The sequence below is a fragment of the Synechococcus sp. 1G10 genome, assembly GCF_002252625.1.
Lineage (GTDB): Bacteria > Cyanobacteriota > Cyanobacteriia > PCC-6307 > Cyanobiaceae > Regnicoccus_A.
Genome location: NZ_NQKW01000006.1, coordinates 1 through 52,988 on the forward strand (window position 1 = coordinate 1; position 52,988 = coordinate 52,988).

The following is a 52,988-nucleotide window of genomic DNA, read 5'->3' on the forward strand; positions in this document are numbered from 1 at the left end:
CTTTTCGGCGATATCGAGCCGAATTGCGCACATTCTACCTTCTAAAACTGCTCAGATCCATTGCGTTGCAGCCGCTCTGCCCTTTTTCAGGAAGCCCTACTTACGGACGGTTTCAGGCGAGCAGCCCAGTTCTTTGGCGATCCGCCGGCGACCCCAGCCAGCCGCGGTGAGGCCAAGGATCGCCTGGACATCCTCTGGAGTTTCCAACGCCGCATCCCGGGAGCTCTGCTCCTGAGGTGACAGCACCGCGCTCATGGCGTTGGCCCTGGTCAGTGGGTCGCAGAGGGGGGCCAGATTTCGTGTCGCATCTGGGCCAGTTTTCTCTGTCGCCTGACACCTGCCTGTTCGGACTGCTCACCGCACCGCAGCAACGGGCCCTGTTCCGGCTTGTGCTGCACAACCGCAGCGACTTGATGGCGCAGATGCCGATGCGGATCTGCCATCCCCCATGGAGGCCGCTGAGTGGATGACCAAGACCGGCTCCGATCCCAAGAACTGGCCGTGGAGGCACCACAACGGAGGCCAGGCTCGAAGAGTGCTGCTGGTCGCAGCTGAACCAGTTGCCGCGTCAGCAGTGGGCCGAATAGTTCGATAGTCCCACCGGCACCTGGGTCGGGCAGCAATCGCGCACCTACCAGACCTGGACCATCGTGGGCTTCCTGCTGCTCCACCGCCTGCTGCGGGTCAATCCAGCCGACGTGTCGTTGCTCTCGATTGACGGTCCGCCATAAAAAAGCCGCCGTGGAAAACGGCGGCTGAACAATCGGATCAGTAGAAGCTGATCAGATTGGCTTCTGAAAGACGGATGGAATCAGAACAGACCCAGGGTGAGCGACTTATCGATGGGAAGAGCTGCCCCGATGCCCAGATAGATGGTGAACACCGTGCCAAACAGGAAAGCAGCCATGGCCACGGGTCTGCGGAAGGGGTTCTGGAATTTGTTGAAGCTCTCGATGAAGGGGATGAGCATCAAACCCAGGGGAACCATCGTCTGCAGGGCGATGCCCAGCAGTTTATTGGGGACAACCCGCAGAATCTGGAAGACAGGGTAGAGATACCATTCAGGCAGGATTTCCAGAGGGGTAGCGAAGGGATCGGCCTTGTCGCCGAGCATGGCTGGATCCAAGACGGCCAGGCCCACCACCAGAGCAATGGTGCCAAGGATCACCACAGGGAAGATGTAGAGGAGATCGTTGGGCCATGCAGGCTCTCCGTAATAGTTGTGGCCCATACCCTTGGCGAGCTTGGCGCGCAGGCTGGGGTCGCTGAGATCAGGCTTCTTGAGGATGTGCATGGCAAGCACCAGGGTTTGTGGAGGGGAGAAGAGAGGAAGCTGAGTAAATTAATCGCGGCTGAAACTCAGATCACAAAGGACCAGAGATGCCTTGCTTACGGATCATCAGGAAGTGCATGAGCATGAACACGGCCAACAGCCAAGGCATCACGAAGGTGTGCAGGCTGTAGAAGCGGGTAAGCGTGGCCTGACCGACGCTCTCACCACCGCGCAGAAGCTCGACCATAAAATTGCCAACCACCGGAACGGCTGCGGGAACACCAGAGACAATCTTCACGGCCCAGTAACCAACCTGATCCCAAGGGAGGGAGTAGCCAGTGACACCGAAGGAAACGGTGATGACGGCCATCACGACGCCGGTTACCCAGGTCAGTTCGCGGGGACGCTTGAAGCCACCGGTGAGATACACGCGGAAGACATGCAGAATCAGCATCAGCACCATCATGCTGGCGCTCCAGCGATGCACCGAGCGGATCAGCCAGCCAAAGCTGACGTCGGTCATCAGGTACTGAACCGAGGAATAAGCCTCAGCCACGGTGGGCTTATAATAAAAAGTCATTGCAAATCCAGTGGCGAACTGGATCAGGAAGCACACCAACGTGATGCCGCCGAGGCAATAAAAAATATTGACATGGGGCGGCACGTACTTTGAAGAGATGTCGTCCGCAATCGCCTGGAGTTCCAGGCGCTCCTCGAACCAGTCGAAAACTGGAGACGACTTGGCGGCGGGAGACGAGTTCGCCATGCAGTGCTGGGTTGGGGTTGCGAGAGTCTACCGATACCCGCGCTTCGGCCGTGATTGCCGTCCAGCTCCCGGCTTGCCAGCGATGAGCCTGCCCAAGCCCCACTCCAGCCCGCCCATCACCTGGCGTGGGACAACAGCAAAAGCGCTGGCCCTGCTGCTCTGCCTGGGGCTGTGGTTGCAGCCCGGCCCAGCCCTGGCACTCAACGATGCCCAGCAGCTGGTGGTGGAGGCCTGGCGACTGGTGAACCAGAGCTACGTCGACCCCACACGTTTTGAAACCGTGCATTGGCGGCGGCTGCGCCAGAAGGCCCTGGAGCAGCCGATTGAAACCAGTGCACAGGCCTACGACGCCATCGCCACCATGCTCGAGCCCCTCGGCGATCCCTATACCCGTGTGCTGCGTCCCGCTGACTACAAAGCCCTGCGGGCAACTACGGAGGGAAGCGTCAGCGGTGTCGGCCTGCAGCTCAGCCTGGGGGAGGACGGGCAGGGGATCGTGGTGATCGCTCCGCTGGATGGGTCACCGGCCGCTGAGGCCGGCATCAGCCCGGGCAGCGAAGTGCTGGAAGTGGAGGGGGAGTCATGCCGCAGTCTTGGACTGGAGGCCACGGCCGCGCGTCTGAGGGGTCCATCCGGCAGCAGCGTGCAGGTGTTGATCAAGCCCCCCGCCCCCCTGAGTGAACCCAGGCAGGTGCTGCTCAGGCGTGAGCGTGTGGACCTGCAACCCGTCCGCTCCAGTGTGGTCAAGCGCGGCGGGCATCGCCTCGGTCTGTTGCGCATCACCCAGTTCAGCGAGCCGGTTCCCGCTGGGGTTCGTGAGGCTCTCCAGGGCTTCGGCCAGGAGGAGGTGGAGGGGGTGATTCTCGATCTGCGCAACAACTCCGGCGGGCTGGTCGAGGGGGGAGTGGCGGTTGCCAATGCCTTCCTCGCCGCCCAGCCGATCGTGGAGACCATGAACCGCGAGGGTATGAGTGAGCGCCGTCGGGCCGCGGCCGGACAGCTGTACAGCGGCCCGATGGTCACCCTGGTGAATGGGGGAACCGCCAGCGCCAGCGAAATTCTGGCGGGCGCGCTCCAGGACGACGACCGCTCGCCCCTGCTGGGCAGCCGCACCTTCGGCAAGGGTCTGATCCAGACCCTGATCAACCTGGGGGACGGCAGCGGTCTTGCGGTCACGGTGGCCCGCTACGTCACCCCCAGCGGCCGCGACATCCAGAACCAGGGCATCGCACCCGACCGGCTCCTGCCCCAGCCGGAGCCCCTCAATCCAGGCGGGGAGGACGACAACTGGCTGGAGCTGGCCGCCGATCAGCTGCTGCAGGAGCTTCCGAAGACATGAGCGGTCGCACTTACCACGATCCCCTGCACGGAGCGATCCGGCTCGAGCGCAGCCACCCGGCCGAAGGCCTGGCCATGGAGCTCATCGACACGGCCCCCTTCCAGCGGCTGCGACGGATCCGCCAGCTGGGCCCTGCGTTCCTCACCTTCCATGGCGCCGAGTCAAGCCGCTTCACCCATTCCCTGGGTGTGTTGCATCTGGCCCGGCTTGCCCTGCACCAGCTGGAACGCCAGAGCCCACAGCTGGTGCAGGACCAGGGTGTGCTCTACGCCGCGGCCTTGCTCCACGACGTGGGCCACGCCCCGCTCAGTCACTCCGGTGAGGAGATGTATGGGCTGCGCCATGAAACCTGGTCGGCACGGCTGGTGCGGGACCATCCAGCCCTGCGCGAGGCTCTCGAGCGCCATGCCCCCGGCTGCGCCGATGCCGTGGCCGATCTGCTGGAGCACGGTCATCACCGCCAGCCGGCACTGGCCTCCCTGGTGAGCGGCCAGCTCGACTGCGACCGGCTCGACTACCTGCTGCGGGACAGCCACAGCACGGGCACGAGTTATGGCCAGCTGGACCTGGAACGGATCCTGGGAGCCTTGACCATTGCTCCCGACGGCAGCCTGGCGCTGCATCCGAAAGGACTGATGGCAGTCGAGCACTACCTGGTGGTGCGCAGCCTGATGTACCGCAGCCTCTACAACCACAGGCTCAATGTGGTCTGCAACTGGCTGCTGACCCAGACGATCCAGCTGGCCCGACGCCTGGGGCCCGAGGGCGGAGTGGAAACCGATGCAGTGATGGCGGCCTGGCTGTGGCGCCCTGAAAGCCTCGATCTGGAGACCTACCTGGCCAACGACGACCTGCGCACGGGTTACCACCTGATGCGCTGGCGGGAGGCGGGACCGGCCGACCTGCAGGAGCTCTGCGGACGCCTGCTGGACCGGCGCCTGCTGCGGGCCAGTGATGTCAGCCACCTGGAGGCCGGTGGACGGCTGGAGCTGCTGGCCCTGGCCCAGAGGCTCAGCGAGGCCGCCGGGCTGAGGCCCAGCCTGTGCTGCGCTCTGCAGCAGCGACAGAACAGCGGCTATGACCCATATAAAGGTGGGTTGAGGCTCTGGGATGGGGAGTCGCTGGCGGCACTGGAGGACTGCTCCCCCCTGGTGGCCAGTCTGGTGAAGCCGGTGGAGCTGGCCTGGTTGATCCATCCCCCCGAGGTGAGTGAAGCCCTGCGGGAGCGGGCCCGTGCCCTGAGCAGCTCTCACCGCCTCGCTGCCTAAGTTGGGCGACTCCGCATGCGGCGATGGCTGCCGAGTTCGTGCCCGCCGCCCGCAGCGGTCTGTCCCACCAGTTGCTGCTGCCGGCGGCGGGTCCCGAGGCTGCCCCCCTGCCAAAGCAGGTGAGCCGGGGTCTCCATGGTGTGATCAACTGTGGGGAGCTGCTTCTGCAGAGCGGAGACTGGCTGCTCACGGTGGCCGACCTCCGCGGACTTGAGCGCCAGCTGGCCTCCCACCAGCTCGCGCTGGTGGGCGTGGAAGGCCGACAGGCCCTCACCCTGGTGGCCGCGGCGGCCATCGGCCTCGCCACACACCTGCAGCAAAGCATGGGCTCAGGGCCCAGTCCGGACTCCCACAACAGGCCGGATCTGGTGACCCACCGGGGCACCCTGCGCTCTGGTGACCATCTCCAGGTGGAGGGCACAGCTCTGGTGCTCGGGGACGTCAACCCTGGCGCCAGGGTCAGCGCCGGCGGGCACGTCCTGGTGTGGGGGCGGCTGCGGGGTGTGGCCCATGCCGGCTGCCACGGTGATACCAGCGCCAGGATCGTCGCCCTGCAGCTACGGCCCCTGCAGCTGCGCATCGCCGAGGTGATCGCCAGAGGGCCGGAGGATTCACCCCCTCAGGGGTTCTGCGAACAGGCCCACCTGGTGGAGGGGATGATTCGCATCGATCCGGCCGAACCAATCTGGCCGCCTTTCAGCGGTTGATCACCCCCAGCCAGCTCAGTAGCAGCAGCTGAAAGCAATCAGCCAGCTGCCTGAAATAGCAGTCATTCGTGCACGAAATGGGGATGGGCAGGGCGCTCACCCTTCTCGTGCTGACTGAGATCGAGAGGATCGGGGGCGCGGTATTTCCTGGCCAGGTCCCAGTCGTGCTGAAAGGCGTCCTTCAGGCGTGCCACCACGTTGGGGACATCGGTTTCGATGCCGAGCTCCCGCCGGAGATCGAAGGCACTGCGATCGATGCTCATCGAACCGACGAGGGCGCAGGCCCCATCCACCAGGATCAGCTTGGCGTGAAGCTGGAGATGCTTCTGGCGTCGCACCTTCACCCCAGAGCGCTCCATCAGCCGCAGGGAAGCGAAGGTATCGGAGATGTCCCGGTCGCTGATGCCGTGCTTACCACCACAGAGCACGCGCACCTTCACGCCCCGTTCGCGGGCCGAGATGATCCGATCGAGAATCACAGCATCCACGAACTTGGGGTGCTGGATCCAGAGCGAGCGTTCAGCGGAATCCAGCAGGCGCGCCATCTGCCGGCGGCTGTGAAAACTGCTCCAGACCAGGCCTACGCCCAGATCCGGCTCGAAAAAAGTGTGGTTCCAGTCGGCATCGAAGCCTGCGCGCACCTGATCCACCACGGGAGCTGAGGCACTGAGGACCGCGTAGTCGCGGGTTTCACTGAAGGATTGATCGGAGAAGTCAAATGTGGCGATCAGGGCCAGCTGGCTATCCACCACCATCGATGTCTCGTGGGTGACAGGGAAGGAGTCGCTGGTCCACGACACCTCCAGACCCGATGACTGCAGCCTGGCGAAGGCCTGATCGTTCCAGCGGACGCCCCCTGAAGTGCGGGGGTTGAGCATCACCCGTACAACCACACCCCGAGCATGGGCCCTCAGCAGCGCTTGCTGCAAAGCGTCGGACTCCAGTTTGAACAGCTTGAGACGCAGCTCCTCGCGGGCCTGATCGATCAGATCCACCACCGCCTCGATGCCGTCCTCGGGCATCACCAATAACCGTTGCTGGAAGGCGGGGTGCTCATCCATGGGTTGACCGGCAATGGGGGCCATAATCTGAGGCACGTCTGGCAAACACGTGACGAGCGCACAGAACCGCACGATTCTGATCTGTTCCGGCAAAGGGGGTGTCGGCAAAACCACGCTCACGGCCAATCTGGGCATCGCCCTGGCCAAGCAGGGAGCCCGCACCGCCGTGCTTGATGCCGACTTCGGCCTGCGCAACCTTGATCTGTTGCTGGGGCTGGAAAACCGGATCGTGTACACGGCCCAGGAGGTGCTCTCCGGCAGTTGCCGTCTGGAGCAGGCACTGGTCAAGCACAAGCAGGAGCCCAACCTCTCCCTGCTGCCGGCCGGCAACCCACGCATGCTCGAGTGGCTCACGCCCGACGACATGAAAAAGATCGCGGGTCTGCTGGCCGAGCAGTTCGACTACGTGCTGATTGATTGCCCAGCTGGAATCGAGGACGGCTTCAAGAACGCCGCCGCCGCCTGCCGCGAAGCCATCGTTGTGACCACACCGGAGGTGTCGGCCGTGCGTGACGCCGATCGGGTGATCGGTCTGCTGCAGACCCGCGAGATCCAGCCGATTCAACTGGTGCTCAACCGGGTGCGACCCCGGATGATGGCCAACCAGGAGATGCTCTCGGTGAGCGATGTCACTGACATCTTGGCCCTGCCGCTGCTGGGCCTGGTGCTGGAAGACGACCAGGTGATCATCTCCACCAATCGGGGTGAGCCGCTCACGCTCAACGGCAGCCGTTCACCGGCAGCCCAGGCCTACACCAACGTGGCCCGCAGGCTTCGTGGCGAAGAGGTGCCCCTGGCCGACCCCACCAAGGAGGGCCAGGGCCTGCGAGCCAAGCTGGGCCGCCTGATGCACACCAAAATCTTCTGAGCCGCGATGACCTTGCGCGATTTCATCGACAAGCTGCTCGGTCGTCAGCCGGCCAGTGCGGGCATGGCCCGCGAAAGGCTGCAACTGGTGCTGGCCCACGACCGCAGCGACCTCAACCCCGAACTGCTGGAGCAGATGCGGCGGGAAATTCTCGAAGTCGTTTCCCGCTACGTGGAGATTGACCTGGAGGAGGGGGACGTGAGCCTCGAAACCGAGGACCGCGTCACCGCGCTGGTGGCAAACCTGCCGATCAAGCGGGCCCGGCCCAATCCACCGCCCCCCGGCGCCGATCCCTCGATGGCCACCGTCTGAGGCAAGACAACTCATCGCCCCCAGGGGTCAAAGACTGAGCGGCTGGGAATCCTCAGGACCGAACCGTTGGAAGTTGACCCATGTCCCTGGTGGATCTGTCTCCCACCCCGGCCGAGCAACGGGTGCTGGTCTGGCTGGTGCACGGCCTGAGCAATAAAGCGATCGCAGCGGAATTGGTGCTGAGCCCCAGGACCGTTGAAAGCCACGTGTCGAGCCTGCTGGTCAAGGCGGGCTGCAGCAATCGTTCCCAGCTGCTGCTCTGGGCGCGGGGCGAGCGATAAGCTCAGCGCCGTGCCGGCTTAGCTCAGTGGTAGAGCAGCGCTTTTGTAAAGCGAAGGCCATCGGTTCAAATCCGTTAGCCGGCTTGCAGCCAACCCCTCAATTCCCTCCCCAGCCCCAGCGCCTTTGATCAAGGTTCTGACCCTCGTGCTGGTGAGGGCACCGGCTCGATTCCTGGCACTGCTGCTCGGCCAACGGAACCATGGCTTCCAGTGTTCAGTGGCCTGATTCAAGACCGCAGCCCGGATCAGGTCCGGCGACCGGCCAGCAGAAAGCCCACCAGCACCAGCCCAGCCCAGCCCCAACCGTGCAATCCCGCAGCCGGAGTTGCCCAGGTCAGCCAGGGCTCAACCAAGGTGTGGGACAAACCGAGGGTGACCAAAACACCCAGCAAAAGCCAGAGCATCTCGGCCTCAGTCAGAGAAAAGATTCAGATCCGGCATCACAGCACCTGTGCGCAGCACTTGCCAGGCTCCAGCCTGGCTCCAGGCGAGCACCGTGCTGCCCTGTCCTGACGGTTGGGGCCAGGGCGATGGAGCCAGCCTTGGCACCTGGGGGAACATGGTTTCAGCCTCGGAAGCGGTGAGGCACGGGAGGTCGCCGGAGCGATTGGCGCTGGTGGTGGCCAGGGGACCGGTGCGGCGGAGCAGCTCGCAGGCCTGCTCGCAGGCCGGAATGCGCAGGCCAAGCCTGGCTTCGGCAGCCACCACTCCAGGCTGCAGGGCGGCCACCACCGTGCCCCGGGCGGGCAGCACCAGGGTCAGGGCACCGGGCCAGCAGCGTTCAGCCAGCGCCAGCCATTGGGGGTGCGGCGGCATCTCCAGCGCAGCGAACAACGTCTCAGGCTCCGCCCCCATCAGGATCAGTGGCTTGCTGCTCGGGCGCGCCTTGAGCGCCCAGATCTGCCCGGCGGCTGCCGGCAGAGCCGCAAGAGCCGGCAGGGTGTCGGTGGGGAAAATCGCCGGACCGCCCGCGAGAATCCATTCAGCCAAGGGGGCTGCAGGAAGGGCCTGAGCTACGCCTGGCCGGGCTGGAGGCTGGGAGGAGGAATCCATCACGGCAGCAGGGACCCGCCGGATTCGAATCCTGCTGGCCAATGCCCAGGCATGGGCCTCCGGGCCTGAGCGAAGCGCCACCGTCCCTCCAGGTCGTGGTGGGCGGTCACCTCCACCAGCCCGCTGGAGAGAAGCAGCTCAGCCACGGCATCGCTCTGATCGTGGTGGTGCTCCAGCAGCAACCAGCCGCCTGGGGCAAGGGCCGCCCAGGCTCCATTAACAAGGGCTCGGATCGCTTCGAGTCCATCCGCTCCTCCGTCGAGAGCCAGGCGAGGTTCATGCTCGCGCACCACTGGCTCGAGCCCCTCGAGAACCGCCGTGGGGATGTAAGGGGGATTGCTCACGACCAGGTCAAGCCCACCCCAGTGGGGGCGTAGGGGCTCCCACCACTGGCCGAGATGAAGCTTGACCCGATCCAGGAAACCGGCCCCCTCAAGATTGACCCTGGCCTGGGCCAGGGCCAGGGAAGAGCAGTCGACCGCCAGACCCTGGGCACGGGGCAGGGCCTGGGCCAGGGCCAGGGCCAGGCAGCCGGATCCGGTGCCGAGATCCGCCCAGGTCAGTGGCCTGTGGGCCGGGCTCGGCAGGGCCTGGGCCAGAGCAAAAGCCAGATCTGCCAGCACTTCGGTTTCCTGGCGGGGAATGAGCACAGCCGGGGACACCACCAGGGAGAACTCCCGCCAGGGACAGACCCCCACCAGGTACTGAAGCGGGGTATGGCACTCGAGATGCTGCCGCCAGTGGCCGGCGAGCTCGCCCAGGCAGGCGTGTAACTGCACGGATGAAGAGGGATCGAGCCAGACCCGCTGCAGCTGCGTCCAGCGCAGCCCGGCGCCGAGGTCGAGAAGCCAGTCGAGGTCGGCGGCGCGGCCCCCTTCAGCTAGCCGCTGCCGCCGCCAGGCCAGCAGATCGGAGCCCAGGATCAGCTGGCCTGTTGCTGCTGGCGCTGGGCTGGCAAGAGCCTGGTGCGGCGAGAAGCTGGGGAAGGGCCTGGAGGCAGACATCAGCCAAACCTAGGCAAGGGACCCTGAGGCAGGACGCCAGCGCAGGCCTGCCTCGGCACGGACATGACCCGCCAGCTCCAGATGCAGCAGCTGGGTAGTCAGTTCAGCCGCAGACCGACCCAGAGCCAGGGACAGCTGCTCCAGCGAGGCCCCCTGTCCCAGGGCGGCCAACAGAGCCTGATTCGGTGCGCCATGGGGTGAGGTGGGCGAGGTTGTGCCCGCCAAGGTGATGGAGGCCTCATGGCGGCCAAGGGGGCCGGCGCCCAGTTGGGCAATCAGATCCGAGGCTGCCAGCAGCGGACTCGCCCCCTGGGACAGGAGGCGATTGCTGCCCAGGGCTGAGCGCTTGCCGGCGTCGGCGGGAACCACCCAAAGCGGCAGCCCCTGCTCCCAGGCAAGGGCGGCGGAGTGGAGCGCTCCGCTGGCCTCTGGGCACTCCACCACCACGACCGCCTGGGCCAGAGCCACCTGAAGGCGATTGCGGGCGGCGAAATGGCCCCGCCGCACGGGAGTGCCCCGCGGGTGCTCGCTCACCAGCAGGCCATGACGGGCCACAGCCTCTTGGAGAACGTGATGGTGGCGGGGATAGACGCGATCGAGCGGGGTGCCGAGCACACCGATGGGCCTTCCGCCGCGCTCCAGGCAACCGCGATGCACCGCGGCGTCGATGCCCTCCGCCAGACCACTGACCACAGGCCAGCCAGCCTCGGCCAGGGCGGCGCCCAGCGCTTCAGCCATGGCCAGCCCATGTGGCGAGGGGCGGCGGGTGCCTACCACCGCAATCGCCTGACGGTGCCGCAGGGGAGCCCAGAGGGATCCTCGGCCGGCCCAGTGCAGGGCCAGTGGCGGCCGCTGCAGCTGATTCAGGGAGGCGGGCCGGGCGGGATCACCCGGAACGAGCACCCGCCGAGGAGCCTGGGAGGACCAGCCTCCCGCTCCAAGCGGATCCTGACCCCAGCATTGACGGTGAACCTCGATGCTGGCGAGCACGCCTGGCCCGAATCCGCTCAGAGCGGCCAGCTCGGTGCTGCTGGCTGTCCAGGCCAGCGCCAGCCCACCACAGGCCCGATCCAGCTCGCCCAGGCGGCGCCAGCCCAGACCTGGACAGCTGCTCCAGAGCAACCACCATTGGCGCTGCTCAGCCCAGCACTGGCGGGGGCCCGGAGCGAGGCCAGGGGGGAACTGGCGGAGGCCTTCCGAAGGGCCTGGAAAGGAAGAACTGGCCGAGCCAGCGGGAGCGGTGGCGGCTCCTCCCCACGAACCACGCGCGACGGACAGCGACAGCAACTCGCCCATGGCCATGCCACTCAGTACATACGTACTAGCACGATTTGCCGGGTCCGTCGATCAGCCGCTGAAGCGCCAGCTCCAACTCCGGCGGATAGCGGCGCACCAGCTGAAGGCCCGCTCCCTGGCGCCGCACCAGCGCCAGCTCCACCCGGGCTTCCGCCGCCAGCCGCTCGCCGCTGAGCATGAAGCGACTGATCCAGGGCAGCCGCAGTCCACGGCGGGGCTGGACCTGACTGCGCAGCTCCACCAGCTCGCCATGGCCCACAGCCTGGCGGTAGTCGACCTGCAGGGTCAGCACCGGCAGCTCCAGTCCCCGGGCCGAGAGGGCGGCGTAGGGGAGCCCAGACGCTGCAAGGGCCTCCACCCTGGCCTCCTCCAGCCAGGCGAGATAGGCCCCGTGCCACATCACTCCACCGTGATCGGTGTGCTGAGGCAGAACCCGTCGCCGTAACAGCCAGCTTGGCTGCTCGTTTTGCCACTCCATTACAGCCTCTCCCGCCAGGGCTCGACCAGACTGATACCGGCCATAGGCTGCCGGAGAGCCAAGGCAGCCTCGTGTTTCGCAACCTGCTGATCGCCGATTCCGGCAAGGGCCACGTTGAAGAAATGGTGCGCATGCTGCGCGAGCTCCCGGCATTTCGCCAGGCACGGCTCAACCTGCTGCACGTGGTGCCGGAGCAGGCAGGCGAAGATTTTCAGGAGCATTGGCAGAAGGCCGCCGGCATCGTGGCCGATGCCATCAAGCGTCTCGGCCTGGATCCCGCTGATGTGAACGCGATCATTCGCCAGGGTGACACCAAGCAGACCGTGCTCAAGGTGGCTGATGAGCTGGATGCCGATCTGATTCTGATGGGGTCAAGAGGGCTGGGACGACTGCAGTCGATCCTGGCCAACAGCTCCAGTCAATACGTTTTCCAGCTCTCGACCCGACCGATGCTGCTGGTACGTGACGACCTCTACGTGCGCCACGTGAACCGGCTGCTGGTGACCCTCGACGGCACGGGTGTGGGCGACGACGCCCTACGGATCGCCTGCGAACTGGTGCGGGAGATCCCTGGAGGCACCCTCACAGGCGTTCACATCTCCCGCCAGGACATCCAGCCCAGCCGCGGCGGCAAGACCCCCGCTGACCTGGTGATCGAGAAAGCTGTACAGAGGGCCCGCGCCCTCGGCGTTGAACTGAAGGGGGTTCATGGCACCGGTGATGTTGGCCGCGGGGTCTGTGCCATGGCTGAAGAGATCAAAGCCGACCTGCTGGTGATCGCCTCCCAGGACCGCAGGCCTCTGGTCGCCAAGAGCCTGGTCGACATAGACCGACTGCTGGGCAGCTCCGTGAGCGATTACATCCGCGTGCATGCACCAGCACCAGTGCTGCTGGTTCGGGAGCCCGAATCAGGCCGCTGAGCCAGGTGAAGGCGTCGCTGACATCAATGAACTGGGAACCGGGACAATTGCAGGGACCTGGTTCAGTTCATCTCTGACTGCCCACAACTGTGAATCACGGTTGTGGGCAGTCTCATATCAGCAGAAACAGCCCGGTGATCGGAGCGCTTGAAAGCTGACTAAGACTCAGGTCAACCTTGCTCGCGGCTGTTGGTCTGAATGTAGAGAACGATCAGGAAGACCGCCGGAACCAGCACGAACATGAGGCTGGCCACAAAACCCAGATCATTGGTTTCCATGGGAGCTTTCGAGCGAGTTGAGAATGGCGTGGGGCGACCGTATCACCCACCGACCGGGCCTTCCTCCGACGCTTCACCGGCCGTAGCGGTTGACTCCATTCCCGCAGATTCGGCCGCGGCCGGCTCCTCCGTTGCCGGCCAGGCTGTGGGTCCGGCCGGCAAGGGCTCTGCCCGGGCAGCCGCCAGCCGCACCTCACGATCGGAGAGGCCCGCCTGGGGCCTTGTGAGCACCACCAGCGAGCGCTGCACCAGGGCCTGACAGGCAAGCCGCCAGCCTTCGGGGCGTCGGCGCAGCTTGCGATCCTCCACGGCGGTGCGCGGCGTCAGCGCGCCCGGCGACGCTTCTGCCACCACATCGACAAAGCAGGTGATGCACTGACCGCAACCACCGCAATTGCCGAGCTGCCCCTTGAGCCCGTAGAGCTCCAACCCCTCACGCAGAGCCACCTCTCGCAGGTTTTCGCCGGGGTAGCACTCCACATCACGGCCCTCGCGGACGAAACGGATCACAGGCATCAGAAACAGTCGCGGGAGCCCCCATTCTGAGCCCCGCAAGTTGCGTTTTGTAAACAGCTCTCCACCTAAACCACCGGATACGGCACTACGGCTCGTTTCAGCTCAACAGCAACGCTCCCGCAGACCAGGAGAACCCCTTACGATCCCAAATACGGAACGATCCTTTTTGATCGTCCACTGGTTGTGATGGCGTCATGTCGTCACAGGCAGCTGTTAGTTACCCCGGACCTGACCCCCATGGGATTGCCCTGGTATCGGGTGCACACGGTCGTGATCAACGACCCGGGCCGCTTGCTGGCCGTGCACCTCATGCACACCGCTTTGGTCGCCGGCTGGGCCGGCTCCATGGCGCTTTATGAGCTCGCCATTTTTGATCCATCCGACCCGGTGCTCAACCCCATGTGGCGCCAGGGCATGTTCGTCATGCCGTTCATGGCCCGCCTGGGTGTGACAGGCAGCTGGGGCGGTTGGAGCATCACCGGAGAAACCGGCGTCGACCCCGGCTTCTGGAGTTTCGAAGGCGTGGCAGCCGCCCACATCATCTTCAGTGGCCTGCTCTTCCTGGCCGCCATCTGGCACTGGACCTACTGGGATCTTGAGATCTGGCAGGACCCCCGCACGGGTGAACCAGCCCTGGATCTTCCCAAGATCTTCGGCATCCACCTGCTGCTCGCCGGGCTTGGTTGCTTCGGTTTCGGCGCCTTCCACCTCACCGGCGTCTTCGGTCCGGGGATGTGGATCTCCGATCCCTACGGTCTCACCGGACACATCGAGAAAGTGCAGCCCTCCTGGGGGCCGGAAGGGTTCAACCCCTTCAACCCTGGAGGCATCGTTGCCCACCACATCGCCGCAGGCATCGTGGGCATCATCGCCGGCATCTTCCACATCACCACTCGCCCACCAGAGCGCCTCTACAAGGCTCTGAGGATGGGCAACATCGAAACGGTGCTAGCCAGCGCCATCGCTGCAGTGTTCTTTGCCGCCTTCATAGTGGCCGGAACAATGTGGTACGGCTCAGCGGCCACACCGGTAGAGCTGTTCGGCCCGACCCGCTACCAGTGGGACCAGGGCTACTTCCGCACCGAGATCAATCGCCGGGTCCAGACAGCCCTCGAGAACGGCTCCAGTGCCGAAGAGGCTTATGGCGCCATCCCTGAGAAGCTGGCTTTCTTTGATTACGTCGGCAACAGTCCGGCAAAGGGTGGTCTCTTCCGCGTCGGTCCCATGGTGAACGGCGACGGCCTTCCCACCAGCTGGCTGGGCCACATCAGCTTCACCGACAAGGACGGCCGCAACCTTCAGGTGCGCAGGCTGCCCAACTTCTTCGAAAACTTCCCAGTGGTTCTCGAAGACGATCAGGGCATTGTTCGGGCTGACATTCCCTTCCGTCGCGCCGAAGCCCGCTATTCCTTTGAGCAGACTGGCGTGACAGCCACCATCTACGGTGGTGCCCTCAACGGCCAGACCTACACTGACCCTGCTGCGGTCAAGAAACTGGCCCGAAAGGCACAGCTTGGTGAGGCTTTCGAATTTGACCGCGAGACTTACCACTCAGACGGCACCTTCCGCAGTTCACCCCGCGGCTGGTTCACCTTCGGCCATGCCACTTTCGCCCTCCTCTTCTTCTTCGGGCACATCTGGCACGGCGCCCGCACCCTGTACCGGGATGTGTTCGCCGGCATCGACCCCGACCTCGGAGAACAGGTGGAATTCGGTCTGTTCCAGAAGCTGGGAGACCGCAGCACCCGCCGTCTTCCCGAGGGTTACATCCCACCGGCTGGCACCAAGCTCAGCTGATCGCCCCCACTCAGGAGATTCTCGATGGAGAGCTTCGCTTACATCCTCATTCTCACCCTGGCGATCGCCACCCTCTTCTTTGCGATCGCCTTCCGCGATCCTCCGAAGATAGGCAAGTGAGATCCAAGGCTCACAGGAGCCTTTGACCCATCAAGCCCCCGCCCCGGCGGGGGCTTTTTTCATGCCGGGAGCCATCACCAACCAGCCCGCTCCAGCGAGAACGATGCTGCATGGGCTACTACAGCAGATACACCGGTGCAGCTGTGAGCACTCCTCACTTCTCAATCGGAGCTCTACTGACTACACTTCCACTAACCAAACCGCGTGGGTCGCCAAGGGATGCAATGTCCCTCCTGCCAACACACCGATAGCCGGGTGCTGGAATCCCGATCCGCGGACGCTGGCCGCAGTGTTCGGCGGCGGCGTGAGTGCCTCCACTGCGACTTTCGCTTCACCACCTATGAGCGGGTGGAAACCGTGCCGATCACAGTGATCAAGCGCACCGGCACCCGAGAGATTTTCAGCCGCAACAAACTTCTGCATGGCCTGGTGCGAGCCTGCGAAAAAACCGGTCTTGAGCCAGCACGGCTCGAATCCGTGGTCGACGACATCGAGTTGCAACTGCAGCAGCAGCGCCATGGCCGCGAGGTGAGCAGCGCTGAGATCGGTGAACTGGTCTTGCAGCAACTCAGCGAGATCAGCGAGGTGGCCTATGTGCGCTTTGCTTCGGTCTACAGGCAGTTTCAGGGCATCAGCGACTTCGTCGCAACCCTCGAAGGCCTCAGCCGTCGGTCCTCCCCTCAGCGCCCCGATGGCGCGCTTGCAGCCGTGCGCTGAGCCCCTCAGAGGGTGGATTTGTATGATTGTCGATTGCGTGCGTCTGTCGGCGGGCAGGCACGCACATCCTTCATTCTGCCTTGGGCAGACCGCCACCCTTCCATGACAGTGACCCCTTCCGAGATCAGCAGCACCGAGGTCGAACTGGATCCGACAGGCGAAGCCTTGACAGATCTCGATCCGACGGACGAAACCTCGGCTGATCTGAACCTCGACATTCCGGAAGAGGTCCCCACAGCCGACGATCCCAGCAGCCGCGTCGCCAGCCGCGACACCGACAGCGCCGGCTTCACGCTGGAGGAGTTTGCCTCCCTGCTCAGCAAGTACGACTACAACTTCAAGCCCGGTGACGTGGTGAACGGCACCGTGTTCGCCATGGAGCCCAAGGGCGCCATGATCGACATCGGAGCCAAGACCGCCGCCTTCATGCCCCTGCAGGAGGTCTCGATCAACCGGGTCGAGGCCCTCAGCGACGTGCTGCAGCCGGGCGAGGTCCGTGAGTTCTTCATCATGAGTGAGGAGAACGAGGACGGCCAGCTGTCGCTCTCGATCCGCCGCATCGAGTATCAGCGGGCCTGGGAGCGGGTGCGTCAGCTCCAGAAGGAAGACGCCACCATCTACTCCGAGGTTTTCGCCACCAACCGCGGCGGTGCCCTGGTGCGGGTCGAAGGCCTGCGCGGCTTCATCCCCGGCAGCCACATCAGCACCCGCAAGCCCAAGGAAGACCTCGTAGCCGATTTTCTCCCCCTCAAATTCCTGGAAGTGGATGAGGAGCGCAACCGCCTGGTGCTCAGCCATCGTCGCGCCCTGGTGGAGCGCAAGATGAATCGTCTGGAAGTTGGCGAAGTGGTGATCGGTACCGTTCGTGGCATCAAGCCCTACGGAGCCTTCATCGACATCGGCGGGGTCAGCGGTCTGCTGCACATCTCCGAGATCAGCCACGAGCACATTGAGACACCCCACACGGTGCTCAATGTGAACGATCAGATGAAGGTGATGATCATCGACCTCGACGCCGAGAGGGGCCGCATCTCCCTCTCCACCAAGGCTCTCGAGCCAGAACCCGGAGACATGCTCACGGATCCTCAGAAGGTGTTCGACAAGGCCGAGGAAATGGCCGCCCGCTACAAGCAGATGCTGCTTGAGCAGGCCGAGGAGAACGAGCCGATGGGCGTCACCCTCGACTGAGCGCCATAACCTGGGGCGCCTGCACCGATCCGATGGTTCAACTGTTCCTGCGCGGTCAGCCACTCGGATCGGTTGAAGCCATCCTTTTCGACAAGGACGGCACCCTCAGCCTGAGTGAGCCAGGCCTCCTTGCCCTGAGCCGCGCCCGTCTCCAGGCCTGCCTTGAGCATGTCCCTGAAGCTCACCGACCCCAGTTTCAGGACCTGCTTGAGCGGGCTTATGGCTTGGTGGGCGATCAGCTCAACCCGGCCGGCACCACCGCAGTGGCGAGTCGTACCCACAATCTGATCTCCACAGCCACAGCCTTCTGTCAGGTGGGCCTGGGCTGGCCGGAAGCTCTGGATCACAGCGAAGCGGTGTTCGCCGCCATCGATCGTGAGCAGCTCCAGAGCGACGGGGATCGTCCGGGCGAGGCCCCGCTGGCACCGCTCAGCGAAGGGGTAGCCCCTCTGCTGCTGGAGCTTCACCGCTCAGGGGTGCAGCTGGCGGTGATCAGCAACGACGACAGCGAGGGAATCCACCGGTTCCTGGACGGCCACGGCCTAGCTGAGCTGTTCCAGGAGTTCTGGAGCGCCGACATGCGACCTGCCAAGCCGGATCCGGCGGCCGTGCATGGGCTCTGCTCCAGGCTTGGGGTCAGTCCTTCCGCCTGTGCCCTGATCGGGGATGCCAGCAGTGATCTGCGCATGGCCGAGCAGGCAGGGGTGGCCTTGGCTCTGGGCTACAGCGCCGGCTGGAGCAGCAGGCCGCCGCTGCCGGAGCATCTGCCCCGCCTGGATCATTGGCACGAGCTGCAGGTGGCTGGTTCCTCTCGGATGCACCCATCACCGGAGCCGGGCGATAAGCTCAGCCAGCCTGAAGCCGGTGCAAGCCTGGATGAGTCGCTACGTCTTCACATCTGAATCGGTCACCGAGGGCCATCCCGACAAGATCTGTGATCAGATCAGCGATGCCGTTCTCGATGCACTGCTGAGCGCAGACCCCGCCAGCCGGGTGGCCTGCGAAACGGTCGTCAACACCGGGCTCTGCCTGGTCACCGGCGAGGTGAGCACCACGGCCCGCGTCGATATCACCAGCCTGGTACGGGGCGTGATCGAAACGATCGGTTACAGCGGCGCCAAAGCCGGTGGCTTCGATGCCAACAGCTGTGCCGTGCTCACCGCCCTCGACCAGCAGTCGCCCGACATTGCCCAGGGCGTGAATGAGGCCGACGACCACGACGGCGACCCCCTCGATCTGGTGGGTGCTGGTGATCAGGGCATCATGTTCGGCTTCGCCTGCGACGAAACCCCTGAGTTGATGCCCCTGCCGATCAGTCTGGCCCACCGCCTGGCCCGCCGGCTGGCCCAGGTGCGGCACGACAACACCCTTCCTTACCTGCTGCCGGATGGGAAGACCCAGGTCAGCGTCGTTTACGAGAACGATCGGCCGGTGGCGATCGACACCCTGCTGATCTCCACCCAGCACATGGCCGAGATCGACGGAATCAGTGATGAGGCGGGCCTGCGCCAGCGCATCGCCGATGACCTATGGACCCATGTGGTGATCCCAGCCACCGCCGATCTGCCGCTGCAACCCGAGCGCGCTGCGGTTCGCTTTCTGGTCAATCCCACCGGCAAGTTCGTGGTGGGTGGCCCCCAGGGTGATGCGGGCCTGACCGGGCGCAAGATCATCGTCGATACCTATGGCGGAACTGCGCGCCACGGCGGTGGAGCCTTTTCCGGCAAGGATCCCACCAAGGTTGACCGTTCCGCGGCCTACGCCGCCCGCCACGTGGCCAAGAGCCTGGTGGCCGCTGGTCTCGCCCGGCGCGTGGAAGTGCAGCTCAGCTATGCGATCGGCGTTGCCAAGCCCGTGAGCATCCTGGTGCAGAGCTCCGGCACAGGCAAAATCAGCGACGACGACCTCACCGCCCTGGTGCAGGAACACTTTGACCTGCGCCCCGGCGCAATCATCGAGGCCTTCGGCCTGCGCGATCTCCCCCGTCAGCGGGGCGGCCGTTTTTACCAGGATGTGGCTGCCTACGGCCATTTCGGCCGTCCCGACCTGAACCTTCCCTGGGAGGACGTAGGTGAGGCCGCCGCCCGGCTGAAGCAAGCCACAGCCGATCGGGTCCCCGTGGGCCAGCCAGCCGCCTGAGCCCCCTGGCAGCGGGGGTAGACCTGGGCAGCAGCGGCATCCGCCTGGCGGTGATCGACGCTGAAGAGAAGGTACTGGCCGAGAGGGCCACCGCCTATCCCAGCAGTTTCGACGATCCAAACGGCTGGCGGCAGGGGCTGATCACGCTGGTGAGGGACCTTCCCATCCAGCTCAGGCAGCAACTGGGTGCCATCAGCCTCGATGGCACCTCTGGCACCCTGCTGGCCTGCCGCTCCGATGGCACGCCCCTGGGCCCCGCCCTGGCCTACAGCCTCGCCTGCCCTGAGCAGGCGGAGGTTCTGGCGGCTCTGGTGCCTGCCGGCTGCGCCGCCGCCAGCCTGAGCGGCAGCCTGGCCAGGGCCCTGCGACTGCTTGGCCCGCTTACGGGGGAGGCGTCGGCTGTGGGGGGCACGGCGGCCGCCGATCTGCTGCTGCGCCACCAGGCCGACTGGCTGATGGGCTGGTTGCTGGGCGACTGGCGCTGGGGCGAGGAAGGCAACAACCTGCGGCTGGGCTGGGACCTCAGACAGCAGCACTGGACGGGAGACCTGGCCCTGCAACCCTGGGCGTCAGCGCTGCCAGAGGTGGTTGCCAGCGGCTTGGCGCTGGGGCCGCTGGCTCCAGGCTCTGCCTTTGCGCTGGGGTTGCCAGGCTCCTGCCTGGTGGTGGCCGGCAGCACCGATGCAAACGCCGCCGTGCTGGCGGCCGATCCCACTCCTGGCGAAGGAGTCACGGTGCTGGGCACCACCCTGGTGCTGAAACAGTTCGCCTCAGAGCCGATCGAAGCCCCAGGGATCAGCTGCCACCGGCTGGGGGGACGCTGGCTGGTGGGCGGTGCCTCCAACGCCGGCGGCGGAGTGCTGCGCCAGTTCTTCAGCGATGCCGAGCTGGCACGACTCAGCCGTCAGATCAATCCCTCCAGGCCGAGCGGGCTGCACTACCGGCCCCTGCCATCGAGGGGAGAGCGCTTCCCCATCGACGACCCTGATCTGCTGCCGATCCTTGAGCCACGGCCCGTGAGCGATGCGCTGTTCCTGCAGGGGCTGCTCGAAGGGCTGGCCCGGATTGAGGCCCAGGGATGGGCGCGCCTCGCTCAGTTGGGCGCACCGCCACTGCGCCAAGTGATCAGCCTGGGGGGCGGGGCGCGCAATCCCCAGTGGCGTCAGCTTCGACAACAGGCGATCGGCCTGCCGGTGCTCAGCCGTCCTGGCCTGACGCCGGCCGTGGGCATGGCACGGTTGGCCCATAACGTCCTGAAGGCGCCGCAGCCAACGCCGAAGATGGAAGCCTGATTCCTTTGCCAAAAGCCCATGAACGAACGCCTGCGAACCGTGATCTCGATGGCCCTGTTCGTGATCCTGGCCGGCTATGTCAGTTTCAGTGCCATCAGGCTGGGGCTACTGCTCTGGCAGCGGTACGCCCTGGTCTGAGCCAGTTTTCAGCCAGAATCAGCCCTGACTCCTGCCCTGCAGCCATGGCCAGCGATCCCCTCACCGAAGCCGTCAGCGAACGGATCTGTCGCCACATGAACAAAGACCATGGCGAAGCGGTGCTGGCTTATGCCCGCCACTACGGCGGGGCGCAGCAGGCCAGCACCGCCCGCATGCTGCGTGTGAGTCCCGAAGCGATGGACCTGGAGGTGGATGGCGCCAACCTCTCAGTGCCCTTCGATCACGTGCTCAATGACAGCGAAGACGCCCATCGCACCCTGGTGGCGATGCTCAAGGCCTTGCCCGAGTCATGAGCTGGGAACACTGAACGGCAACGTTGCACTCCTCCTAGGAGATCGCCGCCATGGTCCAGGCCCTGTTGAGGGGATGCCTCGAGCTGATCACCCAGGCCACCTGTCCGCTCTGCGGCCGAGCGGCCGAGACTGATGGAGGCAGGAGGCGTGCACAATCGCAGCCTTGCCAGGTCTGCCGCGAATCGCTGGATCTCGAGGCCCAGTCGGGATTGTGTGGTCTTGAGCCCATGCCCTGGTGGGCCCTGGGCTCCTATCAAGGTGCGCTGCGCAGCCTGCTGCTGCGCCAGCGGCGCAAGCCCAGCAACCAGGCGATCCCCTGCCTGGCGAGTTCCCTGGCCGCAACCCTGCCGGCACCGCTTCGGGAGTTGAGCGTCGTGGCGATCCCCAGCTGGAAACAACGGGCCAACCCCCTGCCACTCCTGATCTGTCAGGGGCTGGGCCTGCCCTGCCTGGCTCCCCTGGAGCGCAGCCGCGCCACGCTGGGGCAGCACCACCTCAACCGCCGGCTGCGGGCGCTCAACCAGGAAGGTGCCTTCCGGGTCGTCCCAGACGGAATCTCCAGCAGCCGACGTTCCAGGCAGGGTCTGCTGCTGGTGGATGACATTCTCACCACAGGAGCCACGGCCATGGCCGCCGCCGCCGCCCTTGAAGAGGCCGGTTACCCGGTGATGGGGCTGCTCTGCCTAGCCCGGACGCCTGCTCCAGGCCGTGATCTAAGATCCAGAGGTGCTGCCAAGCGGCCTGCCGGGATAGCTCAGTTGGTAGAGCAGGCGACTGAAAATCGCCGTGTCCCCAGTTCAAATCTGGGTCCTGGCACTCTTTTTTGAAGCCCTTGTTGAAGGCTGTAGCCCATCACTTCGGTGGGCGCCCCTCCAAGCTGCCGTGCTCCGAAGCAATGAGAACCCCTCCCGAGCAACCAGCCAACCAACAGTTCAACAATGCGGACAGCTACGGAATCGCCTTCGATGAGGCCTGGGGACGGATCGGCAGCCTCGATCCAGCTGATTCAGGCGCCCGTGAAGCCGCCCTCCAAGGGGTGATTAGCGGCTTGTGCGATCACCCTTTCGCCCTGAGCCAACCGGAGCTGGTGCGCCAGGTCGCGGAATTCCGCCTGCGCCTGTTTCAGCGCTGAGGGCGCTGAGGTAGGCCGGCCCCATAGGATTCGCCCCATGACCAGCTCCCTGACGCGCCTGGTCCGGATGCTGAGCGCTGGGTTCAGCAATCAGGACCAGGCTTTCGAGAACCCACCCCTCTACGCCCACATACTGGTGCGCTTTCGGCCGCTTCCGCAGCTGGATCCAGGTTCCCTGTTGCTGGAGCAGTCCTACGCCTTCGCACCCGGCCAGCCCTACCGCATTCGGGTGCTGCGTGCCGAAAGCGTCACAGACGGCAGCCTGCGGATCCATAACCACGCCCTCCACGACGAGCGGCGGTTCTGGGGAGCGGTGGAGGATCCTGAGCGCATGGCGAAGATCCAAACCGAGGACCTGCGTCTGCTCGAAGGTTGCACCTATGTGGTGCAACAGAAGGGCGAGGCCTTCATCGGGGAGGTCGAACCTGGCTGCCGTTGCCTGGTGGAACGCAAGGGAGCCACGGCCTACCTCGTGAGCAGCTTCGAAATTGACGGTACGTCGATGCGCACGATCGACAGGGGGCACGACCCCGCCACCCATGACCAGCTCTGGGGATCCCTGGCTGGGCCGTTTGAATTCCAGCGCACCGACGACTTCAGCGCTGAGATTCCAATCGCCTGGCTGGAGAGCTGGAGGCCCTGACCCGGACTGGACCTGGGCTGGATCAAGCCGGTGCGCAACAAAAGATTATGAAGCTAGTCAAACAAATTGAGCAAGATATTAAAGCTATATGAGGTCTTTTGTCACTAGGGGTTTGTGCTCAACAGAGGTGCCTATGTTCATCGCCCATTCCTCTGGCACTCCATGGCTCTGCCCCTGATCGAACTCAATCCCATCGCCCTCAATGCCCGCGTCACCAGCTTGGCGGTGGGCAGTGAAGAAGAGCCGCGGCGGACGCCGGAGGGGGTGCTCCGCAGCCCCCAGGCCATGGATGAACTGATCGAGAGGGCCTACCGTCAGATCTTCTTCCATGCTTTCAAAGCCGACAGGGAACCGGGGCTTGAGTCCAGGCTGCGCCGCGGTCAGATCAGCATCAAGCAGTTCATCCGCGGCCTGCTCCTTTCAGATAAGTTCCGCAGAGATTTCTACCGTTGCAACAGCAACTACGCAGTTGTAGAGCAGGTGGTTGGCCGCGTTCTCGGTCGACCGGCGCATGGCGAGCGCGAGAGGATCGCCTTCTCGATTCTGATTGCCGCCGAAGGAATGCAGAGTTTCGTCGATGCCCTGCTCGACTCGCCTGAATATGTCGACACCTTCGGCGAGGATGAAGTTCCTTACCAGCGCTCGCGTGTCCTCCCAGGCCGCAGCCTGGGGGAAAAGCCATTCAACCAGCAGGCTCCGCGCTATTCCTCCTACTGGCGCGACATCAGTGCAACCCGCGCGCCTGCCGGCCCATTCAGCGCCGGCTCACAACTGGAGCGGGGGCTGCGCTCACCTACCTGGGTCGATGGTCAGCCGCCGAAGCTGGCTCAGACCATCTGGCTGGGGCTTGCAGCCATCGGCGGCGTGGAACTGCTGCGCATACTGATCACCACCGCGGCCGCGATGCTCAAGACAGGCTCACTCGGCTGAAGCCTCAGATCCAGGTGGAGCGGACCTGAGCCGATGGCCTGATTCAGGCGCTCAGCTCATCCATGAAGGGCTGCTCCCCCTCGTCTGGGAACACCGTTTCCGAGCTGTCCCCGTACTCGTTCTCTGGGGCAGGATCGGCGGCGACGCCAAGCACACGCAAGGGCCTCACCAGGCCTCCAGCAGGGGCCATGCCTTCTGAAGCCTGGCGCTGAGCGGGTTGATCCAGCAGGGTTTCCAGCCTGGTCAGGCGATCATCGGTCTGCTCCAGAAGGTCGAGAACAGCGGCTGAATCGACACCATCCCGGCCTGATCGATCCAGCAACCGGAACTGTTGATCCTCCAGGAGGAGCAGACGATCCTCCATCTCCAGGAGGCGCAAGGTGAGCGTTTCAGTGAGCTCGCCGAGAGCATTGAGCTGAACGCTGAAGCGCAGGGGCCAAGCCTCGGAATCAGGTGCCGTCGTCATGGGTCGTGCTGCGACCGCGTTGGCCGGATATTATCGGGCTGCGCTCAGGACGCCATAGAGGGGAATGTGTCGTGACCCCTCAGATCCCCCCTCTGCCTGATGGTTGTGAGATCAAGCCATCAGCAAGACATGCTGACAGGCCCGCGATGAGAGCTAAATCTTTAGACTAGGCTCCTGATCAGAGCACGAACTCCTCCTCCTGGTCGGCCCTTCAATGAGGGTGTGCCGCTCAAGGCCCTTGCGGCCCAAGCCGGGATCAGGCTAATCAGCGCCTGCAATTGGCTGGCAGGCTTCCGTGGGGGTGGCTTGGCGACACGGATGGACCAACGGTGTGATCGCCGAATTGCCAGAGCCTTCAAGCGTCCCCACTCGACCGCCTCTCGGTTAATGAACTTCCTGCGGCTGGCTCCCATCGAGCGTGTCGGCCATCGGAGCCGTCGAGGCGAAAAGGCTGGCTGGCATTGGATCTCAGTCATCCCCTTACCCACCCTTACACGCCGCAAACCAACGGCAAGGCCGATCGTTTCGTCAGAACCCTCCTGACGGAATGGGCCAAAGTCATCATGTACCAGACCTCAGAGGAACGGAACCTCTGGCTGCCTGGGTATCTGGGAATCTGAGAAGGCCACAGGTCCCACTTGGATCTCGCTGGCCTCAGACCTCACTGAGTGCCTACGGCGGACGCTGATCGCTGAATGCCTTGGTGGGACTACACAGCTGGGCACTCTCCCACAGATGACCGTTTGTGAATCATCGCCCATGGGAACGGCAAGGGGGCTAACAATACTCATGTCAGCGGAGGCCCTTCTGGCTATGGGCAGGCTCAGTCGGCCCATAGCCAGAAACTACGCACTTGACTCTCGAGAGCGCAAGTTGCGCACTCTCACACAACTCACGACCCCCATCCGTCGAGAACAGGAGCTTTTTATTCAATGTTCGACGCTTTCACCAAGGTCATTGCCCAGGCTGATGCCCGTGGCGAATTCCTCAGTTCTAGTCAGATCGACGCCCTGGGGTCGATTGTTGCTGATAGCAACAAGAGAATGGATGCCGTCAACCGGATCACCTCCAACGCTTCCACGATCGTTGCCAATGCAGCCCGCGATCTGTTCGCTCAGCAACCGGCGCTGATCGCACCCGGGGGCAACGCTTACACAAGCCGCAGGATGGCCGCATGCCTACGTGACATGGAGATCATCCTCCGCTACATCACGTATTCCATTTTCACCGGAGACACATCCATTCTCGAAGATCGTTGCCTCAACGGCCTGCGGGAAACCTATCTTGCCCTTGGCACTCCTGGCGCTTCTGTCGCCGAAGGTGTACGCAAAATGAAGGATGCCTCCATTGCCATCGTCAACGATCGCGGCGGCATCACATCGGGCGATTGCAGCAATTTGATCTCCGAAATCGGCACCTACTTTGATCGCGCCGCCGCCGCCGTGGCCTGATCTGCATTCCCTTTCAGGACAATCCTTACGCTCTCCCCTTTACCCATGTCGAAGACTCCGCTCACCGAGGCTGTCGCAGCTGCCGACTCCCAAGGCCGCTTTCTCAGCAACACCGAAATCAATGCCGCCTTCGGACGCTTCACTCGAGCCAAGTCGGCTCTTGAGGCTGCTAAAGGATTGACAGCCAAAGCAGACACCCTTGTGAATGGCGCCGCGCAAGCCGTCTACAGCAAGTTCCCCTACACCACCCAGATGCAGGGGCCCACGTACGCTGCCGACCAACGCGGGAAGGACAAGTGCGCCCGTGATATCGGTTACTACCTGCGCATGGTCACCTACTGTCTTGTGGCTGGTGGCACCGGTCCGATGGACGAATACCTGATCGCTGGCATCGATGAGATCAACCGTACCTTTGAACTTTCTCCCTCCTGGTACGTGGAGGCCCTGAAATACATCAAGGCCAACCACGGCATGAGTGGAGAGCCTGGAACCGAGGCGAACAACTACATCGACTATGCCATCAACGCGCTTGTCTGAAGCAGGCAAGGCGACCTGAGATCGCCAATTTTCAATGATGCTGGCCTCCTTCGGGGGGCCTTCTTCATGTCTGCGCAAGCCAAATGGGATCACTTCACAGCCACAGCATTTACCCTCTGTTCAAGGAACCTCAATCCGCGAGCAGGGGAAGTCACGATTGATGTGGATTCCTTCCTCCCGCCCCCATAGGCTCCATCTTCTAGGGGAAGATTTCATTCAAGCTATCAAGTAACCATGGTACTGCCTTTGCTTCCTGTTAGGCCGCTTACCATGAATGCGCGGGTCACCAGCTTCGCCCTGGCAGGTGAGGAATGCAGCCGGCAGTCCCAGTCGGCCGCGCGCAGCATCGCCGGGACCTGCGATCGTCGTGACCTGGATATCCAGATCGAGCAGGCCTATCGACAGATCTTCTTCCACGCCTTCAAGATGGACCGCGATCCCATGCTGGAATCCCAGTTGCGCTCCGGGCAGATCACCATGCGGGACTTCGTGCGTGGTCTGCTGTTGTCGCAGAAATTCCGCGACGACTTCTACCGCTGCAACAGCAACTATCGGATGGTCGAACAGACCATCGGCCGAGTGCTTGGGAGGCCCGTCTACGGTGACCAGGAACGCATCGCCTATTCGATTCTGATCGCCCAGCGTGGTCTTCCTTCCCTGGTGGATGCACTCCTGGATTCCGAAGAGTACATGCAGACCTTCGGCTATGACACGGTGCCCTTCCAGCGATCCCGTGTTCTGCCTGGACAGGCGGTGGGCACGATGCCCTTCAACCAGCAAGCGCCTCGCTATCAAGCCTACTGGCGGGACAGCAACTCCAAGCGGGCTCCCGCACAATCGCTGATGTGGCAGAACAGCACCATGGGTCAACGGCCTGCCTGGCTGGCCAATGCCCCCGCTCCATGGGCTCGCAAGCTCTGGCTGAACACCGTCGCGGCAGGGGGCTTCGTGATCACTGGATTGATGCTTTGGATCGCCGTTTCCATGCTCAGCACCGGTGGGCCGGGCTAGTGTTCGAGAGGTTGGAAACCGAGCGAGTTCCTGGCAAATACCAGATTGGAGAGCACACCGCAGAGAGAGACTGTCATGAATGATTCCTGTCACAGGCTTCTCACCCTGCTGAAGTCATCTTATGGCCAGCATGACATCGTCGTCGACGAAGGTCAAACTGATCTACGCTTAAATCTTCTCCCCGAAACTATCGACCTGTGGGGAGCTACTTACTCTCAGGCAGACAACCCCGACAACAATCTTCTGCTTGCCTGTTCCAGTTCAAGTGGCCCAATTGAGGACTGTTCATTGACCTGGGTTGTAGGCTCAGCGATCCGCCATGTTCATGTCAACAGTGAGGATGAGTGTCGGCAGCTATTTCATGCTCTCGGACTGAAAACTGGGTTAGCAGATGCTATCGTCCGCCATTGTCCTGGTATAGCGAATGGAGCCATCTGGGCCTTGTATAATGAACGACATGGACATCTAGTTGCAACTCCCGTGGTCTCTGCAGGGTTGGGACGTGAGGCAATGGCCAGGTTCGCCTCGATCTCCTCATGAAGGCAAAATCATCGATGCTGCAGAAGTGATGGCGAAAAACTTGCCTGAGATGATTGCAGGGGCTCGGATCCTTGGCCTTGCTCATGACAAGACCCTCCCGGCGAATGTTCGTGCAATTTTCCGGCGCGCTGATGATGAGAGCAGGCCTTTGACCACAAAGGAATTCGATGAGATTTGCCAGTTCTCCTCCATTGATTCCGAACCCCTACGCCTGCTTCAAGAGAACGCCTCACAAGTAGTAGCAGACGTCAAGAGAAGATTGGTGGCAGAGGATCCTGGCCTGATCAAGCCCGGTGGATCACTTTTCCCGGAAAGTCGCTCCGAGGCATGCTGGCGCGACTGCTGGCATTTTCTCCGCATCGCCATCTATGCCGTGGCCGCTGATCGGCAATCGTTCACGCACCCACCAGGAGTCAGCGGCTTGCGTGAACTTTATCGAGAACTGGCCGTTCCTATCGACAGCATGGCCAAGGCTTTATGCTACCTGCGTGAAGTCGCAGCTATTCACTACGGATCGCTCGGCGGAAGCAAGGATACCTGGCGCCTGGAAATGGTCATTCGCCATCTGGAGGAGATAATCAGGGAGTTCTCCTGCCAAGCTGGAGAGGTAGGAGCCCCTGTTCTATGATGTTTTATTTCTCCATCGTGGAGTGCACTCTTCCCTGGGGATCCACAGGGCTCCCCAGCAGTAACCTGAACTGGGAGAGTTCCATCTTTGCAGATTGTTTCTAAGTATTCGTGGGCCTCGTGCATAGCACATCGCAATCTTCAATAGTGCCTGGTTGGCTTCCTCCGGAATCCAAACTCCCTTCCAACCAGGCCATCGGTCGTGCTTTCGACGCTAGAGGAGCTGATTGGCGTGGGCTGGATCTCGGTGCTACTGATCTCACAGAAGCACGCCTTTGTCGTGTCGATTTAAGGGGAACGAATCTGAGTAGATGCACACTCGATGGAGCCGATCTGCGACTGGCTCGATATGACGGCATGACCATCTGGCCAGACAACTACGAGTTTCGAGGTTCCGGTGCAGTAGGTCCCAAGGCCAAGTTAAGCGGCCACTTTCTCAATAGCGCCGATCTTTCCGGCATGGACCTTAGCGGCTCCCTATTGATGGGTGCATACCTCAGCGGTGCAGATCTCAGCGGTGCTTGCCTCAGAGGAGTGCGCCTGGCAGGAGCGGATCTGCGCCATGCCGTGCTGCGCGGTGCTCTTTGCGAAGGGGTGCGTTTCTCAGGTTGTCAGCTGGATTATGCCGATTTTCGTTGGGCGAGCCTGACCGATGCTGACCTTTCCGCAGCCGAATCGATCCGTGGTTCCGACTTCACGAGCTCATCAGGGCTGGACTCGATTCGAGAGACCCTGATCGGACGGCCGTTCCAGGAGCTGGACTGTTGGAACCCGCTCACTCGCCGTACGACCCGCGACAGCCTGATGACCTAAACATTGCCGCATGCATGTATGCACCATCACCCTCCCACAGACCATGCCAAGGTCGGCGTGGTTCTCCTGAACCTCGGAGGCCCTGAGCGGATCGAGGATGTCGCCCCGTTCCTCTATAACCTGTTCTCCGATCCGGAAATCATCCGGCTGCCAACCCCGGTGCTGCAGAAGCCCCTGGCTTGGCTGATCAGCAGCCTGCGCAGCAACAAGTCCAAGCAAGCTTACCGCTCCATTGGCGGCGGTTCCCCTCTACGCCGAATCACCGAGCAGCAGGCCCGCGAACTGCAGAGCGAGCTGCGGGCGCGAGGCATCGAGGCCACAAGCTACGTAGCCATGCGCTATTGGCATCCCTTCACCGAGTCGGCCGTGTCCGACATCAAAGCGGACGGGATGGATCAGGTGGTGGTGTTGCCTCTCTACCCCCACTTCTCGATCAGTACCAGCGGATCCAGCTTTCGGGAACTGCAGCGCCTGCGCCGGGCCGATCCAGACTTCGCAAAGCTTCCGATCCACTGCATCCGCGGTTACTACGACGACCCCGGCTACTTAGGGGCCATGGCCGAACTGATCTCTCGGGAGATTCAGGCCTGTCCCGAACCCGGCAGCGCCCATGTGTTCTTCAGCGCCCATGGCGTGCCCAAGAGCTACGTGGAAGTGGCGGGCGATCCCTATCAGAACGAGATCGAGACCTGCGCCCGCCTGATCATGGAGAGACTGGCCGGCGACCTGGGCCACTCCAACCCTTACACCCTGGCCTACCAAAGCCGAGTGGGCCCAGTGGAGTGGCTGAAGCCGTACACCGATGAAGCCCTGCATGAGCTTGGTGAAGCAGGCGTGAAGGATCTGGTGGTGGTGCCCATCAGCTTCGTGAGCGAGCACATCGAGACCCTCGAGGAAATCGACATCGAATACCGGGAGATCGCCAGACAGGTGGGCATCCTCAACTTCCGCCGTGTACCGGCCCTCGACACCACCCCCTCCTTCATCCACGGGTTGGCAGATCTGGTGCAACATGCCCTGGCCGGGCCGGAGGTAAACCTTGACCAGGCAGCCACACTTCAGATCAAGGTGAAGCTGTATCCACAGGACAGGTGGGCCTGGGGCTGGAACAACAGCTCGGAAGTGTGGAACGGGCGGCTTGCTATGTTGGGATTCTTGGTAATCCTGATGGAACTATTGAGTGGCAACGGACCTCTCCACGCCATCAATCTGCTTTGAGATAGGGTGTCACTACCCTCAGTTTCCTTCCTCCAATTGAGCTTTGTTAAGAACTCAGGGAGAAGAGGCAGTGGCATTTGATTATAGCGGAGTCACTCAAGACATGCGTTCATAATGGCTTTTGGTCCCGCCTCGCTCCTAGGCGTCGAACGGTTTGACAGCCAGGATCCGCTTGAACTGTTACCAAACGATACAGATGCCAAGAAAGAGCAGCTCATCCGTGCAGTGTATCGGCAGGTGCTCGGCAACTCCTATGTGATGGAAAGCGAGCGCCAGCTGGTCCCCGAATCTCAGTTCAAGCTGGGCGAGCTAAGCCTGCGCGAGTTCGTACGCAGCGTTGCCAAAAGTGAGCTGTATCGCACTCGTTTTTTTGATTCCTGCCCTCGCTACCGCTACATCGAGCTGGGCTTCCGCCACCTCCTGGGCCGGGCCCCAGCCGACTTTGCCGAGATGCGCGTCCATGCCGAACTTCTCGATAGCAAAGGATATGAAGCGGATATCGACAGTTTCATAGATTCAACGGAATATCAGGACACTTTCGGTGAGTGGACAGTCCCCTTCCACCGTGGCTGGAAGACCGAAAGCTGCAAAACCATGCAGGAATTCACTTGGAGCTTCCAACTGCTCCGTGGTGCCAGCAGCAGTAGCTTCAAAGGCAATCTCTCCGGCAAGGCAGCACGACTAGGTGGAAATGTCTATGTGAATCGCCCACTCCCGGTTGTTCCTCCCTCCTCCACGGATACACAAGGATGGAGCTTCAGGCCTTCTGCCAATTTCCAAGACGCCGCAACGCGACTGGGCGTCGGCGCCGGCCAGGAGGGTCGCATCTATCGGGTTGAAGTAACGGCCTACAGGGCCAACTCGATCCGGCCGATTTCACGCTACAAAAAGTCCAATCGGACTTATTTCGTCCCCTTCAACAAGCTGTCTCAAACCTACAAGGAAATTCACCGTGAAGGTGGGGTGATTGCCAGTATCACTCCAAACTGAAAAGCGAGATTTTCATTTTCCCCTTGCCGATTCCCTCGCCACCTGCAAAACCATGTCTTCCCAGTCCGCAGCCCTGAGCTTTGGTGCCACCACTCTCCTCGATGCACCTGCTTCTTACAAGCCCGGCGCCGATGAAACGAGCCTCAACCTCGTTATCAGCGCCTCTTACCGGCATGTGTTCGGCAACACGATGCCCATGGAAAGCGAGCGTCTTGACTCTGCCGAATCACAACTTCGCAACGGCACCATCTCGGTACGCGATTTTGTCCGCTGCCTGGCCAAGTCACCCTTCTATCGCGCACGCTTTTACGAAGCCGTTGCGCCTCACCGTTCGGTTGAACTGGCCATCAAGCACCTGCTGGGGCGACCTCCCATCGACGAGGCTGAGGTGAGCACGCACGTAGCTAAAATCGCCAACGAAGGGTTCGAAGCGGATGTCGACGCCCTGATCGATTCCGACGAGTACGCCTCAGCCTTTGGAGAACACACGGCACCCCATATCCGTTCCTGGAACAGCCCAGAAGGGGCAGCACAGTCGTCCTTCAATCGCATCGCCGCGCTGGAGCAGAACTTCGCTGGCAGCGACATCGCAATGGGGTCACGTAGCCAGTTGCTGACCAGCCTCGCCATGGGACAGCCAATAACCATTCGTCTGCCGGCACATGCTTACCTTACCCAGTCCGGAAGAAGCCTTTCTGGCTCGGGTATGAGCAGTCGAGGAGCCTTTGCTCCTGTGCGCCGCAGCAGCAGCGATGGCGGTGATAGCACAAGCCTGAGAGGTGATCTGTATGTGGGCTTCGGTCTTGGCCAGCGCAGTCAGGAGGTCTTCCAGCGTTGCCAGGGAGACACTGCCGACCAGATCCAGGCACTGATCCGTGCCACCTACCGGCAGGTGATGGGTAACCCTCATCTGATGGAAAGCGAGCGCGTGCTCACCTCAGAAAGCAAGTTCATCGAGGGTTATCTGAGCACCCGTGAGTTCGTGCGTTCCATTGCCTGCTCCCATGAATACCGTCGCCGCTTTTTTGAAACCAACGCTCCCTATCGTTTTGTAGAGCTCAACTTCAAGCACCTGCTCGGCCGCGCACCCAACTCCCAGGCGGAAGTGAGTGAACACATCCGTCTGCTGGCTGAAAACGGCTATGAGGCAGACATCAGCAGCTACCTCGATAGCACCGAATATCAGACGTACTTCGGTGAAGATACAGTTCCCTTCCCCCGTATCCAGACAGAGAATGGCCGCGACCAGATCAGCTTCAATCGCCACCTGTCTCTTGTGGCGGGATATTCAAGCAGTGACACCATTCAGAATTCCTCAAGTCTGGTGAATTCGCTGGCGGCCAAAGCGCTCCCTGCCGGATGGAGCAACACAACCGTGCGGATCAATCGCTCGAGTGTCTTCAGCGGCTCTGTCGATCCCACCACAAAAAGGTATCGGATCGTTGTACAAGCGCAACCCGCTGGAGGGCGCCAGCGCACCCCGAATGCCAGCTATCTGGTATCCGGCAAGGACATGACGACCCAACTGGGTTATATCCATCGCCGTGGGGGCCGAATTGTCTCGATCACGGAAGTGGCCTGATCCAAGCAGGGGCCATCTGCCCGGCTGGCTCGCTGAGCAACCTGTCCATTCCTTTCTCTCCCCCGACTTCAACTGTTTTCTCTTCGCCATGCCAGTGATCACCAGACAAGCAACAACTTCAGTGCAAGATTATGCCCATGCACAGATGGTGCTGCGCTCCGCCTACCGCCAGGTCTTCGGCAACGCCCATCTGATGGATGAGGAGCTGGTATCAACTGCTGAAAGTCTCTTCCTCCAAGGGGACCTCGCAGTCCAGGGACTGGTTGCAGCCTTGGCCTGCTCAGACACCTACCGCCGGCTCTTCCTCGACAAGAATGGGCCATACCGCTTTGTGGAGCTCAATTTCAAGCATCTGCTCGGAAGGGCTCCCCGCGATCAGGCCGAAGTGAGCGAGCATGTTCAACGCCTAGCTAACGAGGGGTATGAAGCTGAGATCGCCAGCTATGTTTACTCCCCAGAATACATAGGAGCCTTCGGCTTCGACACGGTGCCTTACTGGCGCACAACTCATACCCAAACCGGGGAAAGCAACCTCACCTATACGCGTTCATTAAAACTCAAGGGCGGACAAGCTTCCTTTGACGGTAGCTCTTCTTCCAAGCTTCAGCTCAGTCTTGCCACAGGTGACGCCCCTTCCGTTGCCGTTCGCGGCGGCAGAGGCGGCAGCACGAACCGGAATGACAGACGCTTTCGGATCAACTGGACTACCGCCTCTCCTAGCGGACTCAACCGCAGGGCTGTGCAGGTCTCCATTGTTCCGTTTAGCAGTCTCACTTCAACGCTGCAAAGCCTGCAGCGACGCGGAGGCTCCATTGTATCTATTACAAATGATTAACTGACCACCCCTGCCTCGGGCTAAGATAGTTGGTGGCGATAGCTCTCTGCCCAAGTGCCATGTGAGCATGCAACTCTGAATCACGCCACCTTTCCCCCATTCGTGCGCTCAACCTTCTCGCATGGAACAGCAGTTGAATCGCCAGCCAGCCCCAGTAGAGCGACAACCCGCTCACCAAGGCTCTGCCATGGACATGATGATTCATAGCTTGGTGAGCATGGTGCAGGCAGGCAGACCAAAACCTTCCGCAAGTCATGGATCGGTGCTCCTTGTGCATGACCATTGAGCGTTTTTTAACTCGATCTCAAGGCCAGTGGCGGTCGATGCGTTCAGCCCATTCGCTTGCCTTTCGACAGTTTGAAGATGTCCTCAGTCACATCGAAATTGTACTGTTATCGGCAGACCATCCAGATGTAAGCGACATCCTTACCCGAGAATCCATAGACCCCGCCACTATTTTCTCTCCATTCCAGATGTCATGGGAGGCAGAATCGGACTGGGAGCCAGACGACCCTTCCGCTACATCCAAGGGCTCCTGCATTCTGATTCCCATCCCTGAAAATGATCGGGCTGGAAAGTTAGTCCGTAGCGTTGGCTATGCTGAAACAGAGAGCGCGGCTTCAACCTATCACTTTCTTGACGATGATACCTTCGTCCTCCACACTACTTATGGCCAATCCATTGCCGAAGAACGAATCTGGTTTATATCCGAACACGTCCGCTGTCGCTCCTCAGTTCTGCGTACATCAGCCGGGTCTGGAGTGTTGCAAACATCCTTTGCTTCTGAGGTAAGGCGGATAGCAACAGAATGATGGATGCCAAACAAGCTGTCCACTTCGTAAAGACTCTCTCTGGCCGATTTAGCAATCATGATCAGGCCCAAGGAGAGCCTACAAAGTTTTCCCACATCAATATTTTTTTTAGGCCCCTTGCTTGGAATCTTTTTCAGGGACCCTGGTTCTACTCCGAGCAAAGCTACGATTACGATCCTTGGCGGCCATACCGACAAGGGGTTCATCACATGGTGGTATCCGCCGATCATATTCTCATGCTCAATTTTGGGCTCCGCAATGGCTTACGTTGTGCTGGCGGTGGTTCAAAACCCGATCTCTTGAATGGGTTAGAACGGGAGGATCTGCTGCCTCGACCCGGCTGCGCGATGGAATTCCGTGCCACGTCTAACGATCGTTACTGCGGTGAAGTCGAGCCGGGCTGCCAATGCCTTATTCCGCGAGGAGGTCAAATGACCTATCTCGTGAGTGAAGTTGAGTTTGATGATCACCATTGGATCAGCAGAGATCGCGGCTTCGACACTGCCACCCATACCTATCGCTGGGGCTCCGAACACGGCCCACTCCGCTTCAAACGGTTGGAACGTTACGCTGATCATCTCGACGCTGACTGGCTGAGGGACAATCAAGCTGCTCAACCCGAAACGGCATGAGCAAGCACAGCCCAGAAAAGCAACTTCAAACCTGGATTCTCTCCCATCACTTGATCTGCAATGGCACAGACTTCATTTTTGAAACGGTTGATCAGAGCTTGATTGATCGATTTGAATCGTGCTTGACAGCACTTGGTGGACAGCTCCTGTCTGTCAAGGATGTTGGCCAATGGCCTATGGGCCCACGCCGGAGCTTCAAAATCCTCAGAGCCGTTGCGAGAGTACCACGGCCTATGTGCAATGAAACTGTCAGCTACTGGGCAAACCATGGAAGCAACCGAACCCGCTATTCAGAGATCAGCCAGTAGCGCACGGACTTGCTTTCTTTTGCTTTCTACATAGAGATCAGGATCACGACGCAGGATCATTTCCGCTAAGCCGGAAATGCCTTTGATGGATCCCTGCATGACTAATTCCTGCATAGCCATCAAGGCAGCATATCTACACTCCCAACTGGCTTCCTCCTGCGCATCCATCAAATCTGACAGACGTGATAACAGACGTTCAGGATTTAAACGCAACAGTGAGAGAATAGCGGCAGGACGGGACTTCACAAATTGTGGCCTGCGATTTTGAATGGCGGTTTCACAAAGGTCCTCCACGCAATCCTGCGCATCTCCCCAGCTTGCAATCCGCCCAAACAGCCGCAGGAAGAAATAGTGGGCTCCATAATCGTTATGAGCTTCCTCCAGCCAACGCTGTTCTAGAAGAGGCCAGAGTGTCACCCCAGGATGAGTGCTCATGGCTTGAAGAGCAAGATAGCAACGACTGAAGTCGGTACCAAACAACTCATTGATCAGAAAGGAAATCTGTGGTACTTCGTCATAGCGATGAACAACCTGGACTCCTTCCGGCTGATCCAAGAGCAGCCTATCCAGCGTTTCCAGAAGCGACAGGCCCTGATGAAGTGGCTCAGCTTCCGGCCAAAGCAGCCGCAGGGCTCGAAGCCGAAAGACTGAGGAGACCGGCGCCTGCAGAACTTGGGGAAGCAGCTCTGCGGCCCTGGAATTGATCACATCCTGGATCGCCGACTGTCGATCCATCTGGTTGGCAAGAAACAAGTGCTCTGCCAGCTCACTGACTCTCTCATGGCTTCCCGAAAGGGTGGCGACTGCCGCCAGAGCAGCCCCACGCACTCCTGGTAATTCATCATCCTGAAGGAGTTCGATCGCCGGAAGGGCCTCAATCACCCCTAAGCCGGCCAGACTCTGAGCCAGTATGCGCCGGTTCTGCCCGGTATCTGCCAACAACATGATCATCTGGTTCAGGATGCGTGGATCCTGGCAACCCAGTTGTTGCAGGGCCCACGCTGCATTTTCTACTAGGTAGTGATCCTCACTCAGGAGACATCTGCCGATGCTGGTGATGGCATCCTTACAGCCAAGGCGCGCCAGCACCTCCACCGCCTTACGCCTGGCCAGACGAGTGGGTTGGCTGTCGTCGTTGTCATCAAGTAGGCTCAGCAGTGCCTGCTCGGAAAGCTGACCGGGAAAATTGATCATGTGGGCTGCCGCCATGTAGCGATCGCTGCTTGACTCAAGCTGCTCCACAGGCAAGGCAAGAATGCGCAATGCCTCATCGTGACTGAGGCCGGGATGGAGGTTGTTGAAGCGACCGGAATCGCCCATCATTGTCACCCAGATCTAGCGATACTCCATTGTCCCATTTACGTGTTACCTTTCCCCGGTTTGTCCCCTAACGAAGAGTGTTGTATACGATCATTGCGAAAGGAGGAACCAACGAGACTTTTCGGCATGATGCGATCCTCTCGCACAACATGCTATGGGTCCATCTCTCACCTACGCACTCGTCGTCACGGTGGCCTATCCGCAGACTCCCCAACGCCTCTCCACCAGAGTCCTGAGGATTCCACTGCAAAGCCTCAGCAGCATGATGAATGGCCTCCACCAGCAAGGAGCCGTCGTCACCCATGTGGGCGCATCCATCGCCGAATATTCGGAATCTGCTCCCACAGCCGCAGAGAACACCCCGGAGGACAGGCCATCACGTAAACGTGCCAGCAACAAGAAGGGGTGAGGGGGCTCTTCAAGCGAGCCCCTAGCCACTCACTAGCCCTCTGCAGCATCAAGCACCAGCTCGAAGACACCATCGGCAGGTCGGCCAGCCTTTAGGGCTAGCCAGTTGATGGACGCAAGAAAGGCATCGGCATCCACCGTCTCCACGATGTCAACCCCCCAGGCACCCAGCTCCAGTGGAGATCCTGGTGCAGATGGTATGTCCTTGCGGCCGCCCAGAGCCAGGATCGTATGGTTCGTGTCGTGGCCGTGGTGCTGCCGCAGCAAGGCCCAGCCCTCCAAGAGTTCCCTGGCCAGCGCCGTCGAGTCCGCTGTGCTCTCGATCCTGATCAACCAGTGAGGATGGGTCAGAGCCTCGGCCTTGGTGATGCTGGAGCAGTGAAGCGGCAGCCCCTCAGCCAGTTGTTGGGCATCCCATGGCGGCACAGATCCACTCTGAACCTGCAGGTTGTGGGACAGCAGAAACGTGGTCATGGGAGCTCTTGGAAGCTTGACATGTTACTTGCCACATCACCAGTCACCACGATGGCTTCCATGCTGAGACAATGACCCATGCTCCTCCCAGAAGCCTTGAGCAGCGAGCCCACCGGCGTTCCAGCCACACCTCCAGCCGTCTTCCTCAGCGAGTCAGAGGCCTCCCTGCTGGCCGCAGATCTCAAGAAGCAACTTCGTTCAGGTGAACGCCCCCAAGGCGACGAGATGCTGATCGAAAAAATGGTGGCAGGGCTGGGAGATCCACGTGGCCTAATGCGTCTCACGTTCGCCGAAAGCCTTGGTGCGATCGGCACAGCAGCCGTACCGGCTCTCTGCCACGCACTGCGCACCCATGAGAATGTGACGGTTCGCCGTGCAGCCGCGAAAACCCTCACCCTGATCGCTGATCCTCGAGCTCTGCCTGTTCTGGTTGATGCCCTGCTGAACGATGGGGATCCCGTGGTGCAGGGATCGGCCGTCGGCGCAATGGCCGCCACCGGAGAGTGTGCCGTGGATGCGTTGATTGCTGTACTCTCCAGCAGCGAGAGTAGCTCCATGCATCTGGGCCTGGCCAGTTGGGGGCTTGCCTTCGTTGGCGCCCAGGCACCCGCTGCCCTGCGACGCGCCGCACGGTCCTCCCACACAGAGGTGAGGATAGCAGCCATTGCTGCTCTCGGTGAGCAAATTCAGTCCCTCGATGACCAGGAAGCCCGAGAGCTGGTGATCGAGGCCCTTGGCGATTCCGCTGAACTCGTACGAGCCGAAGCCGTCATCCTGCTCGGCAAACTCCACGAGCCGACCTGGGCAACTCCTCTTCTGAAACCCTTGCTCGGCGACAACTCGGCTCAGGTGCGCAAGAACACGGCCCTCTCTCTGATGAAACTAGGGGCGATCGACGCCCTACCAGACCTGGAGTCAGCTGCAGGCAGCGAAGCCAGCCCTGAGGTGAAACCCATCCTGATCCTCTCCATTCAGCAACTGAGGCAGCATCAAGAGGACAGCAGGGAAGGCTGACGCCCACGCAGATCATCCACCCTTACCAGGGCGGAGGTCACAGACTCCAGTACATAGGCGTCGGTGTCTTCGCAGGCTGCCAACTGGGCCAGGCAGATGGAGACATCAGGATGATCGATGTTGACGAGGGCATTAACCGCTGCCACAGCCTGAGCCTCGTTGCTTCCCCGGCAGATTTGGATCAACAGCGGAAGGGCCTGTTCCCCCACCTGGCCGAGGGCCATCACTGCCGCAATGGCCACCACGGGGGACTCGTCATCCAGAGCGGTCTTGAGGACAGCCATGGCTTCGCTGGGGAATTGAAGGCCGGGGAGATTCGAGGCGATCTGGGCATAGGCCTTCACGCAACTGGCGCGAACGGTGCCATCGCGGCTTGACTGAAATTTCTGTGCCAGGGGCAGCATCGCCGGCTCCCCGAAAGCACCCAGGGCTCGCACCGCAGCCCGCCGTCGAACAACGTCCTCATGATCGAGCAGGAGGATAAGACGCGGCAGGGAAGCCTCGGAGTGGTGGCGGACCATGGCCAGGAAGGCCTCGGTCTGCACGTAGGGATTGGGATGCGCGAGATCGACGAACAGCTGATCAAGAGCGCTGGCGCTGGTGGCAGGAGTCATCGAGAGGAGGCCTTGTGAGGACGTAGGGGCCATAGAACGAAAAAAGGGAGGCCCAAAGGCCTCCCCACTGGAGGATCAGCCGATCAGACCGCCCTCAGGAGAGGGAGTTGATGGCGTAATCCAGGTAGCTCTTGAACTCGTTGAGAGCCTGGGGGCTCATGTCGCGAGGGGAGCAGGCGCGGTCACGGGTGTAGGTGAGTGCCTCCACGTAGGCCGAGGTGGGCAGGTTGAGGGTGCGGTACACCTCACGAGCTCCTGCGATGCCCCACTCGTCGAGGGGGCCGGTGCCACCCACCACGAGGCAGTAGTTGATCAGGCGCAGGTAGTGGCCCAGATCGCGGTAGCACTTGTCGACCTTGGTCTGGGTGCTGCCAGCTTCGCCTTGCTGCTTGAGGTAGGGATACTTCTTGAAGCAGGCATCGCCGGCTTCACGGGTAACTTTTTCCCAACCATTCGCCAGCTTCTCAGCGGCTTCCAAGCGGGCCGCAGCGCGCTGGATATTGCCCTGCACGGCTTCGAGGTCGTTCTGGCTGGGAAAGCGACCGGCGGCGTCAGCGGCGGTCACAACGGTGGTGACAACTGATTTCATCGAATGTTTCCTGTGTTGGAGGGTAAAAAAGTGAAAATGGAATTCAAGTCAGCGGATCAGGCGAGTGCGCTGGCCACGCGGTCAAAGTAGGAAGCAGCTTCGGCCACCAAGGCGGAGCAGTCACCCTGGACTGTTTCCATCTTGCGGAAACGGGTCTCGTCGGGATTGGTGCCGGAGGTATTGGTCTCGTTGATGTGGGCGGTGGACGATGCCTTCATGATCGACACGGCGCGAGCAGCCGACTGCAGAGGCACGCCCAGAGCGATGTAGGTCTCCTTGAGGCCGTTCAGGCAGCGGTCATCTAGGACAGACGGATCACCAGCCAAGAGTGCATAGCTGATGTAGCGCAGCACGATCTCTCCATCGCGGAGGCAAGCGGCCATGCGACGGTTGGGATAGCAGTTACCACCAGCCTGGATCAGACCGGTGTTCTCACAGATCATGCCAGTGACAGCATCAGAAACGATGCAGGAGGCATTGGAGGTGATGGCGTTAACGGCGTCAAGCCTCTTGTTGCCCTCGGCAACGTAATTGCGAAGTGTCGCCAGTTCACCGCTGCCGATGGCAGCATTTTTTGCGTCAGCACTGATAACTGTGCGAGAAAAGGCGTCGAGCATGGGGCAAACCCGGACTAGGGGAAATGTTGGGAGGAGCTTCGTGCATTGCTCAAACGGCTCTGATTGCTACAGGAGAAATCAGGAAACCATTGATCGCGCTAGTCCCGAGGACCGAAGCTCCATGAAGTTACGCGGAGACCCTGGCACCCCCCCCCTATTAAACGCGTCACGCAAGATTTCGTGATGCGAACCAGGCCGGCCATGCGCGCGATGGTGGCAGCCGACAAGACCCCAGGCAGGAACAGGGGACCCCAGAGTCATGACCCTGGTGCCGGGGAGAAGCCGGCCCTCACCGAAGAGCGTATTTTACATTTTCTTCTTCTTCGGATGGCGGCGGCGGGTGATGTGGCGCGCTGGTCATGGCACGCGTCAGCTGGCTTCGTACCCTTATCGGCAGGAATGCGCCACTCCATGTCAGAACCCAGCCTTCAGGAACTGAACGACTCCATCGAGGTCCTTGCCGCCTACAGGGATCGCCTGGTGGCTGATGTCACGGCCATGGGCCAGCGACTCAAGCTCCCCCAGAAGCAGGTGGACGCCACCCTCGCCTCCAACGCCGAACTGCAGCGCATCGAGGCCGTCCTGACACAACTGCTCAGCCAACGGGACACCAGCTCTTCCATCTGATCCAACCCTGAGACCAGCCGGCGGTGGCTGGATCAGTCGCGACACATCGCCACCGATTGTTTTCAAGAGTTTCCTTAAGGCCCTCCTGCTGGTGGACGTATTCAGGGGGTGGGCACTTGTAGCGTTCAAGACTGCCCTCTTCCGCCTCCCTCCCCATGCCTGTCGCACTTGCTTCCCAATTGAGGGAGGGAACCAAAAAAGCCCACACGATGGCCGAGAACACCGGTTTTGTGAGCTGCTTCCTCAAGGGGGTGGTGGACAAGGCCAGCTACCGCACCCTGGTGGCCGACCTCTGGTATGTGTACAGCGCCATGGAAGAGGCGATCGGCAAGCTCACCGCCCATCCAGTGGTCGGGCCGATCGCCTTCGCCGAGCTCAACCGCCGCGAGGCCCTTGAGCAGGATCTCACCTTTTACTACGGAGGCGACTGGCGCCAGAAGATCCAGGCCACACCTGGCGCTCAGTCCTATGTGGCCCGTCTGCATCAGGTGGCCAAGGACGCTCCAGAGCTGCTGGTGGGCCATCACTACACCCGCTATATCGGCGATCTCTCCGGCGGCATCATTCTCAAGAACATCGCCCAGAAGGCGATGAACCTGAGCGAGCACGACGGCCTGCGCTTCTACGAGTTCGACGCCATTGCCGACGAGAAGGCGTTCAAGACCACCTACCGCGCCACCCTCGACGCACTGCCGATCGACCAGGCCACCGCTGATCGCATCGTGGCCGAGGCCAACGAGGCCTTCCACTGCAACATGAGGATGTTCCAGGAACTGGAAGGCAACCTGGTGGCGGCCATCGGAAAGGTGCTCTTCGGTTTCCTCACCCGGCGCCAGCGGGCCGGCAGCACCGAGGCTGTCGCCGCCTGATTCGATGCAGACCGCACTACCGATGACCATGGCGGAGTTCCTGGCCGCCAGTGCCGGCACTTGGTTGACGCGCCGCGCTGTTCACCATCTCGATCATCAGGACGATGAAGCCGGCGATTCCAACCTCACAATCGAGCCATTCGAGGCCTCCGATGCGGTGGTTCAGCGGGTCTGCGACAGCCTTGGGCTGGCCTCAGCCCAAGTGGCGGGCGGAGCTCGCTTCTGGTGGGAAAGCAACCTCAAGGAGGGGAGCCGCAGTGACGAGCAGGCGGCCGTGCTGGTCGATGTGGTGGATGACCAGAATCCCCGCCAGGGATTTCTACTGCGGGACAAGGGCTACATCGAGAAGCAGCCGGTGATGAGCACCTACTCCTTTGCCGATGACGGCCTGTTGACGATTACCACCCGCTATGACACAAATGTCGGCGTGGAGCGTTGCTGGTTTGTGACCGAGGGGGTACGAATCCGTGTAAGCAGTGTGCAGTTTCTCGATGGAGTCAGCATGACAACCTATTGCACAGAGCTGCGCTGCCCCAGCACCGATCAGCTGGAAGCCATGTCTGCTGAAGCCCAGAGTCGTTTCCACCTCTCCACCCCAGCGACTGGCCACTGAGGCCTGATCCTCCCAATGTTCGACTCCTTCCTCGATGAGCTCCATGCCGGGATCAAAGCCAGGGGGGCAGAGGCTCTGTCGATCCCGGACGGCTTGGCGGAATGCCGCTCTGCCAAAGGCAACAGCGTCATCCGCAGCTGGCTGTGGCACTTGCCCGGCATCCGCCGCTGGCGGGTGACCCGGCTCGATGCAGGGGACAGTCTGCAGGTGCTCAACTCAGTGGCCTATCCCGCCTTCAGCCGCGACCAGCCTCTGCTGGGGATCGATCTGCTCTGGTTCGGCGCACGCCAGAAACTGGTGGCCGTGCTCGATTTCCAGCCCCTGCTTCAGACCCCGGACTATCTGGATCGGCACCTCCAGGGCCTGCATCGATTGCACGACCGGTTTCCTGATCTCAGTGGCGAGGAGACCATGCGCTCCTATGACCCGCACCAGTACTTCTCCCCCTGGCTGCTGTTCTGCCGCGGGAACGCTGAACAGGCTCAGGGAGCCTTGCCCGAAGCGTTCGGTGCCTTTCTCTCCCAGTACTGGGCCCTGCACGACAGCCCCGCCACCGGCCTTTCCCTGGAGCCTGAGGAGGTAGCCCGTCTGCAGAACGCTTACGACATCTACAGTGCCGAGCGTGATCCAGCTCACGGTCTGTTCACCAGCCATTTCGGCAAGGTCTGGTCGGACCGTTTCCTGCATGAGTTTCTATTCCCCGGGAGCAGCCAGGCACCCGATCCGACCCCCGAGCTATCCCCATGACTCCTTCCTTGCCGACCCACCCGTGCAGCCTTGATCCAGTCACCCTGCCCAGATGGAGATGGGGGCCTTTCCTGGATCACGCCGTGGAGGTCCTTCAGCCTCTGCGGCCTGAGGCCTACCCGATCGAGCCCCGTTTTCTGCGGCGTGAAGGTGTCACCGGTTCCAAAGCCCACCCCGTCGCTGTGACAACGTCCACCTGGGCGTGCAGAACTGACAAGCTCCGGCAGGTTCGGGCCGCGTGCGTGGAGGCCGGGATGGCCGCCTCGGTGCTGAATTTCGTGGCCAATCCCTCCAGCAACTTCGATCTTCCCTTCTTCGGAGCCGATCTGGTCACTCTGCCCTCGGGTCATCTGATCGCGCTAGATCTTCAACCCGCACTCAAAAAGGATCAGGCCCACACCATGCGAGTCTGGGAGCGTCTGGTGCCGCTGTGGGAGAACTGGACGAAGCTTCTGCCTTCAGGGGGGCCGATTCCATCGGAAGCGGAGCCCTACTTCTCTCCAGGGTTCCTGTGGACGCGTCTTCCCCTCGGCGAGCAAGGAGATGAGCTGATCCGCTCAGCCGTGTTTCCGGCCTTCGTGGCCTACTTCGATCTCTATCTCCAGCTAGTGGCGGAAGCCACCCCTGTGGAGGAGAAGCGCTGCGAAGAACTGCTGGCAGGCCAGCAGCGCTATGTGGACTACCGGGCCGAGAAGGACCCAGCACGGGGCATGCTCACCCGTTTCCACGGGGCCGAGTGGACTGAGGCCTACATCCACGAAGTGCTATTCGACCTCTGAGATCAGCCCTGCAAGCAGAAAGGGATGACCTTGCCAGCCCCAACTATCTCTCCCATCCTATTGGGTGATGGGTTGACTGGTTAGGGCTCGATCGCTCAATGGCTGCCTCCCCGCATTCCTATCGCCGGGATTGAACTTCGGGCATGCTCCTTAGCCTGATGCACCACCGCCAGGGCATGCCATGGGCCTGTTTGAGGTGCAGCCACTCCTTGCATCGAAGGGTGAGATATCCTGCAGAGTGGCGGCGAAATCAACTTGGCCGAAGCGGAGCTGCCTGCTCGCCGTTCGCGCTTGCGCCGTTAGCTCTCGCCTTAGATCAGGAAGCTCGTGCTTCGGTCCACCAGTCGGTCGCCCGGAGCCACCGGCACGGCGCTGGTGGAGAAGACATTCTCTTACCCGATGAACGGCTGGTCGCTGGGCACCAGCAGGGATTTCCGTCATCAGCAGTGGTGAGAGTTATCCATGGTGTCAATCTCACCGTCAATCGTCGATTCGATAGACGCTGAACTCCTTGGTGACAGACCTGTCTTCGCTGGCTTCATGTCCTGCCTGGCCAAAGGTCACCTGAAACCACCATTGGCGACAGTCATCGCTGCGCCGCTTCACCTTATAGCTCCGCATCTCCTGGTCCCTGAGGGCCAGAACGAGGGCGTCACCACTGCAACCTGGGCAGGTCACCCAAAGTTCCTCAAGTCCCTCCGCAGTGATCCGGTAGCTGGGCATTGGAACGGCACACCTCAAGCCACTCTCAAGCGAGGCCGGCCTGAAAACCACCTGCATGGGAAAAAAAGTAGCCTTCGCCACACTTCCTCATCAACTCTAGGCTAATCTTTACGAAATGCAACAGTCGTGTGACCTCCTCTCCGGACCTGGCTTCGCTCTACCAGCTGTTGGCCAACCAGCAGCGACCCATCCTGCCCTCAGGTGAGCAGAGGGCAATCCTGGGCTGTGGCTACGTCGGTGAAGCGGTCGCCAAGACCTGGAGGCAGCAGGGACATGAACTCTGGGGAACCACAACCCGTCATGAACGCTTGATCGAATTGGCTGAATTTGTTGATGCGCCAGTTGTTTTTGATTCCACGGACTCCAGCAGCAACCTCGATTTTACCAGAAATCTTGATGGAATACTGGTGTCCTTCGCGCCCTCAAAGAGTGCTCATGTTGACATTAACCAATATCAGGAGACATTCCTTGGAGGCCTGGAATTATTGATTGATTCGATAAAGCATCGTTCAAGTGAAACACCACTTCAGTTGGTTCACTTGAGCAGTTGCGGCGTTTATGGAAATCGGCGCGGAGCAATGACCGACGAGACTGACCAGCTCGACTGTCTTCACCCCGTCAATGTGGTCCTGGCAGGAGCTGAAGAGATGATTCAATCGGTCCGCTCAGAGGCAGTCAACGTCTGCATTCTACGACTGGGCGGCATCTATGGCCCCGGTCGTGATATTCCTGGCATGCTCCTTTCAGCAGCAGGCAGCACGATTCAGCGCAATGGTCAAAATGTGCCTTGCTGGGTCCATCTTGATGATATTGTTCGTGGAGTAAATTTTGCTTTCGAGCACAATCTCAACGAAATCTACAATTTGGTGAATGATACTCAGTACACCGGTCAGGAGCTTACGGACCGCTTGTGCGAACGGGCTGGCCTGCCTACAGCGAAATGGCTGTCGGTGGACACGACCGATCGCGTGCTCAATGCGAGAGTGAGTAATGTCAAACTCAAGCGACTCGGCTTCACGTTGACTCAACCCTGCATGGTGGGCTGATAACGCCGTTCAACCCAACGAGTCAGCTGATGCTTCTCATCGTATTCAATGATCAGATGCACAAAGATTCTGGCACTTAACAGGCAGCCAAAATTCAGATCAAATGGTCCATGAGGAAACTTGATTAGGTAGCTATCTCCGCACTCCTCAAGAAGCGTTCCGGCCGAGCGCCGCAGCTGCAGATGGCATGAACCACCCGCTCGGTCATCGTTGTCAAGTTGAAGCGACGGTTGAATCGGTAATTGAACGCACCCAGGTAGCGATCGGCGTACTTATCGAATTTCAGGGCATGGAAGGTGCCACTGAAGCTGGTTTTCAAATTGCTGAGCACCGTGTTGATCCAGCGGAATTCCGGCAGTTCATTGGGATGGCGTCCTTTCACCACTACAGCTTGATTCCGGCAACCAACTTCTGTTACGGCACGGAAGCAGGCAAGCCCATCTGATATCACTTCACATCCGATCGCCAGTGAATCCTGTGCCCAGTCAGCGATGGCGGCAAAGGAGAAAGTGGCCACAGTGGCAAGCTTCACGTACCGGGGGTGACCCGCATCATCGAGTGAGACGGCCGCGACGATCGGCACCTTGTTCTCTGATCCACGACCTGTCTTGCCACCACAGCGTTCTCCACCAAGGTAGGCATCATCCACTTGCACTCTTACTCGCAAGACATAGGCCCCATCCCGCTCCTTCATTGCCTGAATGATCTTGTTGTGAACCAGCCATGCCGTGCGGTAGTTCACACCGAGATGGCGCCTCAGAGCGAGTGAAGAGATGCCAGTCTTGGCCTGGCCCATCAGGTAGAACGCAAGGAACCAAGTGGTCAGCGGCAACTTGGTCGCCTCCAGGATGGTTCCGGCCGTGAGGGTGGCCTGATGGCGGCAGCTCCGGCATTGATAGCGCTTGTGGCGCCTGCCATGGATCAGTCCGTACTCCTTGCCCTCACAGCGGGGGCAACGGAAACCATCAGGCCAGCGCGTCTGCTCCAGGGCCGCCTCACATTTCTCCTCGGTGCCGTAAAGCTCGATAAACCTTGGCAGCGACAGGCCGGCCTGGAACTGGATCCGACTCATGGCCATGGCAGACACCGCTGGTATATACGTACCAGCCTAGGCAGCAAGGCCTGCTAACGGAGCTTGCTGCCTAATCAAGATAGTTGTTGCCTAGATTATAGTTATCCCTATGAAATGGAAACTTGCGTTCCCCGTTTGAAGCAAATCGTAAGCCTGTTCCAGACCACAAGACCCGTGTCGGCATCTCAAAAACTTATCGCATACATTGTTGACCCAGCTGGATCTGATTCTCTACGGGTCAGATCTGTACCCGTTCAGGGGCTGGATATGGGGTGTGCGCGTCTCAGAAACGCTACCTGTAGGGCCTGTGGCGGTTCTGAAGGCCTGAAATTGGGCTTGTTGGGGCCAGGCGATGGGTCTTGAGCTATCTCCAAACGTCAGCCAGTGGAGCAGACCCATTGCGTTGCAATGGGTCTCAGGTTCATCCCGCCCCCTGAACAGGTACTCAGATCTATTCCAGCGCTCTCTCGGCCGTACCAGGGCGTCACCCCCTGCCAGTCGCCATCAAACCTGGCTCGCATCAGATCCCACTGACGATCAGCTCCTGTGTTGCTCTGGCTGGTCGTGCTTGCCATGGTGCTCAGCCAAGAATCCGGATCGTCATCGCCTGATTCTCTCAGGACGAAGAAACGTCCAGCTAAAAGTAGACCTTTTGGAGGTGAAGTTCAGCGGCACCGGCTCGGGGTAGCGAAGCTGCTTCTCATGTCTGAGCAGGGGAGAAGCCCCTTGTTCAGGCTAGCGTGGAGTTCCCGTAGACGCCGTTCTGAAAGAGCTGAGTGGCGCCCACCCGCTGGTGGACGGAGACAAGAGCGATGATCTCGTTGCAGTGGCACGGATTCAGCGCAGGTTGCGTCTACTGCACTAGATAATCACCTGATCGCTGATATGCAAGGCAATTCAAGAGAAGATTCTGGCCATTTCGCCTGTGAGAGTATAGACCTTGCAGGCAAGGCAAAAGACCAATGTTTAGTCAAGAATGTGTCCACAATACCAAGCAGCAATTTCGGACGAAGTACCGTTCTCCAATGTATTTTCTGCATTTACGTCTTCACATCAATGGTGATCTGCACCCTCTCCCGATAGGCGTTGAAGCAGTGGCCCTCGGTGGTGATCCGCAGGGCGGTGCCCTCCCTGAGAGCAAATTGAGGCGGAACATAAGGGGCACGTAGCTGGCGGCGAGGCTCACCGATGAGATCCCCTCGAAGCATGCGTCTGGCGACCCAGTGGCTGGGAGGGAGAGCATGGGCCTCGAAGAGCCTGGATACCGGGGGTTTCTGCCAAGACCCAGCGCTAAAGAAACGATCCCGCCGCCGGAGTGCTCATCAGGACATGGGGAGATGGGGAGATGGGGCCCATCGGATGGATGCAATGGCAACATCAATGGTTCCCCTATGCACCGTGCGGGCCATGGCTGGCACTGCTGATCTGGATTCCGCTATGGCCACAGCCGGCGAACCCATCTCGGAGGAGGAAGCGTTGCAGCGACTACGCCAGAGCGAGGATCAATCCCATCAGTACTACGCCGCCTGGTGGCTGGGCCGTATGCGCAGCCGCCATCCGGAGACAGTGCCCTTACTTCAGGCGGCCTTGCGTCGGCGCCAGCCCCGCGCGGTTTCGTCCGGTGTGGAAGAGAATGCCGTGGCCCGCAATGCCGCCCGGGCGCTGGGAAAGCTAGGGGATCCACAGGCGATCCCCGATCTGCTTGCTACCCTTGAGGACGAGGACGACGGGCTGAGGGAAGCGGCGGCGCGAGCTCTTGGGGAACTCCGTGCAAGGGAGGCTGTTTCGCCGATCTGCGCCCGCTTGGCCAGCGATCAGGCAGGGCAACCCCTTCCCAACAGCCTGAGGTTACGAGAGCCCTGCGAGGCCCTGATCGAGGCCCTGGGGGACATCGGCGTAGCCTCTCCCGATGTAGTGGACGCGATCCAGCCTTTCGCCATCCACGAGCGGCCCCTGATCCGCAGCGCCGCCGCGAGGGCCCTTTTCCAGCTCACACAAGATCCGCGCTGGGGACACAGCTTGATCGAACTGCTTGAACATCCCCAGCTGCAGGTCCGACGTTCCGCACTGATGGACCTGGGCGCCGTGGGTTGGCGACCGGCGCTCGAACCGATCCGGGACACCCTGGCTGAAAACAGCCTCAAACTGATCGCCCTACGGGGGCTGGTGGAACGGGGCCAAGCCCCCCCTGACACCGAGACTGTGCTTAGGGCGATGGACGACTTGCTTTGAATAAGACAGGAGCCGATGGTCTGAGCCTGGTCAGGCCCTTCATCAGAGCCGTGGAGCGCGCCGACAGCGCGGATGGGCTGCAGAAGGCGGCCGAAAATCTGGCTGGAGCCCTCGCTGCTCTGGCGAAGGCAGATCATCAGGGTGAGCCGCACTGCGATCCCGAGACCTGGGACGTGATTGATTGCCTGCTCCAAGTGCTTGGATTCAACAATCCTGGGGCCGCCGTGGCTGCTGTGGACGGGTTGATCGCGATCGGCCCTCCTGCTGTGGAGCCGCTGCTGGGCAGCCTCGATGAACGGAACTACGGCGCCAGGGCCTGGGCCGTGCGTGCCCTGGCCGGGATCGGCGATGTACGTGGCCTGGAGCTGCTGGAGAGCGCTCTGGCCTGCGATATCGGTCCGAGCGTGCGGCGAGCCGCGGCCCGTGGCCTGGGTCAACTCCGTATCGATGCCCTCCCCCAGAGCGAGCAGACCCGCCTGCGACAGCGGTGCCTCGACGCCCTTCTGGCAGGTGGCGGCGATGGTGAATGGGTGGTCCGCTACGCCGTGGCAGTGGGACTGGAGCAACTGCTGCTCGGCATGGGCAGGGCAGAGCCGGGGCATCGCTCCGGACTGCAGGCCCTGCAGGAGCTGGCCGGCGAGCCCGGGGACGACACCCCGGTGGTGCGACTGCGGGCCGGGCTGGCCCTGAGCCGCCTGGGTGGCGGGGCGGGGGGCTGATGGAACGTTCCCGTCTGTTGTTCGTCTGCCTGGGCAATATCTGCCGCTCCCCCGCCGCAGAAGGGGTGTTCCTGCACCACCTGCAGCTGCGGGGTCTTGAACAATCCTTCAGTGTCGATTCGGCCGGCACGGGCAACTGGCATGCCGGTCAGCCGGCCGATGCCCGCATGCGAGCTGCGGCTGCCGGGCGGGGCATCCACCTGCCCAGCCGTGCCCGCCAGATCGTGGTCGCCGATCTTGATCAGTTCGATCACATCCTCACCATGGATGACGACAACCTGGCGGCGGTCCAGGCCATGAGCCGGGGCCGTAGATCCAGGGCCCAGATCAGGCCGATCACCCAGCACTGCCGCTTGCACAGGGTCCGTGAGGTACCCGATCCCTACTACGGCGGCGCCGATGGCTTCGAGGGTGTGCTGGATCTGCTCGAGGATGCCTGCACGGGCTTGCTCGACGACCTGCTGGCCACCGGCACACCCTGGAAGCCATCGCCATCGGAACGATGAGCCGACGGCAGGCCGCGAGCCCCCATGAGCAGGCGGCGACACTCAGGCTGCTGCGCCATTCTCCGGAGCTGGCCAGGCCTCCTCGGGAATGCGCTCCCTGAACAGATCCACCAGGGTCGTGATCACCTCCTCGATGGCCAAGCCATCGGTGATCAGCTCCACCGCATCCTCGGCCTGGAGCAGGGGGGCCACCTCCCGGGTGGAATCCTGACGGTCCCGCTCGGTGATCAGTGTCTCCAGCTCCGCCAGGGACGGCACGGCGAACCCCCGCTGCTCCAGATCCTGGGCCCGCCGACGGGCCCGCTCCGCCACCGTGGCGGTCAGGAACACCTTGAGATCCGCGTCGGGGAAAACGGCCGTGCCAATGTCGCGGCCCTCCGCCACCAGCCGGCCACGGGCGCCCAGGGCCCGCTGCTGCTGGGTGAGCGCCTCGCGCACGCAGCCGTGGGCAGCCACCTGGGACACCTGGGCGGTGACATCGGGATGGCGGATCGCCTGGCTCACGTCGTGGCCGTTGACGCGCACCTGCTGATCGCCGCCGGCCTCCAGGTCGAGGCTGAGCTCCAGCCCCTCCAGCAGCGGCTCCACCTCCGCCGCCACAGCTGGATTGGCCCCATGGCGCAGCACCCACCAGGTCACAGCCCTGTACATGGCTCCGGTGTCGAGGTAAATGAGGCCGAGGCGGCGGGCCAGGTCCCGGGTGACCGTGCTCTTGCCAGCCCCGGCGGGGCCATCGATGGCGACGATCGGAGGACGGTTCATGAGTAGGAGGTGATCGATCAGGCGGCTGGGGCCACAGCGGACGGCGGCCGCCAGCAGCAGCGGCCCCTGAGGCAGGGCGGAAGAATCCAGCGGGCGCAGCCGCAGGGCTTCCACCATCTCCACATACTCCACCGCCAGATCGGCCTGTTCCAGCTCGGCCTGAACCAACCGCTCCAGCCGGGCGGGATCACGCTCACCGCTCTGCCAGGCCCGCCGCCCAATGGCCAGGGCAGCGGGCAGACCAGCCGCCTGGCCTCGCTCCATCTTCGAGAGATAGCGGTTGCGGGAGCTGGCCGCCAGACCATCGCTCTCCCGCCAGGTGGCGCATCCCTGGACCCGCACTGGCAGGGCCAGATCCGCCACGATCCTCCGCAGAATCACGAGCTGCTGCCAGTCCTTTTCGCCGAGCAGCAGGCGATCAGGCTGCACCAGGGCCAGGAGCCTGGCCACCACCGTGGCGACCCCTTCGAAATGGCCTACTCGCGTGCGGGCACAGAGCCCCTGGAGCAGAGCGGGTGGGGGCAGGACCCGGGTCAGCTCGGCGTCGCCGCCGGGGAACAGCTCCTCGACAGCAGGAGCGAACAGGGCAGTGGCCCCTGCCGCGGAAGCAAGAGTGCCATCAGCACTGGGATCGCGCGGATAGCGCTCGAAATCCTCCCCGGGGCCGAACTGGAGCGGATTGACGAACACGCTCACCAGCACCCGCGGTAGTGGGCCCGAGGGGGAGAGGGATGCTGAAGCCCGCTCGATCAGACGGCGGTGGCCCTGATGCAGAGCACCCATGGTGGGCACGAAGTGAAGGGGGGTGGCCCGCAGGTCACCGGCGGGCCTGCACCAGCGCCGCAACTCATCACAGGTATGCAGCAGCTGCATGGAAGCGCCAAACGAAAGCCCACCCGGCAGATTGCCGGATGGGCCACTCAAGGAGATGGGGTGAATGCCCTCAGGTCTTACTGAACCACTTCCAGACGGACCTGAGCGATGCCGCTGGACACCAGGCCCAAGTTCTGTGCAGCTCCATGGGCCAGATCAATGATGCGGTTGCCGTGGAAGGGACCCCGGTCGTTGATGCGCACGATCGCGCTGCGACCGTTCCAGAGGTTGGTGACCTTCACCTTCGTGCCGAAGGGGAGGGTGCGGTGAGCCGCCGTCATGGTGCCTGGACGGAAGACTTCACCGTTGGCGGTGCGGTTGCCGAAGAAACCGGGGCCGTACCAGCTGGCCTCACCGGTGCCTGCCAGCTTGAAGCGGCGAGGAGTGGGGGCCGGGGCTGTGGGAGCGGAAGGAGCCTCCAGGGCCGGAGCTTCGCCATCCTGCTGGCGAATGGCTACTGGCTGGGAGGGCCGGACTGACTCTGACGACTCGACAGCCGGTGAAACAGAGGCAGGTTGGGCCATGGCCAGCAGGGAGGGCGACTCCGTTCGTGCCGATTCGGCAAGCACGGGGAAGGCGATTCCACTACCAGAAAGCAGGAGGGCAAGGGCCCCCAGGGGGAAAGTGCGACGCATAACATTCGAAACTCACCACAAATAGGCAACTGTCTTCGGATTGAAGGGTAGTTACTTGATGAATCGCGCTGACGATTGGAAGAGCTGAAAGCGCGAA

At 61.7% G+C, this 52,988-nt stretch carries 61 protein-coding genes, 2 tRNA genes and 2 pseudogenes; 44 read left to right on the forward strand and 21 right to left on the reverse strand.

The features are described 5' to 3' along the window. Window positions 1-96 precede the first annotated feature (96 nt). Window positions 97-255 carry a helix-turn-helix domain-containing protein gene (locus tag CJZ82_RS17715; protein WP_143593558.1) on the reverse strand — a complete coding sequence of 53 codons (159 nt, stop codon included), beginning with the start codon at window positions 253-255 and terminating at the stop codon, window positions 97-99. Between the two features lie 23 nt (window positions 256-278). Between CJZ82_RS17715 and CJZ82_RS06580 the strand changes: the two are divergent. Continuing rightward, window positions 279-731, forward strand: a pseudogene (locus CJZ82_RS06580) (glycoside hydrolase 100 family protein); the annotation flags it as partial. An 80-nt stretch (window positions 732-811) separates the two neighbouring features. On the opposite strand, the gene petD reads toward CJZ82_RS06580, so the two are convergent. After that, window positions 812-1,294, reverse strand: coding sequence for a cytochrome b6-f complex subunit IV (gene petD, locus CJZ82_RS06585; protein WP_094555178.1), 483 nt, complete (start codon window positions 1,292-1,294; stop codon window positions 812-814). 70 nt (window positions 1,295-1,364) lie between these two features. Beyond that, window positions 1,365-2,039, reverse strand: coding sequence for a cytochrome b6 (gene petB / locus CJZ82_RS06590; RefSeq protein ID WP_094555020.1), 675 nt, complete (start codon window positions 2,037-2,039; stop codon window positions 1,365-1,367). 82 nt (window positions 2,040-2,121) lie between these two features. Here petB and ctpZ point away from each other — a divergent pair, with 82 nt between their 5' ends. From ctpZ to minC, 3 genes are read left to right on the forward strand one after another with little or no spacing between them, the layout of a single operon-like run. Next, on the forward strand, window positions 2,122-3,378 hold the full coding sequence (gene ctpZ / locus CJZ82_RS06595; protein ID WP_094555021.1) for a carboxyl-terminal processing protease CtpZ: 1,257 nt from the start codon (window positions 2,122-2,124) through the stop codon (window positions 3,376-3,378). Further along, window positions 3,375-4,646: an HD domain-containing protein gene (locus tag CJZ82_RS06600; protein WP_094555022.1), complete on the forward strand. Its 1,272-nt coding sequence runs from the start codon at window positions 3,375-3,377 to the stop codon at window positions 4,644-4,646. Before ctpZ ends, CJZ82_RS06600 begins: the two co-directional genes overlap by 4 nt. 23 nt (window positions 4,647-4,669) lie before the next feature. Continuing rightward, window positions 4,670-5,353, forward strand: a complete 684-nt coding sequence (gene minC / locus CJZ82_RS06605; RefSeq protein ID WP_094555023.1) for a septum site-determining protein MinC — start codon at window positions 4,670-4,672, stop codon at window positions 5,351-5,353. A gap of 62 nt (window positions 5,354-5,415) precedes the next feature. On the opposite strand, the gene CJZ82_RS06610 is transcribed toward minC, so the two are convergent. Continuing rightward, entirely contained in the window at window positions 5,416-6,414 is a 999-nt protein-coding gene (locus CJZ82_RS06610; protein WP_094555024.1) for a phosphatidylserine/phosphatidylglycerophosphate/cardiolipin synthase family protein, read from the reverse strand. 49 nt (window positions 6,415-6,463) lie between these two features. Here CJZ82_RS06610 and minD point away from each other — a divergent pair, with 49 nt between their 5' ends. The 4 genes from minD to CJZ82_RS06630 all read left to right on the forward strand — a co-directional run bounded on the left by minD (window position 6,464) and on the right by CJZ82_RS06630 (window position 7,959). Further along, entirely contained in the window at window positions 6,464-7,282 is an 819-nt protein-coding gene (gene minD, locus CJZ82_RS06615) for a septum site-determining protein MinD (protein ID WP_094555025.1), read from the forward strand. A gap of 6 nt (window positions 7,283-7,288) precedes the next feature. Further along, complete coding sequence (gene minE, locus CJZ82_RS06620) at window positions 7,289-7,594, forward strand: cell division topological specificity factor MinE (RefSeq protein ID WP_094555026.1); 306 nt, start codon at window positions 7,289-7,291, stop codon at window positions 7,592-7,594. 80 nt (window positions 7,595-7,674) lie between these two features. Continuing rightward, window positions 7,675-7,875, forward strand: a complete 201-nt coding sequence (locus CJZ82_RS06625) for a response regulator transcription factor (RefSeq protein ID WP_094555027.1) — start codon at window positions 7,675-7,677, stop codon at window positions 7,873-7,875. 12 nt (window positions 7,876-7,887) lie between these two features. Next, window positions 7,888-7,959: transfer RNA gene (locus CJZ82_RS06630), tRNA-Thr, on the forward strand. A gap of 161 nt (window positions 7,960-8,120) precedes the next feature. Here the strand turns inward: CJZ82_RS06630 and CJZ82_RS18275 are convergent. Genes CJZ82_RS18275 through CJZ82_RS06650 form a run of 5 tightly spaced genes read right to left on the reverse strand, consistent with a single transcriptional unit; the run spans window position 8,121 to window position 11,706 of the window. Then, complete coding sequence (locus tag CJZ82_RS18275) at window positions 8,121-8,279, reverse strand: hypothetical protein (protein ID WP_158218499.1); 159 nt, start codon at window positions 8,277-8,279, stop codon at window positions 8,121-8,123. Between the two features lie 7 nt (window positions 8,280-8,286). Continuing rightward, the gene (locus CJZ82_RS06635; RefSeq protein WP_094555028.1) at window positions 8,287-8,928 is read right to left on the reverse strand and encodes an L-threonylcarbamoyladenylate synthase; all 642 of its coding nucleotides are present in this window, start codon (window positions 8,926-8,928) and stop codon (window positions 8,287-8,289) included. After that, a complete protein-coding gene (gene prmC, locus CJZ82_RS06640) occupies window positions 8,928-9,932 on the reverse strand; it encodes a peptide chain release factor N(5)-glutamine methyltransferase (RefSeq protein ID WP_094555029.1) in 1,005 nt (334 codons plus the stop codon). Before prmC ends, CJZ82_RS06635 begins: the two co-directional genes overlap by 1 nt. Window positions 9,933-9,941: 9 nt before the next feature. Further along, on the reverse strand, window positions 9,942-11,228 hold the full coding sequence (locus CJZ82_RS06645; RefSeq protein WP_094555179.1) for a DNA-processing protein DprA: 1,287 nt from the start codon (window positions 11,226-11,228) through the stop codon (window positions 9,942-9,944). 25 nt (window positions 11,229-11,253) lie between these two features. After that, window positions 11,254-11,706 (reverse strand): acyl-CoA thioesterase, encoded by a 453-nt coding sequence (locus CJZ82_RS06650; protein WP_143593559.1) that lies wholly within the window; start codon window positions 11,704-11,706, stop codon window positions 11,254-11,256. A 71-nt stretch (window positions 11,707-11,777) separates the two neighbouring features. Here CJZ82_RS06650 and CJZ82_RS06655 point away from each other — a divergent pair, with 71 nt between their 5' ends. Beyond that, window positions 11,778-12,626 carry a universal stress protein gene (locus tag CJZ82_RS06655; RefSeq protein ID WP_094555030.1) on the forward strand — a complete coding sequence of 283 codons (849 nt, stop codon included), beginning with the start codon at window positions 11,778-11,780 and terminating at the stop codon, window positions 12,624-12,626. A 170-nt stretch (window positions 12,627-12,796) separates the two neighbouring features. Here CJZ82_RS06655 and psbM read toward each other — a convergent pair whose 3' ends face one another. After that, entirely contained in the window at window positions 12,797-12,904 is a 108-nt protein-coding gene (gene psbM / locus CJZ82_RS06660) for a photosystem II reaction center protein PsbM (RefSeq protein ID WP_094555031.1), read from the reverse strand. Between the two features lie 42 nt (window positions 12,905-12,946). Beyond that, window positions 12,947-13,420, reverse strand: a complete 474-nt coding sequence (locus CJZ82_RS06665) for a 2Fe-2S iron-sulfur cluster-binding protein (protein WP_094555032.1) — start codon at window positions 13,418-13,420, stop codon at window positions 12,947-12,949. Window positions 13,421-13,657: 237 nt separating this feature from the next. Between CJZ82_RS06665 and psbB the strand changes: the two genes are divergently transcribed. The 8 genes from psbB (at window position 13,658) to CJZ82_RS06705 (ending at window position 21,125) form a co-directional block, all read left to right on the forward strand. Further along, window positions 13,658-15,217 (forward strand): photosystem II chlorophyll-binding protein CP47, encoded by a 1,560-nt coding sequence (gene psbB, locus CJZ82_RS06670; RefSeq protein WP_094555033.1) that lies wholly within the window; start codon window positions 13,658-13,660, stop codon window positions 15,215-15,217. A 24-nt stretch (window positions 15,218-15,241) separates the two neighbouring features. Beyond that, window positions 15,242-15,337: a photosystem II reaction center protein T gene (locus tag CJZ82_RS06675; protein WP_006042122.1), complete on the forward strand. Its 96-nt coding sequence runs from the start codon at window positions 15,242-15,244 to the stop codon at window positions 15,335-15,337. Window positions 15,338-15,556: 219 nt separating this feature from the next. Next, window positions 15,557-16,054: a transcriptional regulator NrdR gene (gene nrdR / locus CJZ82_RS06680; protein ID WP_094555034.1), complete on the forward strand. Its 498-nt coding sequence runs from the start codon at window positions 15,557-15,559 to the stop codon at window positions 16,052-16,054. A 102-nt stretch (window positions 16,055-16,156) separates the two neighbouring features. After that, the gene (locus CJZ82_RS06685) at window positions 16,157-17,242 is read left to right on the forward strand and encodes a 30S ribosomal protein S1 (RefSeq protein ID WP_094555035.1); all 1,086 of its coding nucleotides are present in this window, start codon (window positions 16,157-16,159) and stop codon (window positions 17,240-17,242) included. A 32-nt stretch (window positions 17,243-17,274) separates the two neighbouring features. Further along, window positions 17,275-18,144 carry an HAD family hydrolase gene (locus CJZ82_RS06690; RefSeq protein ID WP_094555036.1) on the forward strand — a complete coding sequence of 290 codons (870 nt, stop codon included), beginning with the start codon at window positions 17,275-17,277 and terminating at the stop codon, window positions 18,142-18,144. Then, window positions 18,119-19,381: a methionine adenosyltransferase gene (metK, locus tag CJZ82_RS06695; protein WP_094555037.1), complete on the forward strand. Its 1,263-nt coding sequence runs from the start codon at window positions 18,119-18,121 to the stop codon at window positions 19,379-19,381. The genes CJZ82_RS06690 and metK overlap by 26 nt, the downstream gene beginning before the upstream one ends. 44 nt (window positions 19,382-19,425) lie before the next feature. Continuing rightward, the gene (locus tag CJZ82_RS06700) at window positions 19,426-20,673 is read left to right on the forward strand and encodes an FGGY-family carbohydrate kinase (protein WP_369820029.1); all 1,248 of its coding nucleotides are present in this window, start codon (window positions 19,426-19,428) and stop codon (window positions 20,671-20,673) included. A gap of 182 nt (window positions 20,674-20,855) precedes the next feature. Next, entirely contained in the window at window positions 20,856-21,125 is a 270-nt protein-coding gene (locus tag CJZ82_RS06705; RefSeq protein WP_094555039.1) for a DUF2470 domain-containing protein, read from the forward strand. A 253-nt stretch (window positions 21,126-21,378) separates the two neighbouring features. On the opposite strand, the gene CJZ82_RS18280 is transcribed toward CJZ82_RS06705, so the two are convergent. Further along, window positions 21,379-21,531, reverse strand: coding sequence for a hypothetical protein (locus CJZ82_RS18280; protein ID WP_158218500.1), 153 nt, complete (start codon window positions 21,529-21,531; stop codon window positions 21,379-21,381). Between the two features lie 337 nt (window positions 21,532-21,868). Between CJZ82_RS18280 and CJZ82_RS06710 the strand changes: the two genes are divergently transcribed. The 4 genes from CJZ82_RS06710 to CJZ82_RS06725 all read left to right on the forward strand — a co-directional run bounded on the left by CJZ82_RS06710 (window position 21,869) and on the right by CJZ82_RS06725 (window position 23,830). Further along, window positions 21,869-21,941 (forward strand) — tRNA-Phe (locus tag CJZ82_RS06710). 79 nt (window positions 21,942-22,020) lie between these two features. Further along, window positions 22,021-22,257 (forward strand): hypothetical protein, encoded by a 237-nt coding sequence (locus tag CJZ82_RS06715; protein ID WP_094555040.1) that lies wholly within the window; start codon window positions 22,021-22,023, stop codon window positions 22,255-22,257. A gap of 37 nt (window positions 22,258-22,294) precedes the next feature. After that, entirely contained in the window at window positions 22,295-22,900 is a 606-nt protein-coding gene (locus tag CJZ82_RS06720) for a chromophore lyase CpcT/CpeT (RefSeq protein WP_094555041.1), read from the forward strand. 162 nt (window positions 22,901-23,062) lie between these two features. Further along, window positions 23,063-23,830 carry a phycobilisome rod-core linker polypeptide gene (locus CJZ82_RS06725; protein ID WP_094555042.1) on the forward strand — a complete coding sequence of 256 codons (768 nt, stop codon included), beginning with the start codon at window positions 23,063-23,065 and terminating at the stop codon, window positions 23,828-23,830. A gap of 43 nt (window positions 23,831-23,873) precedes the next feature. Here CJZ82_RS06725 and CJZ82_RS06730 read toward each other — a convergent pair whose 3' ends face one another. Continuing rightward, window positions 23,874-24,296, reverse strand: a complete 423-nt coding sequence (locus tag CJZ82_RS06730; protein WP_094555043.1) for a hypothetical protein — start codon at window positions 24,294-24,296, stop codon at window positions 23,874-23,876. Window positions 24,297-25,228: 932 nt separating this feature from the next. Here CJZ82_RS06730 and CJZ82_RS06735 point away from each other — a divergent pair. The 12 genes and pseudogenes from CJZ82_RS06735 (at window position 25,229) to CJZ82_RS06785 (ending at window position 35,344) form a co-directional block, all read left to right on the forward strand. Then, window positions 25,229-25,747 carry a phycocyanin subunit beta gene (locus CJZ82_RS06735; RefSeq protein WP_094555044.1) on the forward strand — a complete coding sequence of 173 codons (519 nt, stop codon included), beginning with the start codon at window positions 25,229-25,231 and terminating at the stop codon, window positions 25,745-25,747. Window positions 25,748-25,792: 45 nt separating this feature from the next. After that, complete coding sequence (gene cpcA, locus CJZ82_RS06740) at window positions 25,793-26,284, forward strand: phycocyanin subunit alpha (RefSeq protein ID WP_094555045.1); 492 nt, start codon at window positions 25,793-25,795, stop codon at window positions 26,282-26,284. A 270-nt stretch (window positions 26,285-26,554) separates the two neighbouring features. After that, complete coding sequence (locus CJZ82_RS06745; protein ID WP_369820028.1) at window positions 26,555-27,295, forward strand: phycobilisome rod-core linker polypeptide; 741 nt, start codon at window positions 26,555-26,557, stop codon at window positions 27,293-27,295. 568 nt (window positions 27,296-27,863) lie between these two features. Beyond that, complete coding sequence (locus tag CJZ82_RS06750; protein ID WP_094555047.1) at window positions 27,864-28,463, forward strand: hypothetical protein; 600 nt, start codon at window positions 27,864-27,866, stop codon at window positions 28,461-28,463. Window positions 28,464-28,609: 146 nt separating this feature from the next. Then, window positions 28,610-28,789, forward strand: a pseudogene (locus CJZ82_RS19545) (pentapeptide repeat-containing protein); the annotation flags it as partial. Window positions 28,790-28,819: 30 nt separating this feature from the next. Beyond that, window positions 28,820-29,275: a pentapeptide repeat-containing protein gene (locus CJZ82_RS06755; protein ID WP_315857157.1), complete on the forward strand. Its 456-nt coding sequence runs from the start codon at window positions 28,820-28,822 to the stop codon at window positions 29,273-29,275. A gap of 18 nt (window positions 29,276-29,293) precedes the next feature. Continuing rightward, window positions 29,294-30,493, forward strand: a complete 1,200-nt coding sequence (gene hemH / locus CJZ82_RS06760) for a ferrochelatase (protein WP_094555048.1) — start codon at window positions 29,294-29,296, stop codon at window positions 30,491-30,493. Between the two features lie 114 nt (window positions 30,494-30,607). Then, a complete protein-coding gene (locus CJZ82_RS06765; protein ID WP_094555049.1) occupies window positions 30,608-31,483 on the forward strand; it encodes a phycobilisome linker polypeptide in 876 nt (291 codons plus the stop codon). A 52-nt stretch (window positions 31,484-31,535) separates the two neighbouring features. Next, entirely contained in the window at window positions 31,536-33,065 is a 1,530-nt protein-coding gene (locus tag CJZ82_RS06770) for a phycobilisome rod-core linker polypeptide (RefSeq protein WP_094555050.1), read from the forward strand. A 145-nt stretch (window positions 33,066-33,210) separates the two neighbouring features. After that, window positions 33,211-33,900: a phycobilisome rod-core linker polypeptide gene (locus CJZ82_RS06775; RefSeq protein ID WP_233130090.1), complete on the forward strand. Its 690-nt coding sequence runs from the start codon at window positions 33,211-33,213 to the stop codon at window positions 33,898-33,900. Window positions 33,901-34,175: 275 nt separating this feature from the next. Beyond that, complete coding sequence (locus CJZ82_RS06780; protein WP_094555052.1) at window positions 34,176-34,712, forward strand: phycobiliprotein lyase; 537 nt, start codon at window positions 34,176-34,178, stop codon at window positions 34,710-34,712. Next, the gene (locus tag CJZ82_RS06785; RefSeq protein ID WP_094555182.1) at window positions 34,712-35,344 is read left to right on the forward strand and encodes a chromophore lyase CpcT/CpeT; all 633 of its coding nucleotides are present in this window, start codon (window positions 34,712-34,714) and stop codon (window positions 35,342-35,344) included. Before CJZ82_RS06780 ends, CJZ82_RS06785 begins: the two co-directional genes overlap by 1 nt. Before the next feature lie 290 nt (window positions 35,345-35,634). Here the strand turns inward: CJZ82_RS06785 and CJZ82_RS06795 are convergent, their stop codons facing one another. Beyond that, on the reverse strand, window positions 35,635-36,972 hold the full coding sequence (locus CJZ82_RS06795) for a HEAT repeat domain-containing protein (protein WP_233130091.1): 1,338 nt from the start codon (window positions 36,970-36,972) through the stop codon (window positions 35,635-35,637). Between the two features lie 154 nt (window positions 36,973-37,126). Here CJZ82_RS06795 and CJZ82_RS17725 point away from each other — a divergent pair, with 154 nt between their 5' ends. Further along, window positions 37,127-37,381: a hypothetical protein gene (locus CJZ82_RS17725; protein ID WP_143593560.1), complete on the forward strand. Its 255-nt coding sequence runs from the start codon at window positions 37,127-37,129 to the stop codon at window positions 37,379-37,381. A 32-nt stretch (window positions 37,382-37,413) separates the two neighbouring features. Here the strand turns inward: CJZ82_RS17725 and CJZ82_RS06800 are convergent, their stop codons facing one another. Next, window positions 37,414-37,854 (reverse strand): DUF2656 family protein, encoded by a 441-nt coding sequence (locus CJZ82_RS06800; RefSeq protein ID WP_094555055.1) that lies wholly within the window; start codon window positions 37,852-37,854, stop codon window positions 37,414-37,416. Window positions 37,855-37,932: 78 nt separating this feature from the next. Here CJZ82_RS06800 and CJZ82_RS06805 point away from each other — a divergent pair, with 78 nt between their 5' ends. Continuing rightward, window positions 37,933-38,868, forward strand: a complete 936-nt coding sequence (locus tag CJZ82_RS06805) for a HEAT repeat domain-containing protein (RefSeq protein ID WP_094555056.1) — start codon at window positions 37,933-37,935, stop codon at window positions 38,866-38,868. On the opposite strand, the gene CJZ82_RS06810 is transcribed toward CJZ82_RS06805, so the two are convergent. The 3 genes from CJZ82_RS06810 to cpeB all read right to left on the reverse strand — a co-directional run bounded on the left by CJZ82_RS06810 (window position 38,844) and on the right by cpeB (window position 40,688). Further along, on the reverse strand, window positions 38,844-39,482 hold the full coding sequence (locus tag CJZ82_RS06810; protein WP_094555057.1) for a HEAT repeat domain-containing protein: 639 nt from the start codon (window positions 39,480-39,482) through the stop codon (window positions 38,844-38,846). The two genes, CJZ82_RS06805 and CJZ82_RS06810, sit on opposite strands and share 25 nt — an antisense overlap. A 94-nt stretch (window positions 39,483-39,576) precedes the next feature. Continuing rightward, window positions 39,577-40,071, reverse strand: coding sequence for a class 1 C-phycoerythrin subunit alpha (gene cpeA, locus CJZ82_RS06815; RefSeq protein ID WP_094555058.1), 495 nt, complete (start codon window positions 40,069-40,071; stop codon window positions 39,577-39,579). Window positions 40,072-40,127: 56 nt separating this feature from the next. Continuing rightward, window positions 40,128-40,688 carry a class 1 C-phycoerythrin subunit beta gene (gene cpeB / locus CJZ82_RS06820; protein ID WP_094555059.1) on the reverse strand — a complete coding sequence of 187 codons (561 nt, stop codon included), beginning with the start codon at window positions 40,686-40,688 and terminating at the stop codon, window positions 40,128-40,130. Window positions 40,689-41,099: 411 nt separating this feature from the next. On the opposite strand from cpeB, the gene CJZ82_RS06825 reads away from it, so the two are divergent. From CJZ82_RS06825 to CJZ82_RS06855, 6 genes are all read left to right on the forward strand, one after another. Further along, window positions 41,100-41,315 carry a hypothetical protein gene (locus tag CJZ82_RS06825; RefSeq protein ID WP_094555183.1) on the forward strand — a complete coding sequence of 72 codons (216 nt, stop codon included), beginning with the start codon at window positions 41,100-41,102 and terminating at the stop codon, window positions 41,313-41,315. A 155-nt stretch (window positions 41,316-41,470) separates the two neighbouring features. Continuing rightward, on the forward strand, window positions 41,471-42,184 hold the full coding sequence (locus CJZ82_RS06830) for a heme oxygenase (biliverdin-producing) (protein ID WP_094555060.1): 714 nt from the start codon (window positions 41,471-41,473) through the stop codon (window positions 42,182-42,184). 4 nt (window positions 42,185-42,188) lie between these two features. Further along, a complete protein-coding gene (locus tag CJZ82_RS06835) occupies window positions 42,189-42,797 on the forward strand; it encodes a phycobiliprotein lyase (RefSeq protein ID WP_233130092.1) in 609 nt (202 codons plus the stop codon). Window positions 42,798-42,812: 15 nt separating this feature from the next. Beyond that, window positions 42,813-43,544, forward strand: a complete 732-nt coding sequence (locus tag CJZ82_RS06840; protein WP_094555061.1) for a 15,16-dihydrobiliverdin:ferredoxin oxidoreductase — start codon at window positions 42,813-42,815, stop codon at window positions 43,542-43,544. Then, complete coding sequence (locus tag CJZ82_RS06845) at window positions 43,541-44,323, forward strand: phycoerythrobilin:ferredoxin oxidoreductase (RefSeq protein WP_094555062.1); 783 nt, start codon at window positions 43,541-43,543, stop codon at window positions 44,321-44,323. Before CJZ82_RS06840 ends, CJZ82_RS06845 begins: the two co-directional genes overlap by 4 nt. Window positions 44,324-45,213: 890 nt before the next feature. After that, window positions 45,214-46,092, forward strand: a complete 879-nt coding sequence (locus CJZ82_RS06855; RefSeq protein WP_158218502.1) for an NAD-dependent epimerase/dehydratase family protein — start codon at window positions 45,214-45,216, stop codon at window positions 46,090-46,092. Between the two features lie 124 nt (window positions 46,093-46,216). Here the strand turns inward: CJZ82_RS06855 and CJZ82_RS06860 are convergent, their stop codons facing one another. Further along, complete coding sequence (locus CJZ82_RS06860; RefSeq protein WP_198949682.1) at window positions 46,217-47,170, reverse strand: IS1595 family transposase; 954 nt, start codon at window positions 47,168-47,170, stop codon at window positions 46,217-46,219. A 1,401-nt stretch (window positions 47,171-48,571) separates the two neighbouring features. On the opposite strand from CJZ82_RS06860, the gene CJZ82_RS06865 reads away from it, so the two are divergent. From CJZ82_RS06865 to CJZ82_RS06875, 3 genes are read left to right on the forward strand one after another with little or no spacing between them, the layout of a single operon-like run. Then, on the forward strand, window positions 48,572-49,396 hold the full coding sequence (locus tag CJZ82_RS06865; protein WP_233130093.1) for a HEAT repeat domain-containing protein: 825 nt from the start codon (window positions 48,572-48,574) through the stop codon (window positions 49,394-49,396). Beyond that, window positions 49,393-50,115, forward strand: a complete 723-nt coding sequence (locus CJZ82_RS06870) for a HEAT repeat domain-containing protein (RefSeq protein ID WP_233130094.1) — start codon at window positions 49,393-49,395, stop codon at window positions 50,113-50,115. Before CJZ82_RS06865 ends, CJZ82_RS06870 begins: the two co-directional genes overlap by 4 nt. After that, window positions 50,115-50,621 carry a low molecular weight protein-tyrosine-phosphatase gene (locus CJZ82_RS06875; protein WP_094555065.1) on the forward strand — a complete coding sequence of 169 codons (507 nt, stop codon included), beginning with the start codon at window positions 50,115-50,117 and terminating at the stop codon, window positions 50,619-50,621. The genes CJZ82_RS06870 and CJZ82_RS06875 overlap by 1 nt, the downstream gene beginning before the upstream one ends. Before the next feature lie 42 nt (window positions 50,622-50,663). Here the strand turns inward: CJZ82_RS06875 and CJZ82_RS06880 are convergent, their stop codons facing one another. Next, window positions 50,664-52,256, reverse strand: coding sequence for a bifunctional pantoate--beta-alanine ligase/(d)CMP kinase (locus CJZ82_RS06880; RefSeq protein WP_094555066.1), 1,593 nt, complete (start codon window positions 52,254-52,256; stop codon window positions 50,664-50,666). 77 nt (window positions 52,257-52,333) lie between these two features. Continuing rightward, complete coding sequence (locus CJZ82_RS06885; protein WP_094555067.1) at window positions 52,334-52,891, reverse strand: septal ring lytic transglycosylase RlpA family protein; 558 nt, start codon at window positions 52,889-52,891, stop codon at window positions 52,334-52,336. Window positions 52,892-52,988: the final 97 nt, after the last annotated feature.

What these genes read in the sequence shown, in the direction of transcription:
- CJZ82_RS17715 (WP_143593558.1), bottom strand. Translation starts at nt 255, where the DNA reads ATGAGCGCGGTGCTGTCACCTCAGGAGCAGAGCTCCCGGGATGCGGCG.
- petD (WP_094555178.1), bottom strand. Translation starts at nt 1,294, where the DNA reads ATGCACATCCTCAAGAAGCCTGATCTCAGCGACCCCAGCCTGCGCGCC.
- petB (WP_094555020.1), bottom strand. Translation starts at nt 2,039, where the DNA reads ATGGCGAACTCGTCTCCCGCCGCCAAGTCGTCTCCAGTTTTCGACTGG.
- ctpZ (WP_094555021.1), top strand. Translation starts at nt 2,122, where the DNA reads ATGAGCCTGCCCAAGCCCCACTCCAGCCCGCCCATCACCTGGCGTGGG.
- CJZ82_RS06600 (WP_094555022.1), top strand. Translation starts at nt 3,375, where the DNA reads ATGAGCGGTCGCACTTACCACGATCCCCTGCACGGAGCGATCCGGCTC.
- minC (WP_094555023.1), top strand. Translation starts at nt 4,670, where the DNA reads ATGGCTGCCGAGTTCGTGCCCGCCGCCCGCAGCGGTCTGTCCCACCAG.
- CJZ82_RS06610 (WP_094555024.1), bottom strand. Translation starts at nt 6,414, where the DNA reads ATGGATGAGCACCCCGCCTTCCAGCAACGGTTATTGGTGATGCCCGAG.
- minE (WP_094555026.1), top strand. Translation starts at nt 7,289, where the DNA reads ATGACCTTGCGCGATTTCATCGACAAGCTGCTCGGTCGTCAGCCGGCC.
- CJZ82_RS06625 (WP_094555027.1), top strand. Translation starts at nt 7,675, where the DNA reads ATGTCCCTGGTGGATCTGTCTCCCACCCCGGCCGAGCAACGGGTGCTG.
- CJZ82_RS18275 (WP_158218499.1), bottom strand. Translation starts at nt 8,279, where the DNA reads ATGCTCTGGCTTTTGCTGGGTGTTTTGGTCACCCTCGGTTTGTCCCAC.
- CJZ82_RS06635 (WP_094555028.1), bottom strand. Translation starts at nt 8,928, where the DNA reads ATGGATTCCTCCTCCCAGCCTCCAGCCCGGCCAGGCGTAGCTCAGGCC.
- prmC (WP_094555029.1), bottom strand. Translation starts at nt 9,932, where the DNA reads ATGTCTGCCTCCAGGCCCTTCCCCAGCTTCTCGCCGCACCAGGCTCTT.
- CJZ82_RS06645 (WP_094555179.1), bottom strand. Translation starts at nt 11,228, where the DNA reads ATGGGCGAGTTGCTGTCGCTGTCCGTCGCGCGTGGTTCGTGGGGAGGA.
- CJZ82_RS06650 (WP_143593559.1), bottom strand. Translation starts at nt 11,706, where the DNA reads ATGGAGTGGCAAAACGAGCAGCCAAGCTGGCTGTTACGGCGACGGGTT.
- psbM (WP_094555031.1), bottom strand. Translation starts at nt 12,904, where the DNA reads ATGGAAACCAATGATCTGGGTTTTGTGGCCAGCCTCATGTTCGTGCTG.
- CJZ82_RS06665 (WP_094555032.1), bottom strand. Translation starts at nt 13,420, where the DNA reads ATGCCTGTGATCCGTTTCGTCCGCGAGGGCCGTGATGTGGAGTGCTAC.
- psbB (WP_094555033.1), top strand. Translation starts at nt 13,658, where the DNA reads ATGGGATTGCCCTGGTATCGGGTGCACACGGTCGTGATCAACGACCCG.
- CJZ82_RS06675 (WP_006042122.1), top strand. Translation starts at nt 15,242, where the DNA reads ATGGAGAGCTTCGCTTACATCCTCATTCTCACCCTGGCGATCGCCACC.
- nrdR (WP_094555034.1), top strand. Translation starts at nt 15,557, where the DNA reads ATGCAATGTCCCTCCTGCCAACACACCGATAGCCGGGTGCTGGAATCC.
- CJZ82_RS06685 (WP_094555035.1), top strand. Translation starts at nt 16,157, where the DNA reads ATGACAGTGACCCCTTCCGAGATCAGCAGCACCGAGGTCGAACTGGAT.
- CJZ82_RS06690 (WP_094555036.1), top strand. Translation starts at nt 17,275, where the DNA reads ATGGTTCAACTGTTCCTGCGCGGTCAGCCACTCGGATCGGTTGAAGCC.
- metK (WP_094555037.1), top strand. Translation starts at nt 18,119, where the DNA reads ATGAGTCGCTACGTCTTCACATCTGAATCGGTCACCGAGGGCCATCCC.
- CJZ82_RS06705 (WP_094555039.1), top strand. Translation starts at nt 20,856, where the DNA reads ATGGCCAGCGATCCCCTCACCGAAGCCGTCAGCGAACGGATCTGTCGC.
- CJZ82_RS06715 (WP_094555040.1), top strand. Translation starts at nt 22,021, where the DNA reads ATGAGAACCCCTCCCGAGCAACCAGCCAACCAACAGTTCAACAATGCG.
- CJZ82_RS06720 (WP_094555041.1), top strand. Translation starts at nt 22,295, where the DNA reads ATGACCAGCTCCCTGACGCGCCTGGTCCGGATGCTGAGCGCTGGGTTC.
- CJZ82_RS06725 (WP_094555042.1), top strand. Translation starts at nt 23,063, where the DNA reads ATGGCTCTGCCCCTGATCGAACTCAATCCCATCGCCCTCAATGCCCGC.
- CJZ82_RS06730 (WP_094555043.1), bottom strand. Translation starts at nt 24,296, where the DNA reads ATGACGACGGCACCTGATTCCGAGGCTTGGCCCCTGCGCTTCAGCGTT.
- CJZ82_RS06735 (WP_094555044.1), top strand. Translation starts at nt 25,229, where the DNA reads ATGTTCGACGCTTTCACCAAGGTCATTGCCCAGGCTGATGCCCGTGGC.
- cpcA (WP_094555045.1), top strand. Translation starts at nt 25,793, where the DNA reads ATGTCGAAGACTCCGCTCACCGAGGCTGTCGCAGCTGCCGACTCCCAA.
- CJZ82_RS06745 (WP_369820028.1), top strand. Translation starts at nt 26,555, where the DNA reads ATGAATGCGCGGGTCACCAGCTTCGCCCTGGCAGGTGAGGAATGCAGC.
- CJZ82_RS06750 (WP_094555047.1), top strand. Translation starts at nt 27,864, where the DNA reads ATGGCGAAAAACTTGCCTGAGATGATTGCAGGGGCTCGGATCCTTGGC.
- CJZ82_RS06755 (WP_315857157.1), top strand. Translation starts at nt 28,820, where the DNA reads ATGACCATCTGGCCAGACAACTACGAGTTTCGAGGTTCCGGTGCAGTA.
- hemH (WP_094555048.1), top strand. Translation starts at nt 29,294, where the DNA reads ATGCACCATCACCCTCCCACAGACCATGCCAAGGTCGGCGTGGTTCTC.
- CJZ82_RS06765 (WP_094555049.1), top strand. Translation starts at nt 30,608, where the DNA reads ATGGCTTTTGGTCCCGCCTCGCTCCTAGGCGTCGAACGGTTTGACAGC.
- CJZ82_RS06770 (WP_094555050.1), top strand. Translation starts at nt 31,536, where the DNA reads ATGTCTTCCCAGTCCGCAGCCCTGAGCTTTGGTGCCACCACTCTCCTC.
- CJZ82_RS06775 (WP_233130090.1), top strand. Translation starts at nt 33,211, where the DNA reads ATGGTGCTGCGCTCCGCCTACCGCCAGGTCTTCGGCAACGCCCATCTG.
- CJZ82_RS06780 (WP_094555052.1), top strand. Translation starts at nt 34,176, where the DNA reads ATGACCATTGAGCGTTTTTTAACTCGATCTCAAGGCCAGTGGCGGTCG.
- CJZ82_RS06785 (WP_094555182.1), top strand. Translation starts at nt 34,712, where the DNA reads ATGGATGCCAAACAAGCTGTCCACTTCGTAAAGACTCTCTCTGGCCGA.
- CJZ82_RS06795 (WP_233130091.1), bottom strand. Translation starts at nt 36,972, where the DNA reads ATGGGCGATTCCGGTCGCTTCAACAACCTCCATCCCGGCCTCAGTCAC.
- CJZ82_RS17725 (WP_143593560.1), top strand. Translation starts at nt 37,127, where the DNA reads ATGGGTCCATCTCTCACCTACGCACTCGTCGTCACGGTGGCCTATCCG.
- CJZ82_RS06800 (WP_094555055.1), bottom strand. Translation starts at nt 37,854, where the DNA reads ATGACCACGTTTCTGCTGTCCCACAACCTGCAGGTTCAGAGTGGATCT.
- CJZ82_RS06805 (WP_094555056.1), top strand. Translation starts at nt 37,933, where the DNA reads ATGCTCCTCCCAGAAGCCTTGAGCAGCGAGCCCACCGGCGTTCCAGCC.
- CJZ82_RS06810 (WP_094555057.1), bottom strand. Translation starts at nt 39,482, where the DNA reads ATGACTCCTGCCACCAGCGCCAGCGCTCTTGATCAGCTGTTCGTCGAT.
- cpeA (WP_094555058.1), bottom strand. Translation starts at nt 40,071, where the DNA reads ATGAAATCAGTTGTCACCACCGTTGTGACCGCCGCTGACGCCGCCGGT.
- cpeB (WP_094555059.1), bottom strand. Translation starts at nt 40,688, where the DNA reads ATGCTCGACGCCTTTTCTCGCACAGTTATCAGTGCTGACGCAAAAAAT.
- CJZ82_RS06825 (WP_094555183.1), top strand. Translation starts at nt 41,100, where the DNA reads ATGTCAGAACCCAGCCTTCAGGAACTGAACGACTCCATCGAGGTCCTT.
- CJZ82_RS06830 (WP_094555060.1), top strand. Translation starts at nt 41,471, where the DNA reads ATGCCTGTCGCACTTGCTTCCCAATTGAGGGAGGGAACCAAAAAAGCC.
- CJZ82_RS06835 (WP_233130092.1), top strand. Translation starts at nt 42,189, where the DNA reads ATGCAGACCGCACTACCGATGACCATGGCGGAGTTCCTGGCCGCCAGT.
- CJZ82_RS06840 (WP_094555061.1), top strand. Translation starts at nt 42,813, where the DNA reads ATGTTCGACTCCTTCCTCGATGAGCTCCATGCCGGGATCAAAGCCAGG.
- CJZ82_RS06845 (WP_094555062.1), top strand. Translation starts at nt 43,541, where the DNA reads ATGACTCCTTCCTTGCCGACCCACCCGTGCAGCCTTGATCCAGTCACC.
- CJZ82_RS06860 (WP_198949682.1), bottom strand. Translation starts at nt 47,170, where the DNA reads ATGGCCATGAGTCGGATCCAGTTCCAGGCCGGCCTGTCGCTGCCAAGG.
- CJZ82_RS06865 (WP_233130093.1), top strand. Translation starts at nt 48,572, where the DNA reads ATGGCTGGCACTGCTGATCTGGATTCCGCTATGGCCACAGCCGGCGAA.
- CJZ82_RS06875 (WP_094555065.1), top strand. Translation starts at nt 50,115, where the DNA reads ATGGAACGTTCCCGTCTGTTGTTCGTCTGCCTGGGCAATATCTGCCGC.
- CJZ82_RS06880 (WP_094555066.1), bottom strand. Translation starts at nt 52,256, where the DNA reads ATGCAGCTGCTGCATACCTGTGATGAGTTGCGGCGCTGGTGCAGGCCC.
- CJZ82_RS06885 (WP_094555067.1), bottom strand. Translation starts at nt 52,891, where the DNA reads ATGCGTCGCACTTTCCCCCTGGGGGCCCTTGCCCTCCTGCTTTCTGGT.